At 72.8% G+C, this 43,062-nt stretch carries 41 protein-coding genes and 1 pseudogene; 19 read left to right on the top strand and 23 right to left on the bottom strand.

Features of this window, described 5'->3' with window-relative positions; all coding sequences use genetic code 11:
• The 5 genes and pseudogenes from ACWGJ2_RS30105 to ACWGJ2_RS30125 all read right to left on the bottom strand — a co-directional run.
• A pseudogene (locus tag ACWGJ2_RS30105) lies at positions 1–680 on the bottom strand (prenyltransferase/squalene oxidase repeat-containing protein); the annotation flags it as partial.
• An 8-nt stretch (positions 681–688) separates the two neighbouring features.
• The gene (locus ACWGJ2_RS30110) at positions 689–1,750 is read right to left on the bottom strand and encodes a UbiA family prenyltransferase (RefSeq protein ID WP_453349429.1); all 1,062 of its coding nucleotides are present in this window, start codon (positions 1,748–1,750) and stop codon (positions 689–691) included.
• Complete coding sequence (locus tag ACWGJ2_RS30115; RefSeq protein WP_453349430.1) at positions 1,747–2,892, bottom strand: polyprenyl synthetase family protein; 1,146 nt, start codon at positions 2,890–2,892, stop codon at positions 1,747–1,749. The genes ACWGJ2_RS30110 and ACWGJ2_RS30115 overlap by 4 nt, the downstream gene beginning before the upstream one ends.
• Positions 2,893–2,894: 2 nt before the next feature.
• Positions 2,895–3,878: an aminotransferase class I/II-fold pyridoxal phosphate-dependent enzyme gene (locus ACWGJ2_RS30120; RefSeq protein WP_453349470.1), complete on the bottom strand. Its 984-nt coding sequence runs from the start codon at positions 3,876–3,878 to the stop codon at positions 2,895–2,897.
• A 719-nt stretch (positions 3,879–4,597) separates the two neighbouring features.
• A complete protein-coding gene (locus ACWGJ2_RS30125; RefSeq protein WP_453349431.1) occupies positions 4,598–5,746 on the bottom strand; it encodes a serine hydrolase domain-containing protein in 1,149 nt (382 codons plus the stop codon).
• Between the two features lie 429 nt (positions 5,747–6,175).
• Between ACWGJ2_RS30125 and ACWGJ2_RS30130 the strand changes: the two genes are divergently transcribed.
• The 3 genes from ACWGJ2_RS30130 (at position 6,176) to ACWGJ2_RS30140 (ending at position 9,870) form a co-directional block, all read left to right on the top strand.
• Positions 6,176–6,295: an azolemycin family RiPP peptide gene (locus tag ACWGJ2_RS30130; RefSeq protein WP_453349432.1), complete on the top strand. Its 120-nt coding sequence runs from the start codon at positions 6,176–6,178 to the stop codon at positions 6,293–6,295.
• 146 nt (positions 6,296–6,441) lie between these two features.
• Positions 6,442–8,661: a TOMM precursor leader peptide-binding protein gene (locus ACWGJ2_RS30135; RefSeq protein WP_453349433.1), complete on the top strand. Its 2,220-nt coding sequence runs from the start codon at positions 6,442–6,444 to the stop codon at positions 8,659–8,661.
• Between the two features lie 81 nt (positions 8,662–8,742).
• Positions 8,743–9,870 (top strand): SagB/ThcOx family dehydrogenase, encoded by a 1,128-nt coding sequence (locus tag ACWGJ2_RS30140; RefSeq protein ID WP_453349434.1) that lies wholly within the window; start codon positions 8,743–8,745, stop codon positions 9,868–9,870.
• A 28-nt stretch (positions 9,871–9,898) separates the two neighbouring features.
• On the opposite strand, the gene ACWGJ2_RS30145 is transcribed toward ACWGJ2_RS30140, so the two are convergent.
• The 4 genes from ACWGJ2_RS30145 to ACWGJ2_RS30160 all read right to left on the bottom strand — a co-directional run bounded on the left by ACWGJ2_RS30145 (position 9,899) and on the right by ACWGJ2_RS30160 (position 13,788).
• Complete coding sequence (locus tag ACWGJ2_RS30145) at positions 9,899–11,443, bottom strand: flavin-containing monooxygenase (RefSeq protein ID WP_453349435.1); 1,545 nt, start codon at positions 11,441–11,443, stop codon at positions 9,899–9,901.
• Positions 11,444–11,571: 128 nt separating this feature from the next.
• On the bottom strand, positions 11,572–11,856 hold the full coding sequence (locus ACWGJ2_RS30150) for an EF-hand domain-containing protein (protein ID WP_453349436.1): 285 nt from the start codon (positions 11,854–11,856) through the stop codon (positions 11,572–11,574).
• Positions 11,857–12,047: 191 nt separating this feature from the next.
• Positions 12,048–12,668: an L-threonylcarbamoyladenylate synthase gene (locus tag ACWGJ2_RS30155; protein ID WP_453349437.1), complete on the bottom strand. Its 621-nt coding sequence runs from the start codon at positions 12,666–12,668 to the stop codon at positions 12,048–12,050.
• Positions 12,669–12,738: 70 nt separating this feature from the next.
• Positions 12,739–13,788, bottom strand: coding sequence for a zinc-binding dehydrogenase (locus tag ACWGJ2_RS30160; RefSeq protein WP_453349438.1), 1,050 nt, complete (start codon positions 13,786–13,788; stop codon positions 12,739–12,741).
• A 153-nt stretch (positions 13,789–13,941) separates the two neighbouring features.
• On the opposite strand from ACWGJ2_RS30160, the gene ACWGJ2_RS30165 reads away from it, so the two are divergent.
• Entirely contained in the window at positions 13,942–15,153 is a 1,212-nt protein-coding gene (locus ACWGJ2_RS30165) for a cytochrome P450 family protein (protein ID WP_453349439.1), read from the top strand.
• A gap of 44 nt (positions 15,154–15,197) precedes the next feature.
• On the opposite strand, the gene ACWGJ2_RS30170 is transcribed toward ACWGJ2_RS30165, so the two are convergent.
• Positions 15,198–17,330 carry a BTAD domain-containing putative transcriptional regulator gene (locus tag ACWGJ2_RS30170; RefSeq protein WP_453349440.1) on the bottom strand — a complete coding sequence of 711 codons (2,133 nt, stop codon included), beginning with the start codon at positions 17,328–17,330 and terminating at the stop codon, positions 15,198–15,200.
• 188 nt (positions 17,331–17,518) lie between these two features.
• Here ACWGJ2_RS30170 and ACWGJ2_RS30175 point away from each other — a divergent pair, with 188 nt between their 5' ends.
• Entirely contained in the window at positions 17,519–18,397 is an 879-nt protein-coding gene (locus ACWGJ2_RS30175; RefSeq protein WP_453349441.1) for an alpha/beta fold hydrolase, read from the top strand.
• A gap of 141 nt (positions 18,398–18,538) precedes the next feature.
• Complete coding sequence (locus ACWGJ2_RS30180; protein ID WP_453349442.1) at positions 18,539–20,182, top strand: GMC oxidoreductase; 1,644 nt, start codon at positions 18,539–18,541, stop codon at positions 20,180–20,182.
• 10 nt (positions 20,183–20,192) lie between these two features.
• On the opposite strand, the gene ACWGJ2_RS30185 is transcribed toward ACWGJ2_RS30180, so the two are convergent.
• The 3 genes from ACWGJ2_RS30185 to ACWGJ2_RS30195 form a co-directional block, all read right to left on the bottom strand.
• On the bottom strand, positions 20,193–20,672 hold the full coding sequence (locus tag ACWGJ2_RS30185; RefSeq protein ID WP_453349443.1) for a carboxymuconolactone decarboxylase family protein: 480 nt from the start codon (positions 20,670–20,672) through the stop codon (positions 20,193–20,195).
• The gene (locus tag ACWGJ2_RS30190) at positions 20,669–21,793 is read right to left on the bottom strand and encodes an NAD(P)H-dependent amine dehydrogenase family protein (RefSeq protein ID WP_453349444.1); all 1,125 of its coding nucleotides are present in this window, start codon (positions 21,791–21,793) and stop codon (positions 20,669–20,671) included. The genes ACWGJ2_RS30185 and ACWGJ2_RS30190 overlap by 4 nt, the downstream gene beginning before the upstream one ends.
• Positions 21,794–21,926: 133 nt before the next feature.
• Complete coding sequence (locus ACWGJ2_RS30195; protein ID WP_453349445.1) at positions 21,927–22,322, bottom strand: VOC family protein; 396 nt, start codon at positions 22,320–22,322, stop codon at positions 21,927–21,929.
• Positions 22,323–22,488: 166 nt separating this feature from the next.
• Between ACWGJ2_RS30195 and ACWGJ2_RS30200 the strand changes: the two genes are divergently transcribed.
• The 3 genes from ACWGJ2_RS30200 (at position 22,489) to ACWGJ2_RS30210 (ending at position 24,549) form a co-directional block, all read left to right on the top strand.
• Positions 22,489–23,637, top strand: a complete 1,149-nt coding sequence (locus ACWGJ2_RS30200) for a S1 family peptidase (protein ID WP_453349446.1) — start codon at positions 22,489–22,491, stop codon at positions 23,635–23,637.
• Positions 23,638–23,935: 298 nt separating this feature from the next.
• Positions 23,936–24,187, top strand: a complete 252-nt coding sequence (locus ACWGJ2_RS30205) for a cytochrome P450 (protein WP_453349447.1) — start codon at positions 23,936–23,938, stop codon at positions 24,185–24,187.
• Positions 24,184–24,549, top strand: coding sequence for a cytochrome P450 (locus tag ACWGJ2_RS30210; protein ID WP_453349448.1), 366 nt, complete (start codon positions 24,184–24,186; stop codon positions 24,547–24,549). The genes ACWGJ2_RS30205 and ACWGJ2_RS30210 overlap by 4 nt, the downstream gene beginning before the upstream one ends.
• Here the strand turns inward: ACWGJ2_RS30210 and ACWGJ2_RS30215 are convergent.
• Positions 24,446–25,078, bottom strand: a complete 633-nt coding sequence (locus tag ACWGJ2_RS30215) for a GNAT family N-acetyltransferase (RefSeq protein ID WP_453349449.1) — start codon at positions 25,076–25,078, stop codon at positions 24,446–24,448. The genes ACWGJ2_RS30210 and ACWGJ2_RS30215 overlap by 104 nt on opposite strands.
• 99 nt (positions 25,079–25,177) lie before the next feature.
• On the opposite strand from ACWGJ2_RS30215, the gene ACWGJ2_RS30220 reads away from it, so the two are divergent.
• From ACWGJ2_RS30220 to ACWGJ2_RS30230, 3 genes are read left to right on the top strand one after another with little or no spacing between them, the layout of a single operon-like run.
• Positions 25,178–25,837: a class I SAM-dependent methyltransferase gene (locus ACWGJ2_RS30220; RefSeq protein WP_453349450.1), complete on the top strand. Its 660-nt coding sequence runs from the start codon at positions 25,178–25,180 to the stop codon at positions 25,835–25,837.
• Positions 25,838–25,883: 46 nt separating this feature from the next.
• Positions 25,884–28,649 (top strand): tetratricopeptide repeat protein, encoded by a 2,766-nt coding sequence (locus ACWGJ2_RS30225; RefSeq protein WP_453349451.1) that lies wholly within the window; start codon positions 25,884–25,886, stop codon positions 28,647–28,649.
• Entirely contained in the window at positions 28,646–28,771 is a 126-nt protein-coding gene (locus ACWGJ2_RS30230; RefSeq protein WP_453349452.1) for a hypothetical protein, read from the top strand. Before ACWGJ2_RS30225 ends, ACWGJ2_RS30230 begins: the two co-directional genes overlap by 4 nt.
• 230 nt (positions 28,772–29,001) lie before the next feature.
• On the opposite strand, the gene ACWGJ2_RS30235 is transcribed toward ACWGJ2_RS30230, so the two are convergent.
• The 4 genes from ACWGJ2_RS30235 to ACWGJ2_RS30250 form a co-directional block, all read right to left on the bottom strand.
• The gene (locus tag ACWGJ2_RS30235) at positions 29,002–29,400 is read right to left on the bottom strand and encodes a hypothetical protein (RefSeq protein WP_453349453.1); all 399 of its coding nucleotides are present in this window, start codon (positions 29,398–29,400) and stop codon (positions 29,002–29,004) included.
• Between the two features lie 17 nt (positions 29,401–29,417).
• Entirely contained in the window at positions 29,418–29,672 is a 255-nt protein-coding gene (locus ACWGJ2_RS30240; RefSeq protein WP_453349454.1) for a hypothetical protein, read from the bottom strand.
• Positions 29,673–29,746: 74 nt separating this feature from the next.
• Positions 29,747–31,603 (bottom strand): S8 family peptidase, encoded by a 1,857-nt coding sequence (locus ACWGJ2_RS30245; RefSeq protein ID WP_453349455.1) that lies wholly within the window; start codon positions 31,601–31,603, stop codon positions 29,747–29,749.
• A 101-nt stretch (positions 31,604–31,704) separates the two neighbouring features.
• Complete coding sequence (locus ACWGJ2_RS30250; RefSeq protein WP_453349456.1) at positions 31,705–31,980, bottom strand: hypothetical protein; 276 nt, start codon at positions 31,978–31,980, stop codon at positions 31,705–31,707.
• A gap of 270 nt (positions 31,981–32,250) precedes the next feature.
• Between ACWGJ2_RS30250 and ACWGJ2_RS30255 the strand changes: the two genes are divergently transcribed.
• Positions 32,251–32,940, top strand: coding sequence for a TetR family transcriptional regulator (locus tag ACWGJ2_RS30255; protein WP_453349457.1), 690 nt, complete (start codon positions 32,251–32,253; stop codon positions 32,938–32,940).
• Positions 32,941–33,091: 151 nt separating this feature from the next.
• On the top strand, positions 33,092–33,403 hold the full coding sequence (locus ACWGJ2_RS30260) for a hypothetical protein (RefSeq protein ID WP_453349458.1): 312 nt from the start codon (positions 33,092–33,094) through the stop codon (positions 33,401–33,403).
• A 107-nt stretch (positions 33,404–33,510) separates the two neighbouring features.
• Here ACWGJ2_RS30260 and ACWGJ2_RS30265 read toward each other — a convergent pair whose 3' ends face one another.
• The 3 genes from ACWGJ2_RS30265 to ACWGJ2_RS30275 form a co-directional block, all read right to left on the bottom strand.
• Positions 33,511–34,164, bottom strand: a complete 654-nt coding sequence (locus tag ACWGJ2_RS30265; protein ID WP_453349459.1) for a TetR family transcriptional regulator — start codon at positions 34,162–34,164, stop codon at positions 33,511–33,513.
• A 162-nt stretch (positions 34,165–34,326) separates the two neighbouring features.
• A complete protein-coding gene (locus ACWGJ2_RS30270; RefSeq protein ID WP_453349460.1) occupies positions 34,327–35,259 on the bottom strand; it encodes an NAD-dependent epimerase/dehydratase family protein in 933 nt (310 codons plus the stop codon).
• Entirely contained in the window at positions 35,256–35,870 is a 615-nt protein-coding gene (locus tag ACWGJ2_RS30275) for a ScbR family autoregulator-binding transcription factor (RefSeq protein ID WP_453349461.1), read from the bottom strand. The genes ACWGJ2_RS30270 and ACWGJ2_RS30275 overlap by 4 nt, the downstream gene beginning before the upstream one ends.
• 111 nt (positions 35,871–35,981) lie before the next feature.
• Here ACWGJ2_RS30275 and ACWGJ2_RS30280 point away from each other — a divergent pair, with 111 nt between their 5' ends.
• Positions 35,982–36,938 carry a ScbA/BarX family gamma-butyrolactone biosynthesis protein gene (locus ACWGJ2_RS30280; protein ID WP_453349462.1) on the top strand — a complete coding sequence of 319 codons (957 nt, stop codon included), beginning with the start codon at positions 35,982–35,984 and terminating at the stop codon, positions 36,936–36,938.
• 104 nt (positions 36,939–37,042) lie between these two features.
• On the opposite strand, the gene ACWGJ2_RS30285 is transcribed toward ACWGJ2_RS30280, so the two are convergent.
• Positions 37,043–37,462: an SH3 domain-containing protein gene (locus ACWGJ2_RS30285; protein WP_453349463.1), complete on the bottom strand. Its 420-nt coding sequence runs from the start codon at positions 37,460–37,462 to the stop codon at positions 37,043–37,045.
• A gap of 144 nt (positions 37,463–37,606) precedes the next feature.
• Here ACWGJ2_RS30285 and ACWGJ2_RS30290 point away from each other — a divergent pair, with 144 nt between their 5' ends.
• Positions 37,607–38,911 (top strand): glycosyltransferase, encoded by a 1,305-nt coding sequence (locus tag ACWGJ2_RS30290; protein ID WP_453349464.1) that lies wholly within the window; start codon positions 37,607–37,609, stop codon positions 38,909–38,911.
• Positions 38,912–39,095: 184 nt separating this feature from the next.
• A complete protein-coding gene (locus ACWGJ2_RS30295; RefSeq protein WP_453349465.1) occupies positions 39,096–40,370 on the top strand; it encodes a ricin-type beta-trefoil lectin domain protein in 1,275 nt (424 codons plus the stop codon).
• Positions 40,371–40,434: 64 nt separating this feature from the next.
• Here ACWGJ2_RS30295 and ACWGJ2_RS30300 read toward each other — a convergent pair whose 3' ends face one another.
• Positions 40,435–41,076 (bottom strand): GNAT family N-acetyltransferase, encoded by a 642-nt coding sequence (locus tag ACWGJ2_RS30300; RefSeq protein ID WP_453349466.1) that lies wholly within the window; start codon positions 41,074–41,076, stop codon positions 40,435–40,437.
• 189 nt (positions 41,077–41,265) lie between these two features.
• Here ACWGJ2_RS30300 and ACWGJ2_RS30305 point away from each other — a divergent pair, with 189 nt between their 5' ends.
• Both ACWGJ2_RS30305 and ACWGJ2_RS30310 read left to right on the top strand, forming a co-directional pair.
• Complete coding sequence (locus ACWGJ2_RS30305) at positions 41,266–41,928, top strand: hypothetical protein (RefSeq protein ID WP_453349467.1); 663 nt, start codon at positions 41,266–41,268, stop codon at positions 41,926–41,928.
• 93 nt (positions 41,929–42,021) lie between these two features.
• The gene (locus ACWGJ2_RS30310; RefSeq protein ID WP_453349468.1) at positions 42,022–43,032 is read left to right on the top strand and encodes a Gfo/Idh/MocA family protein; all 1,011 of its coding nucleotides are present in this window, start codon (positions 42,022–42,024) and stop codon (positions 43,030–43,032) included.
• Positions 43,033–43,062: the final 30 nt, after the last annotated feature.

Consider the following 43,062-nt stretch of genomic DNA (forward strand, 5'->3'; position numbering starts at 1 on the left):
GGGTCGCCGCGGACCGCCCCGGCGCCGCGCTCGCGCTCGTCCGCCTGGCGCACCAGCGCGAGCGCGCGGGGCCGGGTGAGCCCGTCGAGACGCCGTCCCAGCGGCCCGCGTGGGCGGTGCGCCGACTGGGCCATTGCCATGGCGCTGAAGATCGGCAGCCGCAGGCTGAGCAGTCGGCGGGCGAGGGCGGGCAGGAGCAGGAGTTCGGCGGGCAGCCGGGGCAGTCCGGCCGGGTCGCGCCGGCCCGCCAGCACGTCGAACTGCCGGACGAGCCCCGCCATGGCGGGCTCCGGCAGCGCTTCCGCGCCGCCGCGCCGGTGCAGCAGGTCCTGCGCCGCGGTGATGACCCGGGTGCGCTCCGGCGCGGCCAGTCGGAGCGCGGCGGTGACGGCTGCCGTGCCGAGGGTCTCGGTGCCCACTCCGGCCATGGCCCAGCCGCCGTCGTCGCGCTGCGTCGCGCACAGCCGCTCGACGGCCGCCTCGCGCAGCGGCACCGGCACCGGCTCCGCCCCGTGTGCGGCGGCGGTGTGGAGGGCGAGGAGCACGGCGGCGGTGTTGGCGGGCGAGAAGCGGTCCTCGTCCGGGGCGAACACTCCGTCGTCCCGGCGGCCCGCGAACAGCGCCTCGGCCCCCTTCGGGACGGCGCGCTCCATGCGGTCGAGCACGGCGGTGTCGGGCATCGGCGGGGTCATCCTTCCGGTTGCGCGGTGCGGGGCGTGCCCAGGCGCGGGGGTGACGCGGGCGGTGCGGTGGGCGGTGCGGTGGCGCCCTCGCGGTCGCCGCCCGCCGGGGCGGGGAACTCGTGCCGCGCCCGCATATGACGCTGCGTCAGGAGGCTGACGGCCAGCACGGGTACGAGCAGGCAGAGCGCGGGCAGCGCGCCCCAGCCGCCCGCGGTGAACGCCGCGGCGAGCACCAGCCGCTCCCCCACCAGCACCTCGTGTGCGCGCAGCGCGGCCCGTGGTGTCGGCGCCGCCGAGCGCAGCAGGGGCACCAGCGCGCACGCCCCGGCCACGGCGGCGAGCACGAGCAGCGTCGCGGCGGCGACGGGGTGGGCTGCGAGCACGAGGTGGCATGTGCCCGCGGCGAGGGCGAGCACGTAGAGCGCCGAGGCCACCCGCACGGCGTGCCCGAGCCCGTGCCGTACCGGCAGCGTCAGATAGCCGCCCGCCCGGTCCCCCTCCACGTCGCGGAGGGTGCCGACGAGGTTGGACGCGGTGTCGTGCGAGAGGAAGGTGAGGGCCACGAACAGCACCCCCCACGAGGGCAGGTGGCCGGGCGGCGCGGTCACCGCGGCACCGAACAGCACGGCCAGGGCGCTCAGCAGCCCCCGTACACCGTTGCCGAGGATGCCCCTGCCCTTCAGCACACGGCTGTAGGCGACGATCCCGGCCAGCGCCAGCACGACGAAGCCGACGACGGGCCAGTTGACGCCGAGGACGATCAGCGCGGCGAGGAGCACGGCGCCGACGCCGCACGCGCGCGCTGTCCCCGCGCTCAGCCGCCCCGAGGGTATGGGGCGCTGCGGCTTGCCGATGGCGTCCAGTTCGCGGTCGAAGTAGTCGCCGAGATAGTGCCCGCCCAGCCAGCCGAGTGTGGGGCACAGCCACGCCGCGAGGACGCCTTCTGCGGTGACGGCGCCGCCGCCGCAGGCCGCGCCCGCGAGCCCGAGCAGGCCGGGGTAGGCCAGGGTGTAGGGGCGCCAGGTCTCCAGGTGGGCGCGTACGGCCGCGCCGTGACGCGCGCTCACAGGTTCCGGTCCGCTGCCAGGTCGGCCACAGCGGCCAGCGCGCTGCGGGCCTCTCCTGCGGGCAGGTCCAGCAGCGCGGCCTTGGCCCGCGCGGACTCGGCCAGCGCGTCGGCGCGGGCCAGTTCCAGCGCGCCGGTCACGGTCAGCAGGGTGCGTACGGTGCGCAGCGCCTCCTCGGGCGGCACGGTGCCGTCGAGTGCTTCCGTCAGCCTCCGCCGGTCCCGCTCGTCGGCCCACTGCCAGCACAGCAGCACCGGCAGCGTCGGGCGGCTGTTGGCGAGGTCGCTGAGCACGGGCTTGCCGCTGGTGGTGTCGTCGCTGAGGTACGGGAGCAGGTCGTCGGCCATCTGGAAGGCCCTGCCCAGGTGTTCGGCGTACCTGCGGAGTGCCTCCCGCGCCGTCGGCTGGCCGCCCGCGAGGAGGGCGCCGCCCACGCAGGCGGCGCGGAAGAGGGCGCCGGTCTTCAGCGCGATCATCTTCAGGTACCGCTCCAGTCCGCAGCCGGGCCAGGCGCGCAGCTCGTCCTCCAGCGCCTGTCCGCGGCACAGGTCCACACCGGCCTCGGCGAGCACCCGTACGACGGCGAGCCTGCGGTCGTCGGGAACCGGGTGGTCGACGGCGGCGCTGTCGGTGCCGTCCGCGTTCCCGGGGTCATCGGAGTCACCGGCCACCGCGCGGAACGCGTCGATGATGAGGGCGTCGCCCGTCACGATGGCGTTCGGCATACCGTGCCGTGCCACCACGGTCGGGCGGCCCCGGCGCAGTTCGTCGCCGTCGATCACGTCGTCGTGGACGAGGGAGCCGCTGTGCAGGGACTCGATGCCCAGGGCGGGGCCCAGCGCGTGTGCGCGGGGCAGGCCGAGCGCCGCGGCGGACTCGGTGAACAGCAGCGGGCGCAGCAGCTTGCCGGGCGGCAGCAGCGCGGAGCGGCTCATCGCGTCCACGCCGGTGGCGTCGGCCGGACATCGGCGCTCCAGCTCCTCGCGCAGCAGTGTGAGCGTGCGCTCCAGCGGGTCGGCCGGGGCGGGGCCGTCCGGTACGGGGTCGGCGAGCGCCGCCGGGGCGGAGGGTGCCGAAGGGGCCGGTATCGGGGGTGACGGGGTCGGCGCGATGCCCTCCCGCGCCGATCGCGCTGCTCGCATGGTCACCGGTCCAGGGAGGCGCGGTAGTCGGCGGCGAGCGTGGCGAACGCGTCGTTCGCCGCGCGTTCGGCGATGGTGACCCGCACGCCCTCGCCCGGTTTCCCGCACACCACCACACCCCGGTCGGCGCAGTGCTGCGTGAACTCCTCGACGCCCTTCTCCAGCGGCAGCCACACGAAGTTGGCCTCGCTGTGCGCCGAGACCCATCCCTGTTCCGTCAGGAGGCGGTGCAGCCGTTCGCGTTCGGCGGCGGTCTCGCGGCACTGCTCGCGTATCTCGGCGCTGTGCGCGAGCGCTGCGACGGCAGCGGCCTGGGCCGGAGCACTCACCCGCACGAACATCTGGAGGGGGCGCAGCGGATCGAGCAGCGAGGGGTGCCCGACGAGATAGCCGACGCGCAGGCTCAGCAGACCGTACGACTTGGAGAAGGTGCGCACGACGCACACGCGCGGGTCCTCGCGGTACAGCTCGATGCCGTCGGGGACGGACCCTTCGGTGGCGAAGTCACGGTACGCCTCGTCCAGCACGACGGTGACGTGGTCGGGCAGCCGCCGCAGGAACTCCTCGACCGCGCCGGGCCCCACGGCCGTACCCGTCGGGTTGTTGGGGTTGCAGACCAGCACCATGCGGGTGTCGTCGGTGACGGCGTCGGCCATGGCGTCCAGATCGTGGCGCTCGTCCTTGAGCGGGACGCGCACGACCGAGGACGAGGCGTTCGCCGCCATCATCGGGTACGCCTCCCACGACGGCCAGGCGTGCACGGTGTGGGTGCCGGGTCCGGTGAGGGCGCTGAACAGTTGCTGGAGCAGCGCGCCGGAGCCGGGGCCGACGAGGACGTCCCGCGCGGGGACGCCGAGGTGCTCGCCGATGGCCTCCGACAGGCCGAAGCCGAGCGCGTCCAGCGTCCGGTGGGACCGTGTGGCGGCCTCCCTGACGGCCTCGACCACGGCCGGGAGCGGCGGATGGTACGTCTCGTTCAACGACATCTCGTGCACGGCGGCACCCGGCGCGATATCCGGCCGCATTCGGTTCCACCCGCTCGTTTCTGGCACTTGCCCTCCACCACGGATTCTTTCCGGACGGTAGCCCCTGCGAAACAGCACGGAAACCCGGCAGGGCACGGGACGCTAAACGCGATCACCCCTGTGGATTCCGTACGCCAAGCAGGACGATAACCCCGCACCACTTCGTGTGGCCAGGAGTCGATCACATTCTTGTGGGGCAAGCCAAGACCACGTAATCACCTGCCGCGCGGGCAAATTCTGATCGCTTCCCAGATTCCCGCCGACCATGCGGGCGGGAGGCATGTTTCCGGGCAACCGGAATCCCGCGAGGCGCGCCACCCCCTCCTGCTGCCCGGTGACCAGCAGGCTCTCCCCTGCCCGGAGCGCCGCTCAGGGCTCCGGAACGGAAGGCGGGGTCACACCGTCGGACCGGACCCCGGGAGCGCCCACGGAATGGGCGGTTCACTCCGCTTCCCGGATTTCTGCGCCCGTTCCGTGCCCGGTTCCGGTAAAGGCGTCAGGGGTTGTCGCGCTCCTCGTCCGACGTCGACTCCGCATCCCGAGCGGAAGAGCGACCGAGGCCATCAGGCATTTCGCCTCACTCACCCGTCGGCGCATTCCCCCGGGAATCCTGGTGCGGGGCGCAGGACGGGGAGTTCACAGCGCCGGAATTCTCCGGGGGGAATGCCCGCGTCGGGCCTCTAGCGGCGGCCCTCGCAGAGTGCCGTCTGCACGGCGGCCTTCATGTCGGCGCTCTGTGCGTCCGAACCGCCCGGGTCGAGGTTCACCATGGCCGTCGCCTGCCTGCCGTCGGTCGTGGCGCCGCCCGCCGTCTCGAACCCGAGGACGTCGCCGGTGTGCCCCCAGTAGCGCCCGCCGCAGGGAAGCGGCCTGCTCTCCAGGCCGAGGCCGTACGCGCGGCCGTCGGGGTTGCCGGTCGGCCGGGTCCGCATCATCTCCCGGAGCTGGCCCTGCCGGAGGAGCTTGCCGCGCACCAACGCGTCCAGGAAGCGGTTGACATCGCCGCCGCTGGAGATCATCTCGCCGCCCGCGTTCGCGACGGAGGGGTTGAACGCGGTGATGTCCACGGGCGGTGCTTCCGCGTCGGGGCGCGCGTACCCGCGCGGGTTCGGTCCGGGGATCGACGTGGCGTCTCCCGGCACATAGGTCTCGCGCAGGTCCAGTGGTTCGATGACACGTCGTCGGATTTCGTCGCCGTACGAGTGGCCCGTCACGCTCTCGATGATCATTCCGGCCAGCAGATAGCCCGTACTGGAGTAGCTCCAGTCGGTGCCCGGCTTGAAGGCCGGGGGGTGGGCGAGCGCGATGTTCACGAGGTCGCGGGTGTCGTAGTGCGCGAACGGGTCCTCGAGGACCTTCAGCGGGTTGAGGTGGTCGAGGATGTCGGGCAGGCCGCTGGTGTGCTGGAGCAGTTGACGGACCGTTATCTTCCGGCCGTCGTTGCCGTGTCCGCGCACGACGCCGGGAAGGTAGCGCTCCACCGGCGCGTCGAGGGCGATCCGGCGCTCTCCCACCAACTGGAGCACGACCGTGGCCACGAACGTCTTGGTCATGCTGCCGATCCGGAACCTGCTGTCAGGGTGCACGGGTGTGTGGCGCCGTAAGTCCGCGACGCCGCTGGTCAGCACCGTGCTGCCGCGCCGGTCCCGCATCTCCAGGAGCGCTCCGGGCCCGCCGTCGACGGTGGTCAGCCGGTGCAGGAGCGCGCGCAGCCGCGCGTGACCGGCCGCGTCGTCGTCCTTCGGGGCACCCGCCGCGACACCGGTCGCCGCGGCCAGCGCGAGTAAGAGTGCGAGTGCGCCGTTCAGCGCGCGCTTGTGCTTGGTCACGTGTGCTCCCTCGGTCGTGAAGGCTCTCGTGCGAGGGAGCGCGGTGTCCGCCCCGCGTCGCTGTCCCACGATCGCCGCGGAACGCGAACCGGCGCGATGGTGCGGCCGTCCGGATCGGCGGTGGGGTTAACCCCCTGCCGCGACGAGAGGCACCGGTTCATCCGCTCCACACCGGAAATACCCCGGGAAGGGGAAGTACCCAAAAGAGGGAAAACTCCGGGGAAACCGCCTGTCCGGTCCGCCCTTTTCTGCTGCGCACGTACGAGACAGGAATGCCCCTGCGAGGCCCTTCACCCTTTTCGGGTGCACTGTTTCCTGGGCGTCTTGACGCCCTGTCCAGCGACAACGCGCAATGGAAACGCGCCGACAGCGGTGACGGAATCAATTCGTCGGCGGCTCACCATAGTTGAAAACAAAAAGGAGGACGGTATGCCCGAGAGCGACGACCTGTTCGAGGAAATGACCATTCCGGAGGCGGAGGAGACATTCGCCGGACACTCCTGTCTGAGCGCGGCAGCGGCTGCTGACAGCGAGACCGAAGGCGAATAGACCACCGGGCGTCCCCGGCTCCGCGCGAAGCGGGGCCGGGGACGCTCCCGCCACCAGCCCGTCCCGCCCCCCCTTCTTCGCCCTCGCCCCCCCCGCGCACCCAGGAAAGCAGGCAGCAGCACGTGAGTTCTCCCCACGCTCCCGCGGTGGCTCCGCCGCCCGCACGCACGACGCCCCGCAGCGACGTACGGCTCGTCCGGCGCGGGGACCATCTGTACGTCTGCACCAGCACGGGCACCTTCCGCGTCGCCACCACGGACGCGGCGGGCGACAGTGACGCGGTGCCCCTCGAAGCCCTCCCGGAACACGTGCTGGAGGGCCTGCGCCGGCGCGGTCTCGTCCGGAACGGCGAAGAGGGCCTGTCGCACCCGCTCTACGACCGGTCGGCGCCTCCGGGCACCGTGACCGTGGCAGGCGGACCGCTCGGGGACCACGTCGCGGCACTCCTGTCACGGGCCGGGCTCCGCACGGTGCGCGAGGACCCCGGCGGGAACAGCGGCGCGGACCGGCGGAGGGAAACCGCCACCGCCACCGAAGCCGCCACCGCCACCGAGACCGCCACCGATGCCGCCGTGCTGCCCCTCTCAGCGCCGGAGCCCGCACTCGTACGGTGGACGCGGGCGGCGCTGGAACGGAACACGCCTCTGGTGGTGCATCTGAGCACCCCGTCACGTCTGCTGTTCGCCACCCTCCGGCCCCCGCGCACGGCCTGCCCGCTGTGTCTCGTGCGCCGTATCCGCGCCAACCACACCTGGCAGGCGGTGGCCGGTCTCCCGCTGGACGCGCTGATGGGCGCGGCACACGACGACGCGTGGCCCACGGCCACCGTCGCCGCCGGGCTGCTGGCCCACGAGGTGCTCACGCTCGGCGGCCCGGGGCCCGCGCCGGACTCCGCCGTGCTCACCGAGGTGGACCACCGCTCGCTGGAGCGCGTCCAGCACGCCACCTTCCACACGCCGGGCTGCCCCGCCTGCTCCTCGCACGCCGTGCACACCGCCCCACCACCGGAGGGCGGGCGGGGACGTGACACCCCCGCCGGTGACACCGGTGCCGACGGTGTGGACGTGCGCGAGAGCTGGGAGCGCATGCGGGGCGCCGTCGATCCGCTGACCGGGCTGGTGCTGGAGCTGCGCGTCGACGGAAGCGAGGCACCGGGCGGTACGACGTACGCGCGCACCGCGGGCCGCACGGCCACGAAGTGGTTCTCCCCCGTCTCCGCCGAGGCGCGCGGCGGCGCCGTGAAGGGCGACCCCGTACTGGCGCGGGTCTGCGCGGTCGGCGAGACCATGGAACGCTACGCGGCCGGTGTCTACGACCCGGCACGGCTCGTCCGCGCCACGTTCGCGTCACTGGGCGACGAGGCCGTCGATCCGCGCACCCTGCCGCTGGGCTCCGACAAGGAGTACGCGGCCCACACCCGCTACGGGCCCTTCGTGCCGGACACCGAGATCGACTGGGTGCCGGGCCGCTCCCTGACCACCGGCCGCACCCGCTACGTACCGGCCTGCGCCGTCTATCTCCCCTACCGCTTCCCCCGCGGCCACAAGGCGTGGTTCGACCCCATCTCGACGGGGCTCGCAGCGGGCAGCGGCTACCACCACGCCGTACTCGCCGGACTGTTGGAGGTGCTGGAGCGGGACGCGACGGTGGTGTTCTGGGAGAACAGGCTCGTCCTGCCCACCCTGGACCTGGAAGGGCTGGAGGAGGGCCCGGAGCGGCGGATCGTCCAGCGGCTGCGCTCCGAGGGCGTGCAGCTCACGTGCAAGGACCTGACGACGGACCTCGGCGTCCCGGCCGTCGGCGTCCGCCTCGTGGAGGGCACCCGCGAGCGGCCGGTCGTCGTGCACTCCGCGCGGGCCGACCTCGATCCGCGCGCGGCGCTGCTGGGAGCGCTGGAGGAGGCGTGCCTGGGGCGCGCCGGAACCCGCACCTGGTGCGCACAGCTCGACGCGGGTGCGCGCATCCCAGGCCCTGATGATCTGCTGGACTCGCTCAGGGACTTCAGCCTGTACTACTGGGCTCCGGAGCGCTTCCGTCATCTGGCGTTCTGGGAGGACGGCCCGCTGCGCCCCGTCGCGGAGGCCAGGCCCTCGGAGGGCTTCCGCGCCGACATCGACGAGGCGGTGCGGCGTCTCGACGCACGGGGGTACGAGCCCGTCAGCCTCGACATCACGCCCATCGACGTGGCGGAGTGCGGGGTTTCCGTGGTGCGCACGCTGGTGCCGGGGCTGTGCCCCATCACGCTGCGCAGCGACTTCCACCGGCGCGGCGGCCCGCGTGTGCGGCAGGCGCCCCTCGACATGGGGGTGCGCGAGCGCGCCCTCGCCGAGGACGAGCTGAACCCCCTCCCGCTGCCCTTCCTCTGACGGCACATCACTTCACGCCACCCCACCTCGCCCCGTCCCGCCTCGCCCTGTCCCGCCTCACCGACGATTGGGTCCGCTTCCATGACCGGCCGGTCTCTCTACCGACGCAACCCCGACCTCCTGCTGGAGTGGGACGAGGACGCGGGCGCGGTCCTCGTGGACTGCCTGCGGTGGCGCAAGTTCTCCGCCAAGGCCCCGCTCGTCGATCTCCTGCACCATCTCGACGGGCCGCTCAGCGCCGAGGAGGCGCACGCGAGGTGGCAGGGCGCCGAGGACGCGGAGGACACAGGGGACACAGCGGGCGTGGAGGGGACGCGGAAGCTGCTGGTCAGGCTCGCCGCCGCGGGCATCGTCCAGCGCTGTGACAAGGAAGACGAGGAGGAAGGGGAGGAAGGGGACGGCGCGCCGGTACGGGGCCGCGGCTCGGGCCTGACCCGGTACGAACTCGCAGCGCACGCGCAGGCGGGCCGGGGCCCCGTGCCCCACGCACGGCAGGGGCCCCCTCCGCCCGCGCGTCTGCGCCACCCCGGCGCCACGGCCACGGTGCCACTTGCCGAGGACGCGGGGCCGCCGAGCCGTCCGCTGTCGCAGGTGCTGGAACAGCGGCGCAGCGTACGCGAGTTCGCGCCGGAACCGGTGCCTCTCGCGCTCGTCGCGGCAGTGCTGGACAGGTCGGCGCGCGTGCGCGGCTATCTGCCGCCCCGCGCGTACGAGCAGACGCAGCGCGCCGCCCCCTCCGGCGGCGGACGGCACAGCCTGGAGGTCTATCTCCTCGCCCGCGACGTGGGCGGACTGGACTCCGGCGCCTATCACTACGACCCGTTCGCGCACGCCCTGCACCGGCTCTCCCCCTGGTCGGACGGCCTCTCGGACCTCCAGGACCGTGTGCTCACCACCCCGGCGCTCATGGCGGCGCCGCCCCCGGCCGGGCTCTACCTCACCTCACGCGCCGCGCGCACCGGCTGGAAGTACGAGGGCATGGCCCTCAGCCTCATCTACCGCGACACGGGATGCCTGATGCAGACCATGTGCCTGGCCGCCACCGATCTCGGTCTCGCCTCCTGTCTGACGGGCCGGATGGAGGCGCCGCCCACGGCTCCGTTCCTCCCGCCCGACGAGCACGACGTCCTGCACGTCGGCAACCTCGCGCTCGGCCTGCCGTCCGCCTCCCCGACGGTCCCGCTGCCCATGCCGGAGGCGGACGGCTGACACACGGGACGGGAAGCACCCGAGCGGGTCAGCCGCGGTTCCCCCTCAACAGGCGGAAGTCGGCGGGGTCCAGGGTGCGGGTGCGCGCGGCGTACTCCCGCATGTAGCCGGGCCAGTTGGCGACGTTGCGGCCCGCCGCGTCCCGGTACCAGGAGTCGCACCGCAGCCACGCCGTGCCGTCGAAGCGGCGCCGGACCGCGAGGACGTCCGCGGCCTCCGCTTCGGCGCGCACCTCGATGGCCGCGGCCCGGTGGGCGCGGACGCGCCGCAGCGCCTGGCACAGATAGCGGGCCTGTGCCTGGAGGAAGAAGATGATGGAGCCGCCCGAGGTGTTGGTGTTCGGCCCGTACATGAGGAACATCGAGGGAAAACCCGGCACCGTGATGCCCAGATGGGCCCGCGGGCCGCGCGCCCACGCCTCGCGGAGGCTCCTGCCCCCGGTTCCGGTGATCTCCATGGGGAGCATGAAGTCGTTCGTCCTGAACCCGGTGGCATAGATGACGCAGTCCACCGCGTGCGTACGTCCGTCGGCCGTCACCGGACCGCGCGGTGCCATGCCGGTGATGGGCGCCGTGACCAGCTCCACGTTCTCGCGTTGCAGCGCGGGCAGGAACGTGGAGCTGAAGAGCACCCGCTTGCAGCCGAAGGGGTACGTGGGCCACGCCTTGCGCCGCACCTCCGGGTCGCGCAGCTGCCGTCGCATGAAGGCACCCGCCAGCGCTCCGGCGAACCGTCCCAGGGTGCCCGGATGCCGGATCGCGGCCGTCAGCAGTTCCATGGCGGAGAAGAGGACGGCCCGCCACAGGGCCCGCAGACCGGGCACCCGGCGCAGCAGCGCCCTGACCGTCCTCGGATACGGACCGTTGCTCAGCGGCAGGAACCAGTTGCCCGTGCGCTGAAACACCGTCAGGCGGCTTACCTGGGAGGCGATCTCGGGGACGAACTGGACCGCGCTCGCCCCGGTGCCGACGACCGCGACCCGCTTGCCCCGCAGGTCGTAGCCGTGGTCCCAGCGCGCCGAGTGGAAGCTGTGCCCCTCGAAGGCCGCCCTTCCCGGGAGCGCGGGCACGGCGGGCTGGTTGAGCTGGCCCGTCGCCAGCACGAGGGCTTCCCCGTGCCAGGTGTGCCGCTCCCCCGACGCGTCCCGGGCGTGCACCGTCCACCGGCACGCGTCCTCGTCCCAGTGGCACGAGGTCACCCTCGTCCCCGTCACGACCGAGCGGTCGACGCCGAACTCGGCGGCGACGCCCCGCAGATACTCCAGGATCTCCGGCTGCGGAGAGCACAGCCGCGACCAGTCGGGGCGCTGTGCGTAGGAGTAGGAGTAGAAGTGGCTGGGCACGTCGCAGGCCGCTCCGGGGTAGCGGTTGTAGTGCCAGGTCCCGCCCGGTTCCGGGGCCGCCTCCAGCAGGGTCAGCTCGTCGAACCCGTGCCGTCGCAGTTCGATCGCGGCGGCGATGCCGCCGAAGCCCGCTCCGACGATGATCACTTTCACGTCCGCGCTCCCGTCGTCCGGCGGCCCGGCCGCGCACGCCTCCACAGCGGTGCCGCTCCGCTCCCTCGCGCCCGCCACCACCCTCCCACCGCCGCGAAGAGCGCGTCACGCCGTGAGCCCCGGACATGGCGAAGTCCCCGGCGAGGGCCGCGCCCTCGCCGGGGACTCACGAGGGGACAGGGCCCCCGCTGGTCCGTTCTCCGCCGTCAGCCCTTGCGCGACCCCTTGACGAACTCCTGCTTCGAGATCTGTCCGTCCGAGTTGGTGTCCACCATCCCGAACGCCTTGTGGACGTCGGCCCTGGAGACACCCTGGGCCTGCGCGGCTGTCCGCAGCTCCGGCTCACTGATGGTGCCGCTCTTGTTCGTGTCCATCTGGTGGAACGTGGGCGGGGCACTCGCGTGGCTGGTCTCGGCGAGGGCGCTGCCCGTGGCGCCGAGGACACCTGCCGCCGCGAGGGCGGTCGCGATGACAGCGGTGCGAGTCTGCATGTTTTCTCCCATCGCCCCCGCCGGGAGGCAGGGGTTGGACGCGTGCCGGTTACTTCCATGTGCGAGCACGTGCTCGCACATGCGGGCACCAAACGTAACCGATCCAACACCGTGCGTCACGCAGGGGCGCCGACGGCGGCCCCGCGCCGGAGCACACCGCCGGGCCGCCGCCCGAAGCCGCTCGCGGCCGTTTACTCGAAGCGTGCGGGGTCCCCCGCCCCCCTGCGCACGATCTCGGCCTCACCGCTGGAGAAGTCGACGACCGTGGTCGGCTCGGTACCGCAGTCACCCGAATCCAGTACGGCGTCGACCACGTGATCGAGCCGCTCCTTGATCTCCCAGCCCTGGGTGAGGGGTTCCTCCTCGTCGGGGAGGAGCAGCGTGCTGGAGAGCAGGGGCTCGCCGAGTTCGGCGAGCAGGGCCTGGGTGACGCCGTGATCGGGAATGCGGACCCCGACCGTCTTCTTCTTCGGGTGCCACAGCTTGCGCGGCACCTCCTTCGTCGCGGGGAGGATGAAGGTGTAGCTGCCGGGCGTGGCGGCCTTCACCGCCCGGAACACGTCGTTGTCCACGTGCACGAACTGGCCCAACTGCGCGAAGTTCTGGCACATGAGGGTGAAGTGGTGGCGGTCGTCCAGGTTCCGGATCGACCGGATCCGGTCGATGCCGTCCCGGCTTCCCAACTGGCATCCGAGCGCGAAACAGGAGTCCGTGGGATACGCGATGAGCGCCCCCGAACGGATGCTGTCGGCCACGGTGCTGAGGGTGCGCCGCTGAGGGTTCTCGGGGTGCACGTCGAAATACTTCGCCATCCGCCGAGCTTAGGTGCTGCCCGCGCGATCATGTGGTGGGGGCACGGTCCGCACGTCGGCCCGTGACCGCCTAGGGACGCATGACGATCTTCCCCACGTGGCCCCTGCGGGCGAGTTCCTCCTGTGCCTGGGCGGCCTGTTCCAGCGGGAACGTCGCGGCGACGACGGGCTGGATCTCGGCCCCGCGAGCCAGGTCCATGAGGCTGTCGAAGTGCGTGGGGGTGTGCATCGCGGAGCCGATGACCTGCGCGTTGTGCAGATAGAGACGGCGCACGTCGAAGGCGATGCCGTACCCGCCGAGCGCTCCGGCGACGACCCATCGGCCGCCCTCGCGCAGCAGCGGCAGCCCCTCGCTCACGAGGTCGCCCGCGACGACGTCGAGAGCGACGTCGATGCCCTCCGGTGCCACGGCGCGGAGCTGCGGGGCGATGTCCCGTGCGCGGTCGACGACCTCGTGCGCGCCCGCCTCGCGCACCGCGTCGATCTTGGAGCCGCTGCTGATGGCGACCACCCGCGCACCGCGCGCACGGGCGATCTGCGTCAGCGCGACGCCGACGCCGCCGGAAGCACCCGAGACCAGGGCGGTCTCCCCCTTCCGCAGCCGGCCCCGCTCGACCATGCCCAGCGCGGTGCCGTAGGCGGTCGGCAACGTCGCGAGCTGCGCGTCCGTGAGCGGGGACTCCGTCACGTCGTGCACACGCCGCGCGGGCGCGGTCACATACTCGGCGTAGCCGCCGTCGCGCTCGCTCCCCATCAAGCCGACCGGGTTCGCGTCCGGCCCCTCGGCGTCGTAGATCGCCGGGTCGACGACCACGCGACGGCCGACGAGCCCCACGTCCACATCGGCGCCGACCGCCGCGACCCGGCCGGCCACGTCGGCACCCTGGATGCGCGGGAAGTCGACGGGGCCACGCCAGCCCGACAGCGCCTTCGGGTCCTCCGGGCGGCCGTAGGCGCCCTCCCTGGTCCACAGGTCCGTGTTGTTCAGCGCCACCGCGCCGACCCTGACCAGCACCTCTCCCGCCTGCGGGGCCGGCACGGGCACCTCGGCCAGCTCCAGCACCTCCGGCCCTCCGTGCGCCGTGATCCGCACCGCGCGCATGGTCTCGGACGCGTTCATCGCTTGACCCTCCTCGCAAGTAAACCGATCTGTATACCTGTATCAGTGTAAACCGATCGGTCAAGCGACGTCCAACGCCGCTCCGTGCCCCCGTACCCCCGTGCTCCCATGCCCCGAAGCCACGCGGGCCGCGGCGCTACGATCAGCGGCACCATGACGACCACTCATGACCACGACCCCTTCGCCGCCGTTCCCAACGGCGCACGGCACGCCGCGCTCGCCGAACTGGCCCGGCAGGGCCCGCTGCACCGGCTGGTCCTGCCCACCACGGTGCCCGCGTGGGTGATCACCGGCTACGCGGAGGCCAGGGCCGCGCTGGCCGATCCCCGTCTCGTCAAGGGCGGCCCGGACAACGCGCCATATGTGGCGGAGCTGGAACCGGAGACCTCGGCCGGGCTCAACCACCACATGCTCACGGCCGACCCGCCCGCCCACACCCGGCTGCGCAAGCTGGTCTCGACGGCCTTCACCCGCCGTCAGGTCGAGCGCCTCGCACCCGGTATCGAGGCACTGTGCACGTCACTGTTCGACGACGTGGCCGAGCGGTTGGCGGCGACCGGCGAGGCGGACCTGATGGAGTCGCTGGCGTATCCGCTGCCCCTGACCGTCATCTGCGATCTGCTCGGCATCCCGGAGGAGGCCAGGGAAGATGTGCGCACCTGGATGCGGCCACTGCTGGCGGGCGGGATCTTCGGGTTCGACGCGTACGCGGCAGCCGCGCGGAAGATGCTCGCCTTCACCCGCGACCTGGTCGCCGAGAAGCGGCGCACCCCGGCCGACGACCTGCTGTCCGCGCTGGTCCAGGCCCGTGACGGTGAGGACCGGCTCAGCGAGGACGAACTCACCTCGATGGTGCAGTTGCTGTTCATCGCCGGGCACGACACGACCGTCAGCCTGATCGCCAACGGCGCCCTCGCACTGCTGTCGGACCCGGCGTGGACGGCTTCCCTGCGCGAGGATCCCGGGCAGTGGCCCGGAGCGCTGGAGGAGCTGCTGCGGTTCGACAGCCCCGTCCAGGTGGCGATGCCGCTCACGGCGGCGGCGGACGTGGAGATAGCGGGCCGGACGGTCCCGGCCGGCGACGTCGTGATCGTGTCCCTGCTCGCGGCCAACCGCGACCCCGCCCGCTTCGCCGACCCCGCGCTGCTCGACCTCGCGCGTGACGACGGCGGTCACCTCGCCTTCGGCCACGGCATCCACCACTGCCTCGGCGCGCCGCTGGCCAGGCTGGAGGGCCGGATCACGCTGCGCGCGCTGGTGGAGCGCTTCCCGGGGCTCCGGCTCGCGACGTCGCCCGAGTCGCTGGAGCGTGAACCGGCGCTCCTGTTCAACAAGTTGACGTCCCTACCGGTCCGGAGTTCCTGACCGCCGCCGCACACCCCGCCGGACGGCCCGCCGGAGGCGCCGGGTCACCGCGCCTCGCGGAGTGCGACGGTGAGGGCGTCCAGGTAACGGGAGACGGGGCCGAGGGTGAGCAGGCCACTGCCCGCTCCCGCCAGTTCCCCCGCCGCGGGGGCGAGCGCGTGGTGCGCCCGCTCCATCGTCGCCCGCTCGCCCGTGGCGACGGCGGCCCGCGCGACGAGGCACCACATGGCCTCGTACAGCAGATCGCGGGGCGGCTCCGGTACGGCGCGCAGCGCCGCCGATGCCTCGTCGCGCCGGTCGTGTGCCAGCAGGAGGAGCGGGCGGACCCAGGGCTCGTACGGCCCCCAGTCAGGGCCCGGAGCCGGTCCCGGGCCGGGGGTCGGGGTCGGGGTCGGGCCGGGGGTCGGGGTCGGGGCCGGAGCCAGGTCCGGACCCAGGCCACGGTCCAGGTCAGGGCCCACCGCCCCGTCCCCGTACCGCACCCGCAGGCACAGCAGCGCGAGCGGCAGCAGACCGCGCTCCAGCCCCGGCATGCCCGCGCCCTCCAGGGACGCGGCGGCGTTCCGGTAGGCCGCCTCCACCTCGGCGGGCGGCACCGTTCCGGTCTCGGCGAGCCGTAGCACCCCGTACCACCGCGTGAACACCCCCACCAGCGGCAGCTCATGACGCTCCGCCAGCCGGTCGGCGGCTGCGGCGTGCGCGTCGGCGCCGGCGAAGTCCGCGAGGGCGCCGCGCGCCTGGAGGCGGACGAGGTGGCCGAGGACCTCGTACGTGACCAGCCCGTGCCGCGCCGAGAGCGCCACCAGTTCGGCGCCGACCGCGTCCCGCTCCGGGGCCAGCCCCGCCCGGTGGAAGGTCTGCATGAAGACACCGTTGAGGGCGAACGCGAGCAGCGCCGGGTCCTCCAGGCCGCGCGCTAGCTGTTCCGCCTGCCGCGCCGCCCGCGGACCGCGCTCTCCCGTGGTGCCGCGCGACTCCAGGGCGACAGTGGCCAGCAGCCGGGCGCGCGCCGCCTCGTGCCCCTCGGACGGGAGCAGCGTCAGGGTGTGCTCGGCGGCGGCCACGATCCGCGCGGCGTGGTCCGGGTCGTCGGAGCGGGTCCAGATCGCGGGGACGTCGTAGGCGCCGATGACGCGGGCCGTCAGTTCCACGTCGCCCAGTTCCCGCGCCGCCGTGACGGCTGCCAGGCGGTGGCGGCGTGCCGCCTCGAGACCGCCGCCACCGGTCACCGCGAGGTTCCGCAGCAGCCCGACCGTCGACTCCAGGCGCGCGCGGGCGCCGGAGGCCACGGTCCGGTCGTACGCGGCGGCCGCGCTGGCCCACACCTCGCCCGCAGCACCGGCCGCCCCCGCGACCGTATCCGTATCCGTATCGTCGGCGGTGTCGGCGTCCACGCCCACGGCTACGGCCCCGTGTCCGGGGTCGAGGTGTTCCGCGTGGCCGAGGATGTCCGCCTCCAGGCGGCGCAGCGCCGGGCCCGGATCGACGCCCAGTTGCTCGGCGAGGAGGGTACGGGCCCGGCGCAGCACGGCGAGCGCGTCGCGCTGACGCCCTGTGCGGTACAGGGCCAGCGCCAGCAGGCGCCACGCGTCCTCGCGCCAGGGGTGCTCGGCGACGTGCGCGTCCAGATCGGCGGCGGCCTGTGCGGCGAGCCCCAGCGTCAGCCGGGCCTCGGCCTGCCGTTCGACGGCGTGCAGCCGCAGCTCAGCGAGGCGCGAGCGCGGCGCGCGGGCCCAGTCCGCTTCGGCGAAGTCGGCGTACGCGGGGCCGCGCCACCATCCGAGCGCCTCGTCGAGGTGCGCGAGCGCGTCCTCGGCGGGGAGCTTCGCCGCGTCGGCCACCGCCTGCTCGAAGCGCCAGGCGTCCACCGTGCCCGGGTCCGCGCGCAGCGCGTACCCCGGCCCCTCGGTGACCAGCAGCCGGGCCGGGGCGCGGGGCGGGCGATCCGGTTCCAGTGCCCGGCGCAGTGCGGCCACGAAGGTGCGCAGCGCGCTCACCGCGCCGGGCCGCGGGTCCTCCCACAGGTCGTCCACCAGGCTGCCGACCGGGACGACGCGGCGACGCGCGACGACCAGCCTGGCCAGCACCGCGCGGTGCCGCGGCCCCTTCAGATCGAGGGTGTCCCCGGCACCGTCCCACGCCGTCACCGGGCCCAGCACTCCGAAGTCGACCCGCACCTGTGCACCACCCTTTCCGGCCTTTCCGGGGCTTCGCCCCCGGCCACGCTATAGCGCGCTGACCGGATGCTCATCCGCGCCCGGCAAGCTGAGGACACCAGGTCGGAGCGCATCGCCCCGGCGACACGGCCCCCGGCCACCCGGCCACCCCACAGGACCAGCACCACCAAGGAACGGACCACCGCACCATGACACCTGTCCTCACCGGCTTCGACTACCGGCGCGTCCCCGTCGCCGACGGCGTCTCTCTCAACGCGGCCGTCGGGGGCACGGGCAGCCCCGTCGTCCTGCTGCACGGCTTTCCGCAGACGCACCTGATGTGGCGGCACGTCGCAGCCGACCTCGCGTCCGAGCACACCGTCATCTGCCCCGACCTGCGCGGCTACGGCGCGAGCGACAAGCCCGCCGAGGCCGACAGCGCCACCTACTCCAAGCGCACCATGGCCGCCGACATCGTGGCCCTGGCCCGTGCGCTGGGCCATGAGCGCTTCGCGCTGGCCGGGCACGACCGCGGCGCCCTCGTCGCGTTCCGCGCCGCGCTCGACCACCCCCGGACCGTCACACATCTGGCCAGCCTCGACGTGCTGCCGACCCTCGACATGTGGGACGCCATGCACGGCACGAGCGCGGCCGTCGGCTTCCACCTGTATCTGATGGCGCAGCCGCCGGGGCTGCCCGAGCAACTGATCGCCGGGGCTCCCGACGCCTTCTTCGGCCACTTCCTCGACATCTGGGCCAACAACCCGGACGCCGTGCCCGCCGACGTGCGCGCCGCCTATCTGGACGCCTGCCGCGCGGCCGTGCCCTCGATCGTCGCCGACTACCGTGCCTCCGCCGGTATCGACGTCGAGCACGACCAGGCCGACCGGGACGCGGGCAACCGCCTGCGCATGCCGGTCACCGTGCTCCAGCAGGACTGGGGCGCTGCGCTCGGCTTCGACGCCGCCGCGCTGTGGCGCGCGTGGGCCACCGATCTGCGGCACTCCACCGTCACCAGCGGCCACTTCATGGCCGAGGAGGCGCCCTCGGAGATCGCCACGGCCATCCGGGACCTGCTCGCCCGCTGACGGCTGAGACCCGGGGGGGGCCGGTGTGCTGACTGGGCGTCAGGTCTGGAGCTGACATGAAGTTACTTTTAGGTATGGAGTGACGTGGGCAGCAAGCCCCAGTAGAACGTGTCCCATTCCATTGAAGGTGAGGAACGTCGCATGAACGACATCACCCTTCGTCACATCGGCTCCGGTGGCTTATCGCGACGCGGATTCATCGCTGGAACGGGTTCTCTTCTGGGGACCGCGGCCCTGGCAGGTCCCACCACGGTGGCCCAGGCCAGAGCCGCGGCGGCTCCCGCCGCGATCGGCTCCGGTGCCCACGTTCCCGCGCTGGTGATCGGCACCGGCTACGGCGGCTCCGTCGCCGCGCTGCGCCTCGCCCAGGCGGGCGTCGAGGTGCACATGGTCGAGATGGGCATGGCCTGGGACACCCCGGGCTCCGACGGCAAGATCTTCGCCAACACCACCAAGCCCGACAAGCGCTCCTACTGGCTGCGTACCAGAACCAAGCAGCCCCTGAGCAACTTCCTCGGCTTCCCCATCGACAAGAACGTGCCCCGCTACACAGGCATCCTCGACGCCGAGGACTTCAGCGGCATCACGGTCTACCAGGGCCGTGGTGTCGGCGGCGGTTCGCTCGTCAACGGGGGCATGGCGGTCACACCCCGGCGCGAGAACTTCGCCACCATCCTCCCCTCGGTCGACGCGGGCGAGATGTACGGCACCTACTACCCGCGCGCCAACACCGGGCTCGGGGTCAACACCATCGACCCGGACTGGTTCGAGAGCGCGGACTGCTATCAGTACTCACGCGTCGGCCGTAAGCACGCCGAGCGTTCGGGCTTCCCGTTCGTCTTCGTGCCCGACGTCTACGACTGGGACTACATGAAGCGGGAGGCCGCGGGCACCGTGCCCAGGTCGGCGCTCGACGGGGAGATCCTCTACGGCAACAACCACGGCAAGAAGTCGCTCCAGCAGACCTATCTCGCCCGCGCGCGGGACACCGGCAGGGTCACCATCTCGCCCCTGCACAAGGTCACCTCGGTCACCCCGGCCTCCGGCGGCGGCTACACCGTCGTCATCGACCAGCTCGACACCAGCGGCGCCACCACGGCGACCAAGACCGTGACCGCGGACAAGGTGTTCTTCGCCGCGGGCAGCGTCGGCACCAGCAAGCTGCTGGTCGGCCTCAAGGCGACGGGCGCGCTGCCCCGGCTGAACAGCGAGATCGGCAAGGGCTGGGGCGACAACGGCAACGTCATGTGCGGCCGGGCCAACCACCTGTGGGATCCGACGGGCAGTCTCCAGTCGAGCATCCCCACGGCGGGCATCGACAACTGGGACGCGGGAGGCGCGTTCGCCGAGGTGGCACCGCTGCCCACCGGAATCGAGACCTATGCCTCGTTCTATCTGTCCATCACCAAGAATCCGCACCGTGCCCAGTTCTCGTGGAACGCCTCGGCGGGGAAGGCCGAACTGGACTGGCAGACCTCCTGGAAACAGGCGTCCATCGACATGGCCAAGACCATCTTCGACAAGATCAACGCCAAGGAGGGCACGATCTACCGCACCGACCTCTTCGGCACCTACAAGATCTGGGGCGACCACCTCACGTACCACCCGCTGGGCGGCGCGGTGCTCGGCAAGGCCACCGACAACTACGGCCGTCTGCACGGCCATCCGGGGCTGTACGTCATCGACGGCGCGCTGATCCCCGGCAACACCAGCGTCAACCCGTTCGTCACCATCACGGCGCTGGCCGAGCGCAACATCGAGCGGATCGTCGCCGCCGACCTGTGACGCTCGACGGTCAATGACCGGGCAGGACGCACACCGTGTCGAGGCCCAGCACGTGGTTGAGGCGGCCGAAGGCCAGCCAGGAGCCGATGCTCATGCTCAGTTCCACGATGTCGCGCTGGGTGTAGTGCGCGGTCATCCGCTCCCAGAACTCCGCGTCGAGGCCGTGGTGGTCCAGTGCGTACCGCTCGGCGTACTCGGCGGCCAGCCTGGTGCGGTCGTCGAAGGCGTCGGTGGTGCGCCACTGGGTGACCGCGTCGGCGAACTCCTCCTCGACCTTCTCGCCGTCCCGCTCGGTCCGCCAGTCCAGGCAGAAGGCGCACCCGTTGATCTGCGCGATCCGCAGGCGTGCCGCCTCGAACTCCCGGAGCCCGAGGGTGGTGTGGGAGTAGACGGACAGCGAGAACTGCGAGGCGGCGGGCCCGATGCCCGGGACCATCTCGCCCCACACATAGGCGATCGGGTCCTTGCCCTCGGGGATGTCGATGTTCATGGCCGTTTCCTTCCTGTGTGGTCCGCGCCGGTGCGGTCTGCGTCGACGTGCCGCGCGCCGAGCCTGCCGACGGCGGGGCGCAGGGGGACGTCGAGGGCGTCGTAGAGCCCGGGGTCCGCTTTCACGAGCCAGTCGATGGCGCCCACCAGGCGGCCGACGGCGGTGGCGTTGCCCCCGGCCGAGCGGTTGCCGCCCTCGTCGGTGGCCTCGACGGTGACCTCGATGCGGGGCCGTCCCTCGATGACCACGCGGTGTGCGCCCGCACCGTCGGGCGGCGTCGGCCAGTCCGATGCGCAGGAGGGGTGGATACGGGTCACGTGCTCGATGACGAGGCGCGGTACGCCCGCGACCACACCCCGCACCTCGAACCGCACGGCTCCCTGGGTCCCGGCCGCGAACTCCCCCATCGTGCGGGTGCTCACCGTCGTGCCGAGCGCGCGGCGGTCCATGGTCTCCCGTATCTCGTCCAGCTCGACGCCGAGGGCCCGCGCCATCAGCCGTAGCTGCCCGCCCCACACCATCGTCGGGACCGTGGGCGCCAGCATGGGCGGCTCGTAGTCCAGCGGATGGCCCATGCCGACCAGATGGCGGACGGAGTCCTCCTGGTCGTAGGTGGAGTAGTCGAAGATCTCCTGGCAGCGGATGACGTCCACGGTGGTGCCCAGCCCGCTGATGAGCAGCGGCAGCACGTCGTTGCCCCAGCCGGGGTCGACACCGGAGACGAACAGCGAGCCGCCGCCCTCCGCGACGGCGGCCAGCACGGGTTCGCGCAGTTCGGGCGGTGCGTTGCGCTGGTCGTAGAGCGCGTACAGCGCGGGGGTGACGACCACGGCTCCGGCGCGGACAGCGCTGACGATGTCGGCGAGCGCCCCGTCGGGGCGGACGTCCCCGGAGGCCGCGTACACCACGGCCTGCGGCCCGGCGCCGAGCACCGCGCCGATGTCGTCCGTCGCGGCCACCCCCAGCTCGTGCCCGAGCCCGCCCAGTTCTCCGGCGTCGCGCCCGGCCTTCGCGGGGTCGTGCACGAGCACGGCCACCAGTTCCAGCGCGGGATGCGCCTCGACGGCACGCACAGCGGCACGCCCGACATTTCCCGTACCCCAGACAACCGTGGAAATCATGCGCCGGAGGGTAGCGAGAGCACCTATCGGTTCATAGGCCCACGCGCACATCGAATTCCGCGTGATCCACGCGGAGTTGACGCAGCGTCACGCACTTTACGCGCGCGAGTGCCCGAGCGGCCGGCGGTGTCGCTCAGCCCGAGGGCCAAGTGCCGCTCGGCGCGTTGCTCAGGTCGACGACGCAGAAGAGATTGCCGTCCGGATCGGCGAGGACGAGGAAATCCGGGTCCGGCGGGTACAGGTCCCAGTCGACGCGGCGGGCACCGAGACCGACGAGGCGCCCGGCCTCGGCCTCCTGCTCGGCCGGGGTGTCCACGAACAGGTCGAGGTGGATGCGCGGACGTGGCTCGGCGGGCGACTCGCTCACCATCAGCCCCAGAGCGCGCCCTGACCCGTCCGCGTGACGCAGCGTCCGCCATGTATCGCTCTTCCACTCGTCGGTGTCCACCAGGCCGAGCGCCTCGGTCCAGAAGTCCACCGCGCGGGGAAGGTCGGTCACACCGATGACCGGGAATCCGAGTCTGAGCATGCCCCGAGTCTACGAACCGGGGGGATCCCGCGCGACAAGGATTGGTATGGACATGCCCATCGCGCTCTCCTATGCTCCCTCCTAGTTCGTCATGAGAGCGCTCTCACCACACCCTGTTCCACCCTTCCACCCCCCGTGTAGCTGGAACGACAGAAGGGTCACCACCGTGAGACGCACCATCGCAGCGCGCGTCGGACTGTCCTCCTTCCTTCTCCTCGCCACCTGGGGCGGCGCCGTGCTCGCGCCCCAGGCGACAGCGGCACCCGCACCCGCGACCTCCGCACCGGCCTCCGCCGGAATACTCAGCGCCATGCAGCAGGACCTGGGCCTGACGGAGAGTCAGGCCCGTGACCGGCTGGCCTCAGAGAAGGCCGCGACGGCCGTCGAAAAGGCGGCACGCGAAGCGGCCGGTTCCGCGTACGGCGGTTCCTGGTACGACGCGGACACCGGCGCGATGAACGTCGCCGTCACCCGGTCACAGGCCGCCGAGGCCGTGCGGGGAACCGGGGCCGTCGTCCGTACCGTCGAGCACACCGCCAAGGAGCTGAACGCCACCAAGAAGCGCGTCGACGCGCTGTCCGCGCCGTCCGGCGTCGCGAGCTGGCACGTCGATCCGGAGGCGAACCGGGTCGTCGTCGACGTCGTCGCGGACGACAAGGACGACAAGGCCGTCCGCGCGTTCACCGAGCGCGCGCGGCGCGCGGGGCCCGTGCGGGTCGAGACCGTCGAAGAGGCACCCCAGACCTTCAGCGCAGGAACCGTGGGCGGCGACCCGTACTACACGGGCAACGTCCGCTGCTCCATCGGCTTCTCCGTGCACGGCGGGTTCGTCACCGCGGGCCACTGCGGGCGGCAGGGTGCGTCGGTGAGCGGCTGGGACCGCTCCTACATCGGCAACTTCCAGGGCTCTTCCTTCCCCGGCAACGACTACGCCTGGGTGAACGTCGGCAGCGGCTGGTGGACGGTGCCCGTCGTCCTGGGCTGGGGCACCGTGTCCGACCAGCTCGTACGCGGCTCGGCCGAGGCACCCGTCGGCGCCTCCATCTGCCGCTCCGGGTCCACCTCGCACTGGCACTGCGGCACCGTGCTCGCCAAGAACGAGACGGTCAACTACAGCCAGGGCGCCGTGTACCAGATGACCAAGACCAGCGCGTGCGCCGAAGGGGGCGACTCCGGCGGCTCGTTCATCAGCGGCGACCAGGCACAGGGTGTGACCTCGGGCGGCTGGGGCAACTGCTCCAGCGGCGGCGAGACGTGGTACCAGCCGGTCAACGAGATCCTGGCGCGGTACGGGCTGACCCTGCACACCGCCTGATCCCGGCGACGTAACGGGGGCAGCGGGCGGCGCGGCGGTACAAGGGTGCGGACGCGGGTGCGACCGGCGTCCGCACCCTCGGCCTTGCGCACCGTCGCCGCCCCCGCCGAGCGGCACACACGGAGCGGCACTCCCTGAGCGCACACACCGAGTGGCGCACACACCTGGTGACACACACGTCGAGTGGCACACACGGGGCCCATGTCAGCACCCGTTTACCCGTCAGCCCCCTGTGGGATCGGAGGACATCCGGGAGGTTCCCGGAGCGCTGCCCGTGCTCGGACACACCGTGTCCCTCATGCGCGGTCAGGCGGCGTGGCTGTCGGCCTGCCGGAGAACGGCACCGCTGGTGGAGTGCGGCTGGGCAGGCGCCGGGCACCTGCTCACGGCGCTGTCCGTCCCCGACGCGCGGGGCAGGGCGCTCGACGACGGTGAACTCCAGGTGCAGACCGTCAACCTGCTCGTCGCGGGAAGCGAGACCAACGCCATGCTGATGGTGTGGATCCTCCACCTCCTGGACCGCGCGCCCGACGTGCAGCAGCGGGTGTGACGAACTGGCCGAAGTCCTGCACGGCAGGCCCGCCGGGCTCGCGGACATGCCCGCGCAGCGCCTCACCCACAACGTCGTCCTGGAGCCTCTTCAGCCCGTACCAGCTCCATCACGACCCGGCGTACTTCCCGTTCGGCGCGGGGCGGCGACGGTGCCTCGGGGACACCTACGCGCTGGCGGAGACCGTCATCACGCTCAGTTCCCCCCTGCCGCGCTGGCGACTGCGCACCGTCGACGGGAGCCGTACCCGGCCACGGTTCAGGAGTTCCCTCGACGCCGCGGGGATGCGGATGGTCCCGACGGCCCGGACCGCTCCTGCCCGGCGCGGTCCCACTCAGCACGGGCCCACTCGTCACGGGTGAGCGCGTACTCGACCTCACCGTGTTCGGAGCCCTCGATCGCCTCCGGCCAGTCACCGGTGAAGCCGCGCACGTAGGACAGCCCGGCCTTCTCCATCACCCGCCGCGAACGGGTGTTGACGGCCATGGTGTTCGCGGTCACCCGCTCCACCCCGAGGTCCGTGAAGCCCTTACGGAGCAGGGCACGCGAGCCCTCGGTGGCGTAACCGCTGCCCCACGCGCTCCTGTTCAGCCGGTAACCCAGTTCGACCACGGCCGCGCTGTGCTCCGACAGGGGCCGGAACTCGAACCAGCCCAGGAAGGTCCCCGCGCTCTTCGCCTGGGCCGCCCAGTAGCCACGGGTGCCGAGGCAGGGGTGGTCGTGGAGGAGACGGGGCATGGTGCGTCCGAGGATCGCCTCGCGGCTCGTCGGGCGACCGCCGTTGAGGAAGCGCGTCACCTCGGGGTCGTTGTCCAGCGCGAGCACGTCGTCCGCGTCGGCCTCCGTGAACGCGCGCAGGACGAGCCGGCCGGTCTCCAGGAAGATGCGCATACCGGCAATCCTCGCCACCGGCGACCGTGACCGCCACCCGATATCCGGGTCCCCGCGCCGTGGCTGCCGCCGGGCCGGGAATCTGGTGGACTGCACGTCATGCATGTCCTGGCGCGCCGTCTCCTCGACGCACTCCACCGCTTCAACTCCGCCCACCCCTGGGACCACAACGCCCACTACCACCGCTGGATCCTCCGCCAGGTGCCGAGGCACGTCGAACATGTCCTGGACGTCGGCTCCGGCGCCGGTGACCTGGCCAGGCTCCTGGCGGCCCGTGCCACGTCCGTGCGGGGCATCGACTCCTCCCCCGCGATGGTCGTCAGGGCGCGGGAACTCACCGCTTGGGACGCGCCCGTGACGTTCACCGTCGCGGACGCTCCCGCCGGGATACCGCCCGGCCCGTACTCCGTCATCACGTGTGTCGCCGCGCTGCACCATCTGCCGTTCACCGACGCGCTCACCCGCTTCCGCCGCCACCTGGCGCCCGGCGGCACCCTCGTCGTCGTCGGCCTCTTCCGTACGCACTCCCCCGGCGACTATGTGCTCGCCGCCCTCGCAGCGCCGCTCAATCTCGCCATGGGCCTGCTCAAGAACAGGGGCCGCGCGGCACCCCGCCCGCCTGCCATGAGGGCGCCGGTCAAACCGGCGACCATGACCTTCCCCGACATCGCGCGCGAGGCCCGCCGGGTGCTTCCCGGCGCGCGACTGCGGCGTCGGCTGTTCTGGCGCTACACACTGGTGTGGCGACGCGACGGCTGAGGCGGGCGGGTGAGCGGGTGAGCGGGTGAGCGGGCACGATGGGGGCATGAGGCCGGGGTTCGTGTGGCTGCTGGCCGGTACTGCCGCGGCACTGGCCGTCCTCGCCGCCGTCGGCGGAGCGGCCGGGGAGTGGGTGCCCGGATTCTGGGGAGCGGCGTGCGCGGGGGCCGCCGGTTTCGTGGTTCCGGCCGTGTGGGACCGCGTCAAGGAGCGCCGGGACCGGGTCAGGAACGAGCTGGAGCGGCGAAGCGCCGCCGTGGCACGGCTGGCGGAGGTCTCGGACGAGATGACCGCCCCGCCCGCGATGCCCGCCGTGCCACGGCCACGCGGCGCCGGTGATGTGGTGGGGCTGCTGCGTCCGCAGCGCGCGGTGGTGGCCTTCGTCGGGCGCGAGGGCGAGCTGAGGCGGCTGCGGGAGTGGTGCCACGCGGACGGCCGGGACGGCGGAGACGGCGTGAGCGTCGGCGGGGGTGTGAGCGCGGGCGCCGCGGTGGCGCTGGTGACGGGTACGGGAGGCGTGGGCAAGACCCGGCTGGCGCTGCGGCTGGCCGACGAGCTGCGGCAGCGGGGCTGGAGCTGCCGGTGGGTGCGGGCGGGCGGCGAGGCCGACGTGGTGGCCACCGTGCGGGAGGTGGGGAGCGGTCCCGTACTGCTGGTGGTGGACTACGCGGAGACCCGGACCGGGTTACGGGCGCTGCTGGCCGCCGTGGCGGACTCGCGTTCCGGGCAGGGCGGCCCCGAGCGGGATTCGCGACGGCTACGGGTGCTGCTGCTGGCCCGTAGCGAGGGCGAGTGGTGGGAGAGGTTACAGGGGGTGCCGGGCCCCGTCGGCGCGACGGTCGCGGGCGCGGTGACAGTCGCGCTGGAGCCCGGTGTGCTGCCTCGGTGGCCGGAGCGGCAGCTCGTCGCCGAGGCGGTGCCCCAGTTCGCCCGCGCGCTCGGGATACCGCCACCTCGGCACGCCGAGGTGACGTTGACCGATGAGGGGGTGCCCCTGCTCGTGCTGCACGCCGCAGCGCTGGTCCTGGTACTCCGCGCACGGGAGGCACGGGCCCCCGGCGCTCCGGCAGCGCCGCCCGCCCTGCCCTGTGCAGCGCTGCCCGGCGCCGCGCTGCCCGTGGCCGTCGGCTCGGCCGTGCTGGAGGAGCTGCTGCGGCACGAGAAGCGGTACTGGTACGAGAGCGCCGCCATCGCCGCCCTCACGGGCCCCGGCGGTCTGGACACGACGGCGGTGCAGCGCTGCGTCGCCGTCACCAGCCTGCTCGACGCGGACAGCGAGGCAGCGGCGGCGGACCTGCTGAGCCTGGTCCCGGGCCTTGAGGCACCGTGGTGCGACCCCCTGCGGCGCAGGACGGCACGCTGGCTGAGCACGCTCTATCCCGGCACGTCGCCCGGCGCCGTAGGGCCGCTGCAACCCGACCTGCTGGCGGAGCACCACATCGCCCGCCAGTTGGACCGCAGCCCGGAGATGGCGCGGCTCATCGGCTCACGTCTCGACGCGTCGCACGCGCGGCGCGCCCTCACCGTACTGACGAGGGCGCACGCCCATCAGCCCGGCGTCGAGTCGGTGCTGGAGGGGTGGCTCGCGGCCCGGCTGCCCGAACTCGCCGAAGCGGCGGTCACCGTCGCGGTGGAGACGCCGGGGCCGCTCGGCCCCCTCATGGCCCGGGTGCTGGCGGAAGCGGAGCTGCCGCTCACCGCGCTCCAGCACGTGAAGCGCGCGATCCCGTACCCCACCCTGGCGCTGGCCGAGGCGGACATGGTGGTGACCCAGCACATCGTCGAGGCGCTGCCCGAGGAGACCACGCCGAAGCGCCGTGCCACATGGCTGGAGGCCCTGGGGCTCGCGTTCCATCAGGTCGGGCGCCGGATGGAGGCGCTGGTGCCCATGGAGGAAGCGGAACGCATCCGGCGTCGGCTCGTGCGGCTCTCCCCCGAACAGCACCGCCCTGGACTGGCCGCGTGCCTGAACGGTCTCGGGCACCGGCTCGCGGAGGCCGGACGCGTCCCGGAGGCGCTGACGGCGACTCAGGAGGCCGTCGCCCTCTACCGCGACCTCGCCCGCCCCTTCCCCTCCCCCTCCCCCGACGGCTATCGGCCCGCGCTCGCCGAATGCCTCAACAACCTCGGGATGCGGCTGTCCGAGGCGGGACGGGTGGACGAGGCGCTGGCGGCGGCGCAAGAGGCGGTCGACCTGGAACTGATCGGGTACGCGCCCGACAGACGCCCGTACGTGCTGGCGATGCTGCTGCACAATCTCGGCAACCGGCTCTTCGAGGCGGGACGCGAGGACGAGGCGCTGGCACCGACGCGGGAGGCGGCGGATCTCTACCGCGAGCTGGTACGGCACGCTCCCGACCGCCACCGGCCAGGGCTGGCGAGCTGTCTCAACAATCTCGGCAACCGGCTCTCCGACGCGGGTCTCCGTGCCGAGGCGCTGACGGCTGCTCAGGAAGCGGTGGACCTCTACCGCGACCTCGCCCGCACCTCCCCCGACCGCTACCGGCCCGGGCTGGCCGCGTGCCTCAACAACCTCGGCAACCGGCTCTCCGACGCGGGACGCGAGCAGGAAGCCCTGGTCTCGATCGAGGAGGCCGTCCGCGTCCACCGGGCTCTGCACCGCGAGCTGCGACAGGGGCCGCGCCGAGAGCCGCACCGGGAGCAGGTCCCGACCGACGCGGACCGCTTCCGCCCCGCCCTCGCGGCGTCCCTGCGCAACCTCGGCATCCAGCTCACCGCCGTGGGGCGCGACGTGGAGGCCCGCGCGGCGCACGCCGAGGCGGCCTCCCTCACGGGCGACGGCCCGCCATGACAGCCCGCGCCGGGGATGCCGGTACCGGTGCCGGTGCGGGCCGCCTCTGTCTCCAGCGCGGCATCATCTCCGACGACAGCACCTACGGCAAGGACATCGCGCCGGCCTCCTGCCCGAAGTGACCTGCCGTGAGCGGCTTCCGCAGGCGACCTTCCGCAGGTGACCTTCCGCGGATGGCCTTCCGTGGTGCGTCCGCCGGGTGGGGTGCGCACGGGTCGCCCCCACCCGCCGGACCGCCCGCCGCCCGGACCGGCCCGTGCGGGCCGGTGCCGGTTCAGCGGCTGACTGTGCGACGACGTCCGGTCCGACGGCTACCGGTCCGACCGGTACCGGTCCGGCCAGGGCGCCCGGCTCAGCCGGACCCGCCCGGTGCCGCGCCCGCGTCCGCGGCCCGGAGGTGCGTCCCGGCCGCCGTGGGCGGGGCGAGCGCGCCGTTGCCCTGCCCCTGGCTCACGCCCTGGCCCGCGTCGGCCTGCCGGACCATGTCGGTCAGCCAACTGGGCGGAGGGCCACCGTCCACCGCCTGCCCTGCCGCGGGAACGGACTGCCCCGGCTGCCCAGGTTGCCCCGGCTGGCCGCTCGCCCCCACCCCGCCGGGCGCCGCGCCCGCGTCCGCCGCGCCACCGGCCGTGGCACCCGCGGCAGCCGACGCCGCCTGGGCACCGGGCGCCTGGGCCTGGGCACCGGACCGCGCCGTGCCCTCGGACGAGGCGGCCCCGGCGTCGTCGGAGACGATGATGTTGAGCTTCATGGCGCTCCTCGCCTTCGTCAGTTGAGCACCGCGTAGCGGCCCTCGAAGTTCAGTTGGCTGTTGCTGAGGTTCTTCACCGTCAGCCAGTACGTCACCGCCGAACCCGAGGCACGCTCCACGTCGGTCTCCCACTCCAGTTGCGGGTTGCCCGCCTGCGGGGACGTCGGCATGAAGTACCAGACGACGTGCCACTCCTGCGGCCAGCCGTAGGTGAACCAGCGCCCGCTCTGGCCCGGGGCCAGCGTGCCCGTGAACTGCGTACCCACTCGCATGGTCGTTTCCTCTCACCTGTCGCGGTTGCGGAGCCTGTCGGCGTTGCGGAGCCTGTCGGTGTCGGGGAACCCGTTCACCAGCCGAGGACCGCGAAGCGGGCCTCGAAGTCGACCGGGTCGCCGACGAGGTTGGTCACGTCGATCCAGTACGTGGCGTACATGTCGCTGGCGCGCTCCACCCGTACCCGCCAGCGGATCTGCGGGGCACCGGGGCGGGGCGTGGTGGGCACGACCGTCCAGAGCACGTGCCAGTGCGCGGGCCACTGGTAGGTGAACCAGCGGCGTGTCTGCCCCCCGCTCAGCGAGCCGCGGAACTGCACTCCGGTCCAGCTCTGCGTCTGGAGTGCCGCGGGGATGAGCTGGCGCAGGTTGGGGCGGTTGCCGATGCGCTGGGTCGCCGGGCGGCCAGGGGCGGCCTGCTGCGGCGATCCTGTGGCCCGCAGCAACTGGCGGGCCCGGGAGGGCGAGAGGGGGATGCGCCCCTGTGCCCGCAGCACGCCCTGTGTGCAGCACACCGCGCCGACGACGATGGGTGAGGCGCTGGAGGTGCCGCTGAACTGGTCGGTGTACCAGAGGTCCTGGTTGGCGCCGCCCTGGAGGTCGCCGTAGCCGGTGGTGGTGACCTCGCGGCCCCAGCCCTGCGCGTCGAGCGCGGCACCGTAGTTGGAGAAGTCCAGCCGGGACCTGTCGGGGCCGTGGTCGCGCCCGTGGGTGTTGGGCGGCGGCGCTCCCGCTCCGACGAGGACGGCGCCCGCGTCCAGTTCCGTGCGCCGGAAGGGGTTGCGCCACCAGGAGGGGAAGCCCGCGCGCGGGGTGTCGTACACCGCGTCGTCCAGGTTCTCGGCACCGTTGCCCGCCGCCTCCACGACGACGATGCCCCTGTTGACCGCGTAGCGGATGGCCAGATAGTCGTCGGGCCACCACTCGACGGCGATGTAGCCCTGCTGGCCGACACCCGTGGCGTTGGGCCCTGCACGGTGGATCTCCAGCAGGAGGACGTCGCCGGGGCCGAGGCGGTCGGCAGCGTTGCGGATGGCGGTGGCGGTCGCGATGGAGAACGCGGACGCGCTGGTCACCGCGTCCGGTGAGATGCCGGTGATGCCGATGGTGTTGACGTCGCCGCCGATCTCGCCGAGGACGGCCGTGCCGTGGTTGGTGTCGGTGCTGCCGGTGCCCGAGATGATGCCGCCCTGGTTGAGCAGCAGGTCCTCGTGGGTGAAGCGCCAGCCCCACTCGCAGTCGACCACGCGGACACCCGCGCCGCGTCCGCCCGCCAGCGTCCACGCGTAGCGTGCGTCGATGCCGCCGGGTGCGGCGTCGAGATAGCCCTGCCTGGCGGTGAAGTCGGGGGTCGCTGGCGGTGCTTCGACCTCCTGGGGCGCCATGTCGTTGAGCGGCGGCAGGTCGACGTCCTGTGCCTGCTTCTTCGTCTTGCGCGCGGCGGGTGCGCTGCGATGACCGGAGGTCGCGGGCCCTGCGAGCGCGACGCCGGGCTTGACGTACGCGCCCTCGACCGCGTCGGAGGCGCGCAGCCGGTCCGCGAGTTCCTCCAGACGGTCCTCCGCGGCCTCGACCTGGTAGAACAGGCCCATCCTCGTCAGGACTTCGCGGTCGGACACCATGTCCGACCCCGCCCCGGATCCCGCCCCGGGCCCGGCGCCGGGCCCCGCTCCGGGCGCCGCCGTCACCTCCTGGGCGAGCAGGCGCTCGGGGCTGCCGAACAGCGGGCTGATGGTGACGTCGGGATCGGCGGCGACCGCGTCCAGGCCGCTCACCTCCACCTCGGCCGAGGCGGTCGCGCCGGTGGGGGTGATGCGCACCCCTGCGTCGGCGCGCGCCACGCACACCAGCTCCGCGCGGCCGAAGAGCGATTCGATGATCTCTGCCGGGCTGCCGCCCCCTGCGTCTGCTGCACCTGGTCGCTGTGACACGGTCTCTCCTTCACCACTCGCGTACGCCGTACGGCCACACCTCGTGGCCCGGACCTCCGGACTCCCCCCGGCTCCCCCGCTCCGGGGCCCGTCGGAAACGGCTAGGGAAGCTCGGCCGGTGGTTTCACATAGGCGGCGTCGACGTCGGGCCGCTCGCGCAGTGCGGCGGCGACGTCCTCGGCGTCGGCCCCAGCCCCGGCGGGAACGGCGACCGTGTACCAGTCCAGCAGTGACGCGTCGTCCGCGCCCGGGTACATGGGCCGCGCCGTGAGGCCGAACCGCTCCCGCAGACAGTCCAGGGCACCGCCCGGTGCCCGCGCAGCGCCGTGCCCCTGTGACGTGCTGAGCTGGACCACCACCTCGCCCGCCGTGGCCATGTCCGAACACCCCCGAACCCCCCGGCCGTTGCCGCGGGCCGCCTGCCCGCGCATCAGCGGACGCCCACCGGGACCGCGACGCTACAGGGTGCGCCGTCACCGCTCCGTCACGCCGTCATCACCCGGAGCCCCGCGTCTTTTTACTCCCGCGGGAAAAATACTCCGGCATTCAAACAAAACAGAGTATCCCTTTTGTTTTATACTCGTGCTGTCTTCCGTCCCCACCCGTAACTGCCCAGGACATGGGCCCGCCTGATAGAAGGTCCCCCGATGAGGCAAGAGCGCGCTGAGCGCACCAGATACGCTCTGACTCTGGCGGCGGCGAAACTGTTCGACCAGGTCGGGGTCGAGCGCGCCACCCTCTCCGAGGTCAGCCGCACCGCAGCCGTGAGCAAGGGCGCCCTCTCGTTCCACTTCCAGAGCAAGGCCGATCTCGCCGTGACGGTCCAGGAACTGGCCTGTCAGCACGCGGAGCAGCGGGTCGAGGAGCTGCGGGCCAGGGATCTGCCCGCGCTCCAGACGCTCATCGACCTCAGCCATCTCGTCGCCCACCAGCTCACACACGACTACATCGTGCGGGCCTGGCGCGAAGTGGCCGAGCACCAGCGGGAGTCGGACTGCTCCGTCAGCCCGACGCTGCACCTGTTCCACAACTGGCAGCGCAGGTTCGTCGAGGTCGCGGTCGAGGCGCAGCAGGACCACAGCCTGCGGCCCGACACCGATCCCCGTACGACCGCGCACACCGCGCTCTCGCTCAGCGCGGGCCAGCAGATCCTCCAGGGCGATCCGGTGGCCGGGGTCCGTGCCCGGCTCACGGAGGCGTGGGAGCTGATACTCCCCTCGCTGGTCGCCCCGCTCAGCCCCTGGCCGCTGCGGGCACAGGGCAGCGAGGACTCGTTCGGCGCGGGTCTCGGCGACGATCCGCTGCCGCTCGTGCCCGCTGCGCGGCGCGCGAGCTGAGCCCGCGCACCCGGACCGTCCAGACCGTCCGGACCGTTCCCCTGCCGCCGTCCCGGCGGGTCACTGTCACCGTTGTCCACCGCTCCTCAGTGATACGGCGCCTGCCGCCCGCCGCGGCAGGCGCCGCCCTTCTCCGTAAGGACCGCTTGCGATGACCACAGTCAACCGTCGGGAGACCGGCGCCGTCTTCCCTCCACCGGCGCTGCGGGAGCTGCCCGGCCCCGGGCCCGTCGAACCGCGTGTGACCAGGACTCAGATGCTGACCTTCACGGGCCCGGACGAGGGCGATTTGTTCATCCGGTTCGGTGAGTGGTGCAAGCAGCACCGCAACGCCCTGATCGAGAGCCTGTCGTGGACCCCGCACCACAAGTGCGCGCACGGCATCCAGCCGGACGAGACGGAGGAGGTCTACCGGCTCGACGTCATCGTCAACCGCAGCCTGGAGGACGACTGGGAGCAGTAGTGGGGCAGAGGGGCGGGGAGCGGTCAGCGTGTCGCCGTGCGACCGCGCCCGTGTCCTCGCCCCGCTCTTCGACGCACCCAAGCCCCCACGCCGGAGGCCCGCCCGCTTCAGGCGGGCTGGGCCTCCGGCTGCGGCGTCCGCGGGGAAGGAACGGACGGGGAAAAGTCCTCGGTGCCCTGCGGCCACAGCGGCCAGGGGCTGTTGACGGCGGTGATCTGCGGGATCACCAGTTGCCACAGCCCGGTCTGCTCCTCGTGGACGTCGATGTCGGCCGACAGGTGACGGGTGCTGACGGCGTAGGCCATGGACGCGACGGCGTGCACGCCGAGGCCGGACGCGAGACCGCTCTCCCGCTCCGCCTCCCGCGCGATGTCGTGCAGTTCCGCGCGCCACAGCGCGGAGAGCCTCGGCTCGCGTTCGGCGTGCAGCTCCCTGTCGAGCTTCTCGCACGCCCTGATCACCTCGTCCTGCGACCGCTGGTGAGCGATGAGGTGGGTGAGGTCGATCAGGTTCTGGAGCGCGGGCAGGTCCCTGGAGCGCAGTTCCCGGATGCGGGTGCTCGCCCTCTTCACCGCCAGGGACTGTACGGCGTCGGCCAGGTCGGCCTTGTTGGCGAAGTGGAAGGACAGGGCTCCCTTGCTGACCGCGGCGAGGCTGCTGACCTGGAAGAGCGTCGTGCACTCGTAGCCGACGCCGTCGAACAGGGAGGCCGCCGCCAGGACCAGGGCGCTCTTCGTTCGCTCCGCGCGCTCTTGCCTCATCTGTACGCCCTCTCGTCGGGCCCGCCCTTCCGACGGGCCGCTCGGACAAAGAATCCCGGTGATCGAGCAGTTGCAGCGAGGATAAACATACAGGACGCCTCGTTTCTTTCGCGGCCCATGAAGCACCCCTGCGGCGGGTCGGGGGTATTCCAGGGGCCGCTGCTAACCCTGGGGCGTGAGATGTGACCGATACCACTCGGCGGCGTTCGCGAGGCGCGCCAGCGGGCCGGGCCCCGGCTCTGTGCCGCACTGCTGCCAGACGGCGTCGCCGCGGTACCAGTGGTCCCGCGCGAGCAGCGAGAACTGGCGCTCGCTGACGGGCGATCCGCTCTCCTTCAGCCGGACGAGGGACTCCTCCCACGTCAGATCGCGCGGCGGCGCGGGCAGGACCTTCCCGTCCGCGAGGGTGTCCAGGAGGTCGCGGGTGCGCACCGGTTCGGGGTGGACGGCGTGCTGGACGCCCGTCGCGGAGGCGCCGAGCGCCGCGGCGGCGACGAGACGGCCCAGGTCCTCGACGGCGATCAGGGAGATGAGGCCGCGCCCGGAATCCCAGTACCCGGGCACGTCCCGCAGCAGGCGGGCCAGCGCGGGGACGACCCAGCGGTCGCCCGCGCCCGTGACCAGACCGGCACGCAGCACGAGGGCACCGGCGCGCAGCGCGTGGGCTTCCCCCTCCAGCCTGGTGCGGCTCGCGGGCGAGACGGGGCGGCGGGGCACCTCGTCCACGTCGGGCCCGCTGTGCGGCCCCGGGCCGTAGACGGCGGTGGTGGAGAGGTGCACGACGCGGCGGACGCCCGAGGCGCGCGCCTCGGCCATCAGCGCGGCGGTGCCCAGGACGTTGACCCGGTGGCACTCCTCCTCGTCGGAGCCGATATGGGAGGCCAGGTGGACGAGGACGTCGGTCCCTGCGCACACGCCGGTCAGCGACTCGGGCCTGGCCAGGTCGGCCGGTACGGGTTCCACGCCGGCCGGCAGCGGCCGGGCGCCACGGGTGAGGGCACGGACGCGGGGCGGCTCGGGGAGGTCGAGGAGGGCGCGCAGGGCGGTCGAGCCGATGAAGCCGCTCGCCCCGGTGAGCAGGATCCGGTCGGTCATACGGCCGCCGTGAACTGGTCGGCGTCGATGGTCATCTCGGCCTGAACGTGGGGCGGGACGAAGCCGCCCATGCAGTACCGCCAGAAGGAGACGAGGCGCTCGGGCAGGTCGGCACGGCGCGAGGCCGACTGGCTGAAGAGCTGGATGCCGGTGTAGATGCCGACCAGCAGCTCGGCCAGTTCTTCCACGTCCACGTGCTCCCGCAGCTCGCCGCGCGCTGCGGCGGCGGAGAGCTGACCCTTGAACTCGTCGACCCACATCTGGTACGGGGTCGGGTCGTGGATGCCGATGATCTCCTGGTCGACGGCAAGGCGGACGCCGACGCGCAGCAGCATGTCGGTCTGGAGTTCCTGGGCCAGCAGCAGCGTGGTGTCGATGAGCCGCTGAAGGCCGTCCTCGCCCGGGGGGAGGGAGAAGTGGTTCTTCTGGGCGTTCATCACCTCGTGGGCGAGATCCAGCTTGGTGCGGAAGTGGAAGGTCAGCGCTCCCTGCGTGACCCCGGCGCGCTGGTGGATCTTGGCGATCGTCGCGCCGGAGTAGCCGTCGCGGTCGAAGACCTCGGCCGCCGCTTCCAGGATCATCTGCCGTGTCTCGATGGCCCTTTGCTGCATGGGTTTGTTGCCTGACTGCCCCATCTGTCCTCGCAAATCAAAACGACTGTCCGCTACGTTTGGCGGATCTTCCGACAGCAAGTCTGGCCCCGTCGACGCGAAGGACGCCTCATGCCTGCCACTACCGTCGTGCCCGGACTAACGCAGAACTCTACGTACTCCCAGGCCGTGGAACGCGCGGTGGTCCACAAGTCCGCGGTCAGCGAGGTGCTGCCGACCGGCTGGCGCCGAACCGGCGAGGCGGATTTCGAGGTGTGGGCCCAGTGGCCGCGCGACCACGGATACTGGCGTACCCGGGACGGACGGCAGGATCCGATGCTGATGGTGGAGACGGCCCGCCAGATCCTCCCGCTCCTGTCCCACGCCGCCTACGGCATGCCGCACGGGCACCAGCTCGTCTGGAAGACCTTCAGCTTCGAGACCTCGGCGCACTTCCTGCGGGTCACCGACCGCCCCGCCGAGATCACGGTGCGGATCGCCGCGGCGCAGGGCCCGAAGGCCGGGAGCCGCTTCCGGGGCGCGGCGCTGGAGATGGTCGTGGAGCACGAGGGGGAGAACGTGGGCACGGTCTCCACGGAGTACACCGCCCACCCCTCCGAGATCTACCGGCGGCTGCGCGGACCCAGCACGTCCCCCGAGGAGGCGATGGCCAGGGCACGCGACGTCCCTCTTCCGCCTGCACTTTCCCCCGCGAGCGCCGGGCGGGAACTCGCCCGCGAAGTCGTCCTCTCACCGGGCCTCGCGGGCTCAGGCCCGTGGCAGCTACGGGTGGACACCACCAGCCCCTGGCTGTTCGACCACCCGGTGGACCACGCGCCCGGGATGCTGCTGATGGAGGCGGCCAGGCAGGGCGCCCACGCGGCGGCTCTCCCGCGCGAGACCGTCCTGACGGGCATCGACGTCACCTTCACCCGGTACGTCGAGCTGGACAAGCCCTGCTGGATCGAGATCGCGGCGCCCGTGGCGGAAGGCTGCGACACCTTCCGGGTGTCCGTGAGCCAGGACGGCCAGGAGGCACTGTCCGGGACCGTACGGGTGGCTGACGCGCCGGGCACTTCGGCGTCGTAGGGAGTCGTAGGGAGCGGTACGCGCCTGGAGCGCGGTACGGGGCCGGGCCGGGACGTGCCGGGCCCCGGCCCCGTAGCGGCGCGCCGGTACACCGGCGTACGGGGTCAGCTTTCGCAGTAGTCCACGTGGGACAGGTTCTTGACGTAGCGCGCCGCGACATAGCCGGGCTTCGGGCCGCCCAGGACGTACCAGAGGTTGTTGCCGTCGACGTTCTGGCCTCTGACCTTGCAGTACAGGGCGACGACCGTGCCCGGCGCCAGGCCGCCGAGGTAGGCGGCGTGGGTGGTCGGCTGCTCGCGGATGTTCAGCGTGATGCGCGAGACCACCTTGCCCCGCGGCAGTGCGGAAACGGTCCCGGCCTCCTTGGCCGACGTGCTCCCCCGCGCGGCGGAGGCGGAGGCCGGGGCGACGCCCGAGGCGGTGTCCGAGGCGAGGGCCGGGGTGGCCGCCAGGAGAGCGGAGCCGGTCAGCACGAGGCCGGCGACCCCGGCGGTGACGCGACGCTTGAGACGAAACGTAGTCATGTTTCCCCTTTTTCTTTCTTTATGAGCGTTGCACGCCTTATGACATGTCGAGCAGGGGAAAGGTTGCCCAAAAAGGGTTCCTTCCGTACGCGTCCCGTACGCGCTTACCCGGAACGGACCCTCGGCCGGGACATACTGACGGCCATGCGTGTGGCACTGATGACCGCGGGTTCGCGCGGCGACGTCGCTCCCTACACCGGCCTCGCCCACCGTCTGGCCGCCGGCGGGCACAGCGTCACCGTGGTCACGCACGCCTCGTTCGCGAAGCTGGTGACCGCCTCGGGAGCCGCCTTCCACCCGCTGCCCGTCGATCCGCGAGCCGAGCTGGAGTCCGCGCGCGGGCGGAGACTGCACCGCAGCCGCACCGGCGCCGGAAAGCTGGCGCGGGTGATCGGGCTGGCGCGGGCCGTGGTGGGGCGGATGGCGGACGGTCTGGTGGAGTCCGCGCGGCACAGCGACGCGCTGCTGCTGTCGGCCTCCCTCGCGCCGCTGGGCCACGCCGTCGCGCAGGAGCTGGGGCTGCCGAGCATGGGGGTCTATCTCCAGCCGCTCGCCCCCACCCGCGCGTTCGCGCCGCCGGTCACCGGAACCCGCTCCTGGGGAGGCCCGGCGAACCTCCTGGCCGGGCACGCCGTGAACCACGCCGTCGACCGCGTCTTCGCCGATGCCACCCGGACTGCCGTACGGGAACTGCTCCGCGGCGCCCGTGGACACGGACGTGCCGCCGTGCGGACCGGGCACCGGGCGCGGGAGCGCCAGGGCTGGCGCGTGCACCACGGTTTCAGCCCGCTGGTCGTGCCGCGGCCCGGCGACTGGCGCGCCGGACTGACCGTCGACGGCTACTGGTGGCCCCACGATCCGCCCGAGGCCCGGCTTCCCGACCGGCTGCCGGCCTTCCTGGACGCGGGCCCGCCGCCCGTCTTCGTCGGTCTCGGCAGCGCGACGGTGCCCGATCCGGCGCGGCTGAGCACGCTGCTGGTACGGGCGCTGCGCGCGGCCGGGCTGCGGGGTGTGGTGCAGCGCGGGTGGGGCGGGCTGCGGGCCGAGGGCGCGGGCGAGGGAGACCGCCGGGGTGAGCGGGGTGGGGGCGAGGACATGCTGACCGTCGACGAGGTGCCCCACGCGCTGCTGTTCCCCCGCATGGCCGCCGTGGTCCATCACGCGGGCGCCGGTACGACGGCCGCGGGGCTGCGCGCCGGTGTCCCCGCCGTGCCCGTGCCCATCCAGTTCGACGAGGCGTTCTGGGCCTCCCGCCTCACCGCGCTCGGCGTCTCACCGGGCGCGGTCCCGCTGCGCCGCCTGGACGAACGGGCCCTGACGGCCGCGCTGGTGGAGGCCACGAGGCGTCCGTCGTACCGCGAGCGGGCCGCCGAGGTGGCCGCCAGGCTGCGTGCCGAGGACGGCGCGGGCGCGGTCCTCGCCTCGGTGGACGGGCTCGCGAAGGGCTGAGGAGCGGGTGGCCGGATGAAGCAGAATCCTGCCGGTGTGCGTGCGCTGCACACGGGAGTGGTCCATACCAAGACCTTGACAGAGGGTTAGTTCACTTCTTAAATCACGCTGTGAAGTAACCCGTACGCACCGGTTCGGCGCCACCCCCACAGCATTTCCGTCCCATGTACCGGAAGGGAGAGTCGTGGACTCCCCGCGCTCAGCACGGCGTCTGCTCCTCACTCTGCTGTCCGTCCTCCTCGTCGCCCCCGTCCTCGTCGCGCCCGCGAGCGCCAGCCCGGCCGGGGTGCCGGAACCGTCCGCCGGCGGCGAGGCCGTCCCCCTCGCCGAGACGTTCACGGAGAACTTCGACGGTGCCGCAGGCTCCGCCGTCGACTCCTCCCGGTGGCAGATCGAGACCGGCGACAACGTCAACAACCACGAGCGGCAGTTCTACACGGCGGGCAACCGCAACGCCGCGCTCGACGGCCAGGGCAACCTCGTCATCACCGCGCGCCGGGAGAACCCGGAGAACTACCAGTGCTGGTACGGCAGATGCGAGTACACCTCGGCGAGGCTCAACACCTCGGGCAAGTTCACCACGCAGTACGGGCATGTCGAGAGCCGCATGAAGGTGCCGAGGGGACAGGGCATGTGGCCCGCCTTCTGGATGCTGGGCAGCGACATCGGGCAGGTCGGATGGCCCAACTCGGGTGAGATCGACATCATGGAGAACGTCGGCTTCGAGCCCTCCACCGTGCACGGCACCCTGCACGGCCCCGGGTACTCCGGCTCCGGCGGCATCGGCGCGGGCTACACGCTGCCGGGCGGCCAGCAGTTCGCCGACGCCTTCCACACCTTCGCCATCGACTGGTCGCCAGACGCCATCACCTGGTCCGTCGACGGGAACGTCTACCAGCGCCGCACCCCCGCCGATCTCGGCGGCAAAGCCTGGGTGTTCAACAAGCCGTTCTTCCTGATCCTCAACCTGGCCGTGGGCGGCTACTGGCCGGGCGACCCGGACGGCAGCACCACCTTCCCGCAGCAGCTCGTCGTCGACTACGTACGCGTCAGCACCGGCAACGGCGGCTCGGGCTCCGGCGGGCCCATCACCGGCATCGGCGGCAAGTGCCTGGACGTGGCGGGCGCGAACTCCGCCAACGGCACCCCCGTGCAGCTCTACGACTGCAACGGCACCGACGCACAGCGCTGGAGCAAGGGCAGCGACGGTTCCCTGCGCGCCCTCGGCAAGTGCCTGGACGTCACCAGCGCGGGGACAGCCAACGGCACGGCAGTGCAACTGTGGGAGTGCAACGGCACGGCGGCACAGCGCTGGACCGTCACGGCGGCACGCGACATCGTCAACCCGCAGGCCGACAAGTGCCTCGACGCGCGCGACGGCAGCACGGCCAACGGCACCCGTACCCAGATCTGGACCTGCACCGGCGCCGCGCAGCAGAAGTGGACGGTGAGCGGCTGACACGCGCGGGCCCGCGCCACGGCACGGCGGGCCCGTGACACCGTCCGGCGGGCCCGTGAATGGGTCACCCTTCCGGCGCACCGCGACGGCTCGCGCGCCACTGCTCGGCCGTGACGCGGTACAGGACATGGCGGCGCAGCGGGTCGTCCGCCCGCAGGCGGGGGTGGTCGAACGCGCCCCGCGGATCGCGTGTCATCCCCAGCCGCTCCATGACGGCGACGGAGCGGCGATTGCCCGCGGCAGTGAAGGAGACCACCTCCGTCAGGCCCAGCTCGCCGAAGGCGAAGTCGAGCGCGGCCGTGGCGGCCTCCGTCGCGTAGCCGTGGCCCCAGGCGGAGCGGGCGAGCCGCCAGCCGACCTCGACGGCGGGGGTGAAGGGCGCCTCGAAGGCGGGCCGGGACAGTCCCGTGAACCCGACGAAGGTCCCCGTCGCCACCACTTCGACGGCCCACAGCCCCCAGCCCTGCTCCTCGATCAGCCCGGCGGCACGGGCGGCGAGCGCGTCACTGGCCGCCCGGTCCAGCGGCGCGGGGAAGTGCGCGGTCACCTCGGGGTCGGCGTTCAGCTCGGCGAACGGTGCCAGGTCATCGGGGCGCCAGGGGCGCAGCAGGAGGCGGGGGGTACGGAGCACGGGCTGCGGTGCGTCGGGGGCGTCGGGGGTCTCGGGGGCGTCGGGGGTCTCGGAAGCGCTGGGTGCGTCGGGCAAGGGTGCCTCCTGGGGCGGTGCGGGCGTGTCCACCGTAGGACGCCGACCGGCCCCGGCGCGGGCCCCGGTGCGGACTCCGGGGCCGGGAGCGGAAGCTGATCATGAACATGTAGGCTCCCCTCCGGAACGCGCCGTCCGGCGCATACGAACGACGCACACGAACGAACGACAAATCGGGGGAACATCCGCATGGCGATGCGTAAGGCCACGATGAAGGAGCAGGTCTCGGCGGCGATAGCCGAGGCCGCGCCAGGCGACCGGGCACTGGTGACCGTCACCTGCCTCACCGGACCCACTCCCTGGCTCACCGGCGCGCTGGGGCTGATCGGGCAGCTCATGGTGACGTACTACTTCGTCACGCTCACCGACCAGGCCGTCGTCCTCCACCGGATGCACCGGTTCAGCCAGCGTCCGCAGGAGGTCTCGCACGTGATCCCGCGCGACCAGGCCCCGGCGGCGGTCTCGCAGGTCGGGCTCAACCCGCTCTGGAGCTCCTTCCACATGGCGCTCCCCGGGACCACGAACCCCATCCGCCTGAACGTGCACCGGATGTGGCGCGGCGAGCTGGAGCAGTTCCTGTCCGCGATCGGCGCCGCACCGCAGCAGGGCTACGCACCGCAGGCCGCACCGCAGGGCATGCCCCACGCCGCACCGCAGGCCCCGCCCCAGGCCGCGCCCCAGTACGGCGGCCACCCGCAGCCCGACCCCCGGCACCTGCTCCAGGGGCAGGGTCAGGCCCAGGCCCAGTACGGCAACCCGGCGCCCCAGCAGCAGGGCCAGGGCCAACCCGCTCCGTACGGCTACGCGCAGACACCCCCGCAGCAGGGCAACGGCAACCCGTACGGCGGCTGACCCGACGCCGACGGGCACCGGACACGCCCGGAACGGTCCCGCCTCCGGCCTCCGAGCCGGAACCGGAGGCGGGAGCCGGTTCGTTGGGCCCGTATGACCGACACACCCGTCCGCTGGGGCATTCTCGCCACCGGGCCCATGGCCGCCGCCTTCACCGAGGATCTGCTCGCCGAGCCCGACGCCGAGGTGACCGCCGTGGGCTCCCGCTCCGACGCGTCGGCGCGGCGCTTCGCTGAGCGCTTCGGCATCCCCCGTGCCCACGGCACCTGGAAGGAGCTGGCCGGCGATCCCCAGGTGGACGTCGTCTACGTCGCCACCCCGCACGCGCACCATCTCGCCGCCGCCACCGTCTGTCTGGAAGAGGGCAAGGCGGTGCTGTGCGAGAAGCCGATGGCGCTCAACAGGGCCGAGGCCGCCGCGATGGCCGCGCTGGCCGAGCGGCGTTCGGTGTTCCTCATGGAGGCCATGTGGACGTATCTGCACCCCGCCGTCCGCCGGGTCCGGCAGCTCGTGGACGAGGGCGCCATCGGCGAGGTCAGGTCACTGCACGCCGACTTCGGGGCGCGCGCTCCCGCCGATCCCGGGCACAGGCTGCGCGATCCGGCGGCGGGCGGCGGCGCGCTGCTGGACCTCGGCACCTACCCCGTCGCGCTCGCGCATCTGCTGCTGGGCCCGCCCGACGAGGTGACGGCGTGGTCGCATCTGACGCCGGAGGGCGTGGACGAGAGCACCGGGGCGATCCTGGGGTACGAGGGCGGCGCGATGGCCGTGCTGTCCTGCTCGATCGCCGCGGACAGCGCCCGTAGCGCCGTCGTCCACGGCACCGAGGGGCGCATCGACATCCCCTCGGACTTCTTCAACCCGAGGGGCTTCGTCCTGACCCGCGAGGGCCACGAGCCCGAGTCCTTCCCCGAGCCGCCCCGGAGCGGCAACGGCTACGGTCATCAGATACGCGAGGTGACCCAGTGTCTGCGCGAGGGTGCGACAGGGTCCTCGCTGGTGCCGGTGGCGGGGACGCTGGAGGTCATGGGCACCCTGGACAGGATCCGCTCGCTCACCGGGGTGCGCTATCCCGGTGAGGAGGTGCGCCACCCCCGCGCGTGAACGCGTGTGGGGGTGGGGCCGCCGCGGACA

The sequence above is a fragment of the Streptomyces sp. NPDC054796 genome, from assembly GCF_053611545.1.

What these genes read in the sequence shown, in the direction of transcription:
- ACWGJ2_RS30235 (WP_453349453.1), bottom strand. Translation starts at nt 29,400, where the DNA reads ATGAAGCTCAACATCATCGTCTCCGACGACGCCGGGGCCGCCTCGTCC.
- ACWGJ2_RS30305 (WP_453349467.1), top strand. Translation starts at nt 41,266, where the DNA reads ATGGCGATGCGTAAGGCCACGATGAAGGAGCAGGTCTCGGCGGCGATA.
- ACWGJ2_RS30285 (WP_453349463.1), bottom strand. Translation starts at nt 37,462, where the DNA reads ATGACTACGTTTCGTCTCAAGCGTCGCGTCACCGCCGGGGTCGCCGGC.
- ACWGJ2_RS30160 (WP_453349438.1), bottom strand. Translation starts at nt 13,788, where the DNA reads ATGAACGCGTCCGAGACCATGCGCGCGGTGCGGATCACGGCGCACGGA.
- ACWGJ2_RS30225 (WP_453349451.1), top strand. Translation starts at nt 25,884, where the DNA reads ATGAGGCCGGGGTTCGTGTGGCTGCTGGCCGGTACTGCCGCGGCACTG.
- ACWGJ2_RS30220 (WP_453349450.1), top strand. Translation starts at nt 25,178, where the DNA reads ATGCATGTCCTGGCGCGCCGTCTCCTCGACGCACTCCACCGCTTCAAC.
- ACWGJ2_RS30255 (WP_453349457.1), top strand. Translation starts at nt 32,251, where the DNA reads ATGAGGCAAGAGCGCGCTGAGCGCACCAGATACGCTCTGACTCTGGCG.
- ACWGJ2_RS30180 (WP_453349442.1), top strand. Translation starts at nt 18,539, where the DNA reads ATGAACGACATCACCCTTCGTCACATCGGCTCCGGTGGCTTATCGCGA.
- ACWGJ2_RS30290 (WP_453349464.1), top strand. Translation starts at nt 37,607, where the DNA reads ATGCGTGTGGCACTGATGACCGCGGGTTCGCGCGGCGACGTCGCTCCC.
- ACWGJ2_RS30310 (WP_453349468.1), top strand. Translation starts at nt 42,022, where the DNA reads ATGACCGACACACCCGTCCGCTGGGGCATTCTCGCCACCGGGCCCATG.
- ACWGJ2_RS30205 (WP_453349447.1), top strand. Translation starts at nt 23,936, where the DNA reads ATGCGCGGTCAGGCGGCGTGGCTGTCGGCCTGCCGGAGAACGGCACCG.
- ACWGJ2_RS30240 (WP_453349454.1), bottom strand. Translation starts at nt 29,672, where the DNA reads ATGCGAGTGGGTACGCAGTTCACGGGCACGCTGGCCCCGGGCCAGAGC.
- ACWGJ2_RS30165 (WP_453349439.1), top strand. Translation starts at nt 13,942, where the DNA reads ATGACGACCACTCATGACCACGACCCCTTCGCCGCCGTTCCCAACGGC.
- ACWGJ2_RS30215 (WP_453349449.1), bottom strand. Translation starts at nt 25,078, where the DNA reads ATGCGCATCTTCCTGGAGACCGGCCGGCTCGTCCTGCGCGCGTTCACG.
- ACWGJ2_RS30275 (WP_453349461.1), bottom strand. Translation starts at nt 35,870, where the DNA reads ATGCAGCAAAGGGCCATCGAGACACGGCAGATGATCCTGGAAGCGGCG.
- ACWGJ2_RS30130 (WP_453349432.1), top strand. Translation starts at nt 6,176, where the DNA reads ATGCCCGAGAGCGACGACCTGTTCGAGGAAATGACCATTCCGGAGGCG.
- ACWGJ2_RS30155 (WP_453349437.1), bottom strand. Translation starts at nt 12,668, where the DNA reads ATGGCGAAGTATTTCGACGTGCACCCCGAGAACCCTCAGCGGCGCACC.
- ACWGJ2_RS30280 (WP_453349462.1), top strand. Translation starts at nt 35,982, where the DNA reads ATGCCTGCCACTACCGTCGTGCCCGGACTAACGCAGAACTCTACGTAC.
- ACWGJ2_RS30230 (WP_453349452.1), top strand. Translation starts at nt 28,646, where the DNA reads ATGACAGCCCGCGCCGGGGATGCCGGTACCGGTGCCGGTGCGGGCCGC.
- ACWGJ2_RS30175 (WP_453349441.1), top strand. Translation starts at nt 17,519, where the DNA reads ATGACACCTGTCCTCACCGGCTTCGACTACCGGCGCGTCCCCGTCGCC.
- ACWGJ2_RS30260 (WP_453349458.1), top strand. Translation starts at nt 33,092, where the DNA reads ATGACCACAGTCAACCGTCGGGAGACCGGCGCCGTCTTCCCTCCACCG.
- ACWGJ2_RS30185 (WP_453349443.1), bottom strand. Translation starts at nt 20,672, where the DNA reads ATGAACATCGACATCCCCGAGGGCAAGGACCCGATCGCCTATGTGTGG.
- ACWGJ2_RS30250 (WP_453349456.1), bottom strand. Translation starts at nt 31,980, where the DNA reads ATGGCCACGGCGGGCGAGGTGGTGGTCCAGCTCAGCACGTCACAGGGG.
- ACWGJ2_RS30115 (WP_453349430.1), bottom strand. Translation starts at nt 2,892, where the DNA reads ATGCGAGCAGCGCGATCGGCGCGGGAGGGCATCGCGCCGACCCCGTCA.
- ACWGJ2_RS30120 (WP_453349470.1), bottom strand. Translation starts at nt 3,878, where the DNA reads ATGTCGTTGAACGAGACGTACCATCCGCCGCTCCCGGCCGTGGTCGAG.
- ACWGJ2_RS30150 (WP_453349436.1), bottom strand. Translation starts at nt 11,856, where the DNA reads ATGCAGACTCGCACCGCTGTCATCGCGACCGCCCTCGCGGCGGCAGGT.
- ACWGJ2_RS30270 (WP_453349460.1), bottom strand. Translation starts at nt 35,259, where the DNA reads ATGACCGACCGGATCCTGCTCACCGGGGCGAGCGGCTTCATCGGCTCG.
- ACWGJ2_RS30265 (WP_453349459.1), bottom strand. Translation starts at nt 34,164, where the DNA reads ATGAGGCAAGAGCGCGCGGAGCGAACGAAGAGCGCCCTGGTCCTGGCG.
- ACWGJ2_RS30190 (WP_453349444.1), bottom strand. Translation starts at nt 21,793, where the DNA reads ATGATTTCCACGGTTGTCTGGGGTACGGGAAATGTCGGGCGTGCCGCT.
- ACWGJ2_RS30195 (WP_453349445.1), bottom strand. Translation starts at nt 22,322, where the DNA reads ATGCTCAGACTCGGATTCCCGGTCATCGGTGTGACCGACCTTCCCCGC.
- ACWGJ2_RS30140 (WP_453349434.1), top strand. Translation starts at nt 8,743, where the DNA reads ATGACCGGCCGGTCTCTCTACCGACGCAACCCCGACCTCCTGCTGGAG.